Raw genomic sequence first — 57,671 nt, forward strand, 5'->3', positions numbered from 1 at the left:
TGCCTTGGGTTAATTATGGGTCAGCTAAGTGCAACTATTGAGTCAATAAAACCCTAACAAGAGACTATGGCGTCAATAGTTAATTATTAACTTTTGGCGCTTCCCACATTACACCGTCTCTTAGCATCGAATTTAATATCACAATCATCTTTCTAATACAGGCGATGATGGCTACTTTTTTGGGTTTCCCTGCTGCCAATAAACGTTGATATGTTACTTTGAAAACTGGGTTTGATTGCATCGCTGACATCATCGCCATGTATAAAACCGTTCTCACTTGAGGTCGACCCCCCTGAATTTTTCGATGGCCTTTATATCGACCACTTTCTCGGTTCATTGGGGCAACACCAATCAGGCTACTTGCTTGTTTGCTGTTGATGTAACCCAGCTCAGGTAGGTTACTGATGATTGATGCAGCAGCTATTTTTCCAATACCAGTCATACTCTGTAATATCGTATTTTTAGCCTGGTATTCAGGGCAGCTTTCAATGAGTTTAACGATTTTTTCTTCAATCTTTTTTATCTGATTATTAAATAAAGTTAGTACTGGTTTGATCGTCATCGCCAATGCTTTGGGCATTATTTGTAAGCGATTTTTCTCCATTGTTTGCATCGTAAGCAACTGGTTACGTCGAGTCACTAAATCACTCATTGCCTGCATGGTATCTGGCTTAAGCTGTGATAATTTAGGTTTAATCGCTTCACTATAATGCGCAATTAATTGCGCATCAAGCTTATCGGTTTTGGCTCGTTGACCTATTGCTCCCGCAAACCGTTTAACATGAATAGGGTTAGCGATTGTGAAAGGTAAATTGGCATTAGCGCAAGCCAAAATAAAGGGCATTTCAAGCCTACCAGTGGCTTCAATTACGATGCGCTCAGGCTTATATTTCTTAATCGTTTTGACGGCTTCTTTAATGCCTTTATCATCATTTGGAACAGTGAAGTAAATGTCCAATGGACGGATATAAATATCGAGTTGGTACTTTCCGGTATCAACACCTACGTTTATGTTTTGATTTGTTTTAGTATTCATAATAAGCTAACTCTTACTTGCATAATGCGGGTTCGAGACCCAGTAGACTATTCGAGTGTGGTGCTTGGAGTCCTTTATCGCGTTCGTTCTTGTTATCGGTCTCTCAACAGAGGAGCCTTTGCTCAATCGAACTACGACAAGGAAAGCTTAAATTGCTGCTTAAGCCTGGGTCTCACATTACCCGAAAGGGGTTTAAATAGTAATTAAGATGGATGTATTATCCATACAAGAAAATTAAGCGGGACTGCTAACAGTTGGCTCGGTTTCGCTTCGCTTAACATTTTAGCCAACTGTTAATCAGCCCCTTATTTGGGCGTTAGGTAACAAATCAGGTGTATAGACTCATGGATAGAGTAGTAATTTTCGTTTTGTGTTTCTGCCTATTTATAGGTGGTGCAACTCACATATTTGATAATTTATATTATGGATTCTTGCCTTATAAATTTGCTTCTGAATGGGTTAATATTTATTGGACAGCGTTGGCTGTTATAGATATTGTGGCTGTTTACTTGTTAATTAAATGGCGTAACGCTGGTTTGGTGTTAACACTGGTTATAATGCTTAGCGACGTAGCAATTAATTCTGTTGCTTTTTATTTATTAAACGTTCTTTCGGATAGTTCTGCTTTACAACTTCAAACATTATTTCTAGGTTTCTGTATTGGTTCTTCTATTTGGTTATGGCAGTCGAAAAGTAAGGCTAACGTGGTAAATGTTACCTAACAAACAATTAAACAAGGACAAAAACAGTTGGTTTTGCTTCTTCGTCGCTTATTTTAACCAACTATTTTTTGCCTGTTAATTGGGCGTTAGGTGACTATGGAAAGTTGGAAGTTTCACGACATTAATTTTGAAGGTCAAACGAAGTCAATTGAAGGAATTAACATTTGGTCTCTCGACTGGATAAAGTCAGAGTTAGATAATTTTAAAGCTCCTCATCCACAACACAGTAATCAATCTCATTTGATGAGAACTTACTTTGTAGAATTTGGTGGTAAGCGAGTTGATTTCGCCGTAGCAGAAGTCAGTAATCTAGTTTGGACTGTGTACGCATTAGAAAACGTCACCTAACAAGTCGATGAAGTAAAAGGACATAAAATCATTGGCTTGTCACTCGTACCTCGCTAAAGTATAACCAATTATTTTATTGCCTCTTATCGAGGCGTTATGTTTTTCAGAGGTTGTTTTGAGTAAAAAAATAGACTATTCAAAATACTCCCTAAAAGAGCTATACGAAGCTTTGGATAGCATTGATAGTGAAAAATTTCCTGAGAACTACAGACAGCTTAAAGATGAGCTTTCTAAACCAGAAAGGTCTAATGATGAAGTTCTCAGCGAGTTAGAAGCTGAAATGGGCAACCAAGAAAGTGATTTCAAATCTTACTTCATAATTGCTGTCGGGGCGTTTTTTGTTCTTTGTGGCTTTTTGGCAGAAGAAAAAGGCATCATTCATAAACATAGAAGCAAAGAAGTATTAGTTACATTGGCAGATAACCCAGATAAATTTTATTTTCACGTTTATTTAGCTGCAGGAATTGGAATATGTTCAGTAATTTTTGGAGTGTATTTGCTAGTCAGAAACAGCAAAACATGACAAGGCGCTTAACTCGTTCCCTGCGGTCACTGGGGCAATAACACTGCGGTGCTGCGCACTTTACCGCAGTATTATTGTCCGTTAGGTTCAAGTTGTATTTACATGGAAGTTTATGCGTAAAATTCTCTTTCTATTAATTTTCGTTTTGTCTGGATGTTCAAACTACAAACTTGCTCCCATCAAATCCAATGACGACTTTTATGTTTTAATGCCTGAAGTAGTCGACTCGATAGTTTATCTCGATGTATGCGAAGCTCAATCTGAGAAATGTGATTTAATCAGAACTGGCGTATCCCATGTTCATTATTGGGGAGTTGATTGGTTTAAAGAGTCAAACATAATTATCCTATATTCTTCGGATATAGGCATTTATGCGTGGGCTGAATCAGATTCTTGGAACAAAGTTGAAGTTACTCAGGAAATGAATAATTACGCTAATAAAATTTACGAAGAGTTAAAAAGGCAAATATAACAAGCGCATTAAGAAATGGGACTGCTAAAAGCTTGCTCAGTTCCGCTTCGCAACACATTTTAGCAAGTTATTATCAGCCCCTTATGCGGTTGTTGAGGCAGTAGGTTTACTCATTTTTTAAAAAATAGCCAGTTGGAGTTGTTCTACAGTCTCGTTATGTAAAATGAAGGATTGAGGAAATAGTATGACATTGGAAGAATTAAGAGCAGACTTTGAATGGTCTGCTAAACGATCATTATCTATGCCTATAGCGGGAGCTATTTATTGGCTTGTGGTGGCAATAGTATCAACTCAGGTTCCTGTTAGTACGGGGTTGTTAGTGTTACTTTTTGGTTCAGGGTTAATTTTTCCAATTGCTTTATTGATATCAAAAATAACCAAAGAAGTTGTTTTCTCTTCAAAAAATCCTTTGGCAAAACTTATGGGCGCTTCTGTCTTAATGGTAAACTTGTTATGGGCAGTCCATATACCATTATTTTTATATGCTCCTGAGTTCCTAACTTTAAGTCTTGGTATTGGTTTAGGTTTGCATTGGGTAGTGTACTCGTGGATTATTCAACACCCTTTAGGGCTAATTCATGCGGGATTACGTACTGCGTTAATTTTAGTTATGTGGTTTTCATTCCCAGAATCACGTATTTTGGCAGTAGGCGTTTCTATTGTTTTTGTATACTGTTTAAGTATTTGGCAAATGATAAGCAGACCATTACCACATAACAATTTAAGCCAGAAGGGCGGCGCAAGCGACGCCTCTTCTTAAGGCATTATGTTTCATCGCAGGGTCGGTTTACACTCTGAATACTGTCAAGGAGAGACAAATGAATATTATTCCATTATTTGGCGGGGTTATTTTTAGCGCGCTAGGCATTTATGTATGCTACGACTACCGACGCTTCAATAAGAACGCACTTAAGATTAAAGGCAGAGTTCTACGTTATGAGGAATACATTGCTAAAGATACTGATAACATTAAGAGGAAAGCGTATAGGCCATTCTTTGAGTTTACAGTTAATGGCTCTACCTATGTTGTTAAATCTAAAACTTCATTTCATTCTAAAATCATTCCCGTAGGTCATTATGCAGATGTTTTATACCACAAAGGTGATGAAGAAAATGCTCGTCTAGCTGAAGGTAATGGTGCGGGGTTAGGTATTTTATTTATAGCCCTCTCTTTACCAGCATATTATTTTGGGTTGTTTCATTAATACATATGTTGTTACTTTGAAAACAATAAACATAACAAGAACATGAAACGATAAGTGCTCCTCAGCCGTTTTAGAGGACACCTCCTCATCACTTTGAAGCCACAGGGGGCAAGCTTTACTTCATCCATTAGCCCCACAGTTGCCCGCTCAGAGAGAGCTTGGCTTGGAAATGAGCTCAAGTTTTTAAGTTAGTGGGATGAGTTCCAGCTTCATTAGTAACCTTTTTGCAGTTTATTTATTATATTGATCATAACAGCTTAATTAAAAAGCCCTGTGCTAAACGTTACGTTTAACACAGGGCTTTGTAGTTTTAGATTAACCGGCTTAAAACTACAAAGCGCATTAAAACGAATACTGCAGCCTTAATGAGATTGCATTGCCCGATGTGATAGTACCGCCTGCTTCAAAGTAATCGGCTTTAATGTAGTCGGCCATAAATTTTATGTTTTTGTTTACGGTGTAGTTAACGCCGAGGGAGTAGGTTTTTGCGTCTTGGTTTTCTTGCTTAAGCTTAAGTAGGCTATAGCGGCCAGTGAGCTCCCAGCCTGGCTCTGGGCTTGCGCCTAGTTTTGCGTTTTTATACTTACGGTATCCGCCCGATAGCTGATAACCAAATTGCAAATAGCCGCCTTCGTAATCGTTAGTTGTATTTTCAATACTGGTTACTTGTGCTTGTTGCCACTCGGCCATCATGGTAAATCTGTTTTTAAGCCATAGTAGCTCTACGCCTTGTTGCGAGAGGCTATCGGCATTAATTTTATCGCCTTCTATTAATGAGTCGGCGGTATAAACTTCAAGAGGTTCATTCACTCTAAATTCGTTACCGTCGTACTGCCTCTCACTAAATGCGACGCCTAGGTGTAAAAGGTTGGTGTTTTGCTGCCATGGCACCCAAGCTACGCGCCCTGTAATAGCAGACGTTGCTTCGTCTTCATCGGGCTTGTAATAACCTAGTTGCCAATTTACAGAGGCTATGTCCCCGGAAAGGCGAATACCTAAGCTACGCCCTGGTGAAAACGCTTCGCTTATCATGCTGCGCTCAAGCATTAGCAATTTACGCGAGCTGGTTAGTTTTTCTAGGCCAAAACCTTCTTTTTGTTGGCCTATGGTTAAATCGGCATATTTCCAGCCAGAGTATTCTAGGTAGGCGTCTTTTATTTCGGTTTCGCCATCGGCAAAGCCAAGTTGAAATTTACTTTTCCAGTCTTTGCTTATGTCTGATTTAAAACTTAGGCGAGCGCGGCGTATTTCAGAGGTACTTTCTGAATCGCTGCTTTCGTATTGCCCCTCTAATAATGAGCTATCAAACTTGTTGTAGTCGAGCATGATATAGCCGCTTAGGTCTATATCGTCGTTAATTTTGGCAAAGCTTGTGTTACTAACAAAGCAAAGAGCTGAAAGTGCCGCATAAGTAATCGTTTGTTTAGAGGTCATGTTGGGCCGCCTTCGTTTGTTTTTCGGCTAGGTAACTTACTTTTAGCTGTGCTACGTCTCTTAAAAAGTCGATGTGTTCTATATCTACGGCAACGACGTTTAGCCCTGTGCGCTGTTTTAAATCATGGATGAGTGTTGCTTGGTTTTGCGGGGTTATGTTTTCTATGCGCTCGTAGCAAACGCTTTGTACTTCGTAGCGTTTTACAAATACGCTTGAGTCAATCAAAAAGGCAATTAAGCAAATTATGCCATTAAGAATACTTAGCTCAATTAGGCTCATTTGCCCTACAGAGGTCAGTAAAGCAATGGCAGTAACAAGGAATAAGTAAGTCATTTCTTTAATAGAAATAGACTCAGTGCGATACCTTAGCATGGTAAATACGGCAAATAGGCCAAATGCAAATTCCATTGACATATCAACGCCATGCAGCAAAAAGGTAATAATAAAAACGCCTACGCCAAATAAAATAAACGAGCCTGCCACCACTGCATTTTTACTTACGCGAAAGTAACAGCCATAGCAAAGTACAGCCAGCGATAGGATGTTTACTAAAAAGCGGGAAAGAAAAATAAGATCTAATTTGGTCATTTTAATTATTCTCTAAAGGTAATAGTGGGTTAGTGCGGTTAAGGTGTTTTAAACGGGCTAAAACAGGTTTAAATCGGTTTACTTTTAAGCGCTCGGGGTAGAGCAAAGCACAGCCAATGCAGTATTTACTAAACGAGGCTGGGAATATGTGGTGTTTGCTCATAAGTTTATAAAATGGCGAGTGTTTTGTTTTTTTACGTTGCTTAAGTTCGGCAATAAAAAAGCCCGGTAGTGTTATTTTGTTATCGCCTTTTGGGGTGTTGTACCACAGGTTAAAATCAAGCGTTAAGCGCTCGGCTTTTTCTTCGTTGGCTAAGGCTATGCGGTTATAGCCGCTTTGCTGGGTTACGTTTAGATGTGCAAAGCTGTTTTTCATTTGCTCTTTCATAAACGCAGTACAATGGGCTTGCTCATTGTTTTTTTCGAGCTTGATGCGTGTTTTAACCGTACGGCTTTGGTTGTTTTTTAGTTTTACTTCTAGGTATTCGGTGGCTGTATCAACGTAGCGCCTTTGGCGCACTTTGTAGCGATTAAGCTTACCGTTATGGTGGGCTTTATATAAATCAAGTTCGGGTGTATCAAAGTACTGATTATAGTAAGAAAATAAACGCTTACCTTGTATATCAAGTACGCGGTACTGGCCTTGTATATGAGTAAGTAGCTCAGGTAAAAAAGACAGTGGCAGCATAAACTTACTGTCTACACGGTTCATTAAATTAGCGTTATTAAGATCGTTTAATCCGTAACCTTTAAACGGAATAAGTAACTCGTTAATTAAGCTTGTTAATGAGCCATGCGCATCTGGTTTTTCAGGCTGAGCCTGCTTATTTTTAGTGTTTATTGCAGCCAATGCTACAGATGCAATTGAAGTATCCTTTTCAAAAAGTTCATCCTTAAAACGTGCTTGAATTGTCATAATTTTCTCAGATTATTAAATTGCAAAGTTATAGAGTGCAGTGCCAGCGTGCTGACACCGCATGAAGGATGGGTTGTTTATCTAGAGCAAAATCCGCTGCCATCGCCCGCTGAGGGCAATGTGCCATCGAGCTGCGCGACCATATTTGCTACGCGGTACTGCATAAAAGACGTTAAGCCGTAAAACTGCCCCGTTGTAGAGGTTAGGTTTTGCTCAAAGTAGGTTGAGCCATAAAAGCTGGTTGGGTCGTTTTGTACGTGCTCACGAATTAGGTCGGCTATTTCATTTACGCGTGCGTTAAATGTATCGCTTGAAAGTGAGCCATTAATAAGCTGTGTTAAGTAACTGTGGTACGTTTCTAGGTTGCTTTGCTCGGCAAAGACATTAGCAATTAACGGGCGCTCGATTAATGCGCCGCTTACTGGCTCATCAATGTAGAGCTCTCTTACATCTACGCCATTACAATCCATGGCAAAGGTGCCAAATGACTCGTTAAAATCCCATGGCAAAATGCTAAATACGCCATCGTCATCATAAATATAATAGTTATGTGCAAGCGGACCGTGGTAGCTATCTAAATTGGACAGTGAAGTACTAACCGACATATAACGTAAAAGTGTGTCTATATCTATGGCGCTGGTTTCGCCTTTATCGAGCGATTCTACAAAGTTAATAAAGGCACCGTTATCGGTGGTGTCTTCGTTGGTTTGCAGGTTTATATCGGTGTAGCTTTGTATGTCGTCACCTAGCCATAGTAAATCGCTGCCTGTGCCATCTGGCTTGTATAAATCGCCATTACTGTTGGTAAAGTGTTTTTCAACAAATTCGCCATCCACGGCTTCTACCATTAAATACAAACCAAATAGTTCGCCGTTTACATAAAAGTTAACGTAAGCATGCTCAGGCGTTGGTACACCCATTTCATCCATTAGCTCGTAGGCGATTACTTCACGCATGTACGACGGGTCGTTAAACGAATTTTGTAGTGTGAATTTTTTTAGTCCAAAAAACTTTTGCCCCGACACATATTCGTTAATATCAACCTTAAAGCTGTAACGGTCGCTGCTAGAGTTGGCAACACTTCTTAAACTTGAGCCACCTTTAGTGCGAATAGCCACGCTATCGAGTGTTACCCCATTAAAGGTAATAGCGGTTTCGTGGTATTCCTCATCAAGTGGGTTATCTAGAATGTCTTGCCAGTTTTCGTCGGTAATTGTAATAGAAAGCGTATTAACCGCTGTGGGTGTAAAGGCGGTTGCCACTGTATTTTCACTACTTGGGGTAGGTGTTAAAAACGCATGAGTAAAGCCTGTACTGCTACTTAGGCCGTAACTAAAGCCTGTGGCTACATCACTTTCATCCCAGTCAATGTAGTCAATTACTTCATCGTTGAGTATTAAGCTTAGCTCGTCTTCTTTGCCTAGTTTAAAAGGTACGTAGTAAGTGCCTGGGTCTTCATCGGTGGCATAAATAGTAATGTATTCACCTGCGTATAAATCTATGTCGGGCAGGGTGATGGGGTCTATGTCGTCGCTTTCATCAATGACTTTGTAGTTGGCTAAGTTAATTGTATTTTCGCTGTTGTTGTATAGCTCAAACCAGTCGTTGCCATCGTTTGCTGCGCTTGCCACTATTTCGTGAATAACGAGTGGCCCGTGGGTTGCTTGGCTGTTTGAGCTAAGTTCTGTTGGAGTGAGTACCGCAGTTGCATCACTGCCATCTGGGTAGCGGCCATAGCTGTAACCACTTAGCGCTTGGCCTTTATTCCACGATAACTGCTCTATAATTACATTGTTACTGTAAAGGCTGACGGTATCGCTTGCGCCTAATTTAAACGCAACGCTTGGCAGATCGCCTAAATCATCGGTGCTTGCGTAAATGCGGTAAAACTCACCCGGCGATAACGTGATATCGGGTAGAGCAAATTGCTCGCTATTGTCATCACTTAGTGTGTAGTCTGCTAAATACACATCGCTACTGCTTGTTACATAAAGCTCTATCCAGTCTTCACCGCCGCTACTATCTTTTGCTACTACTTCGTTTATACGAAGTGGTGCATCTTCAGCAATTAGCGTTGAAACAAGTGTAGAGGTATCGGCTGTTTGGTTAGCTGCGCCTTCTGTGGGCGTTAATGTTTGCGCGGTGCCGGTGCCATCGGTGTATAAGCCGTAACTAAAGCCTTCAGCGGCTTCGCCTTCTTCCCAATCAAGTACAGAGATAGCAGTGCCGTCCTCGTATAACGTAACCGCATCGTCGCTACCTAGTTTAAAGGTGACGTAATAACCGTTATCGGGCGGGGTGTCGGTTTCATCAATGGCTTGAATAACAATAAACTCACCTTGCGAAAGCGATGCTGCGGGCAAAGCTTGAGGCTCTCTGTCGGCGTTATCATCAACAAGTGAAAATACCGATAGGTCGGCTATATCTTCAGTGGCGTATAGCTCAATCCAATCGTAGGTTGTATCGCTTGGGCTTGCGACAATTTCGTTAATAACTAAACCAGTTGACGTGATTGTTGATGATGAGTCAGTACTTTGCTCTGTGCTGCTATCGGCTGTTTGCTCAGTACCGCCACAGCCATACAAAAATGTAGTGGAGGTAATTAATGAATAAAATAGTAGGGGTTTTATGGTCATTGATGCGATCTTTTTTATTTTAATAACGTGTTAAAACAATAAAAAAAGAAGGTGCAAACAATGTGTAAACATTCAGTAATATTCAGTATAGTGAGCTTAATTACTCATTTTAAAAGTTACTTTAACCTAATGATTAAAAAATTAATTTTATTATGCGCCTTAAGCATGCCATTGGCAGCGTGTGCTGACGATGTTGCGCCATTTTCAGGTGAGATAAGCGCGCAGGCTTTACTAAACGATTACGATAAATTTAGCGAATATTACACAACGTTTACCCCTACCTCTAAAGATATTGCGTTAATGCAAAAGCTTAAAGGTAAAGAGCTAGTTGTTTTATTTGGTACTTGGTGTCACGACAGCCACCGCGAAGTACCTAAACTCATTAAACTTCTTGAACAGTCAAAAGTTGAACTGGCAAGTGTTAACTATGTGGCAGTGGGTTACAACAAGCAAGACGATGCCGGAATAGCACTGGCGCACGACTTGCAATACACACCTACATTTATTGTTAAACAAAATGGCAAAGAGTTAGTACGTGTGATTGAAAAACCAACGGGGTCATTGGCAGAAGATTTAACTCAGGGTTTGTAAGGGTTATGTGAGAATCATCCCGCAATTTTATTTATAGTTAAAATGGATGTTTATGAAGTGTAAAAAGTGTAAAGCAGGGATTACTTCACCTGTAGTTAAAACGACAAATCTTAACGAGACTCCAATCGCGTCATCATCTTGCCCTGTGTGCGGTGAAAATTTAGATGGTTCAAAAAGATATTGGGTTTTATTAATTATTTTAATTATTGGTATTGGTTTAGCATCAAAGTATTTGTCTTAACCTTAGTTATATTATCCACACATGTGAATGAATAATACTGTGGTATTGATTATTAGTCTTTTACTTAAAGTTATGTGGCTTATGACATTAATGCGATCTGAAAAAACTCAATTGTGGTTTATGAAAAATGCCAACAAATTGTATTTAGCTAAAGTTTTTTGCCTATAGATGACTTACAGTCTAGCCATAGTTTTACACGCTTAATCACTATTCACTAAACAAGCTTTTTTCGAACGCTTGGGCAGCATGCGAAGACGGTCTGTCTTTATAATGCAGTTGATATAGTGGGCGAGAGAGTTGCTTGTTATTTTTTTGGCTCAGGCGCGTTAATTTACCTAACTGCACTAAGTCTTCTGTGACTACGTTTGGCAATAAAGCGACCCCCATACCTTGCGCAACGGCCCTTGCTATGGCTTCGTTGCTACCTAATTGCATACTGCGCTCAGCTTGCACGCCATGCTCTGCTAATAACTTTACCGACATTTCTAACGTGCCAGAGCCTGGCTCGCGCAGTAACCAAAACTGCTCGTTTAACCATGCTTTTAAGTCTTTAGTGGGCTTAAAGTTACTCGGTATAACCACACTCATTAAATCGTTTTGCCAGTGCTTACTAATAATGTGCGGCTCGGTAGGTGTGCCCTCAACCAGTGCTAAATCGATGGTGCACTCTAGCAACGCATGCTCAATTTGCGCGGTATTAGCCACTTGTACTTCTACTTTTATATGCGGGTATTGGGCGCAAAATTTGGCTAAATAAGGCGGTAGCCAATAACTGGCAATGGTGGTGCTGGTGCCTATAACTAAGGTGCCGCGTTTGAGCCCAGTGCGCGATTTTATATCGTCTAGGGCGGCTTTTTCGATAGCAAAAATACTACGGGCGTGATCATACAAGGCTTGGCCGCCTTCGCTTAAGGTGAGCTTTTTACCTTTAGATGCACGTTCAATAAGTTGAATATTTAACTGATGCTCTAGCTCTTTTAGTGCTTTAGAAACAGCGGGCTGGCTTATAAAAAGCGCTTCGGCTGCGCCTGAAAAGCTACCCAATTTAGCCACTGTATAAAACACCCTAAGTGCATGTAAGTTCATTGAACACCCTTAAATTGTATAACTCTAAATTGTATAACCTTAAGTTATCAAATCATGATTTTAATATATTGGAGTTATATTTTGAGCTTTCTTACAATTAAGTCAACACATCAACTTGGTTTAAGTGAGGGAATATTATGCTTAGCGCTATTAAAAATGGGTTTCAGCCTTTGGTTATTAATACTAAGCAATACGGCGATACGCGCTGGTGGTTAGGTATGCTGCTGGTGGTTGTGTTAGCGGGGGCATCTGTTGCATTAAGTAAGTTACCTATAATGCAAAGTGCGCAATTTAGCTCCTTAACAATTGGTATTGTGCTTGGCATTATTGTGGGTAACAGTGTGTTTTCGCACATTGCTACGCGTACAGATGTAGGCGTTGATTACGCTAAAAGTATATTACTTAAAGCGGGCGTTATTTTATTTGGGTTTAGGATTACTTTTGCACAAGTAGCGGGTGTAGGCTGGCATGGCCTATTAACCGATGTGGTAATGCTGTTAGGTACGTTTATATTAGCAGTACAGCTAGGTAAGCGCGTTTTTAAGCTTGATGAACAAACAACCATACTAATAGGTGCGGGTAGCTCTATTTGTGGCGCTGCAGCGGTAATGGCAACCGAGCCGGTTATAAAAGCTCAGGCACATAAAGTATCGGTAGCGGTGGCAACGGTGGTGGTGTTTGGCACGTTAAGTATGTTTGCCTACCCAATTATGTTTGAGTACATGGGGCTGAGTGAGCACGCATATGGTATTTTTGTTGGTTCAACCATTCATGAAGTCGCGCAAGTGGTAGCAGCGGGCACAGCTGTAAGCGCCAATGCAGCCGACACCGCCGTGATAGAAAAAATGCTACGCGTAATGATGCTTGCGCCATTTTTAGTAGGCTTATCGTTTTGGCAAAGTAAAAAGCATGCAAACATAAACTCACATGGCGGCGAGCAAAAATCAAGAATTACAATCCCTTGGTTTGCGGTTTTGTTTATAGTGGCAAGCGGGATACATTCGTTATCGGTTATTCCGCAAGGTACTACAAACGCCATTGTATGGTTTGACAATATACTACTTACCATTGCCATGGTCGCACTTGGGCTGCGTACACATGTTGGCGCTATTCGCCAAGCCGGTATAAAACCGCTGTTATTAGCGGGCTGTTTATTTTTGTTTTTAACATTAGGTGGCTTTTCCATTAATGTAGGCATTGCTCAGCTGTTTTAAATATAACTAGGTGGAGGTAGATTGGCTTAAATAGGCCAATCTACTTCGTTTAAGTGATCGAGCTGTGCATCTGGGCTTTGATTGCCTCCCCATTTTTTGGTGTAAATGGATTTAGGGTCAAACTGCTGTGTTTGCTTTTCAATATTGAAGTGCCGCCCGCCACGTGGGTCAACGCCTACTCCCGCTATGTACTGCCAGTTGCCCCAATTGGCTGCTACGTCATGATCAATTAGCTGCTGCTCAAAATAAGCTGCGCCGTAACGCCAATCGAGTGCCAGCTCGTTAACTAAGCAGCTTGCCACAATTTGCCTTGAGCGGTTTGTTATAAAACCGGTGGCATTGAGCTCTTTCATGATGGCATTAACCAAGGGGTAAGGCGTTGTGCCTTGGCACCAAGCAGCAAAACGGTTTGGCATAAACGTAGTAAGTGGCTTAGTTTGCTTTTGCCCCTTAAAACTAAACAAGCTGCTTTGTACATTTAGCGCGTGCCATTTAAAGTATTCGCGCCACAGTAGTTCAAACTTAATCCAGTAGGTTGAATCGTTAGCGGTATATGTTTGTTCGTATTGCTCAACCGCATTGTATATTTGTTTTGCGCTAATACACCCAAAAGCAAGCCATGGGCTAAATTTAGTGGTGTTGTCAAAGCCGTCAAGCGCGTTGCGAGTTATTTTGTACGTGCTAGGTAATTCGCCTGCAAAGTATTGTTCACAGTGTTTTTGTGCGCTTGTTAAGCCACCATGCATTGAGTTGTTAATTGCTTTTGGTAACTCAATTGGGTTTTTAGAGCACAGCGTAATAGGTTTAGGCAATAGCTCGGTTGTAATGTGCGACAGCGTGATTGGTATGTTGGCAGCTTCAACCTTCTTTTTAAATGGGGTAAAGCTTTTGGGTAAATCTGTTAAGTTAAATGGCAGTTCGTTTTGCTGATACAAGGTATCCTGCAGGGTACCGGTAAACTGGGTTTCAGGACAATGAGCTTTTAATAAATTAATTTCGCGTTGTTCGTACACACCAAATTGCTCACTGTAAACCACTTCATCAATGTGTTGCTCTTTAATACGTTGCTTTAAAACACTAACGGGTTCGCCTTCTAGCACGTGCAGAGTTTGGCCACGCGCAATTAATGCTTGCTGTAGCTCATAAAGGCTTTGCATTAAAAAGGTGTACTTGTTTTCACCATACTGCTTTTGCTGATAATTTGTGTTTTTAAACCAGTTGGGGTTAATTACAAACACCACGTCTAGTGCGCATTGCTGTAGTGCAAGTTTGCTAAAAATTGGGTTGTCGTTTAGGCGTAAATCGTTTTGTAGCCAATATAAAATGCGTTTGCTCATACTTTTGCTCTGGTTTTGTCGATGTTGTATTTACGAAACAAAAGTAGCTGAGGATTAGTTAATCGTGTTTTTAATCGAGTAAATTTATAAATACGTGCAAGGTTGCGATTTAAGAAGAGGCGATAGAGTAACCGCCTCTTATTTTATTAAAGTACGGTTTTACTTTGTCATTTTTTGTTTTGCTATCCAATCGTTTATAACGTCTTCAAGTACAGCCATTGGCAGGGAGCCTTGGCCAATAACGGTATCGTGAAAGCTGCGTATATCAAATTGTCCACCAAGCTCTTTTTCGGCTTTTGCGCGAAGTTCGCGTATTTTTATTTCGCCCATTTTGTACGAAAGCGCTTGGCCTGGCCATGAAATATAGCGGTCTATTTGATCTTCCACGGCGCTTTGTGGCAACGCGGTGTGGCTTGCTAGGTAGTCAATTGCTTTTTGGCGGCTCCAGCCAAATGCATGAATACCGGTATCAACCACTAAGCGCACTGCACGCCACATTTCGTAACCTAAACGGCCAAAATCGCTGTAAGGGCTTTGATAAAAGCCCGCTTCTTTACCTAAGCGCTCTGTATACAGCGCCCAACCTTCGCCAAATGCAGAGTGGCTGAGTGTGCGTCTAAATTCAGGTACATTTAACTCCATAGCAATAGCGTTTTGTAGGTGGTGCCCTGGTATGGCTTCGTGCAGGCTGAGTGCTTCTAAATTATATAAAGGCTGCAGTTTAGGTGTTGAGGCTAAAAAATAAGTACCTGGTGAGCGGTTATCTGGCGGTGGCATATAAAACGCGCCACGACTTGCTGAGCCTTTAATAGTAAAGGTGTTACGCGGTAAGTGGCCAAAGTAAGTAGGCAATTTGCCATACATTTTTTGCGTGATAAAAGCGGTTTTTTCAAGTAGGTCTTGCGCGTCTTTTGCGTAAAATTGCTCATCGGTTGCTAAAAATTCTAAAAACTCACTATAGGTGCCATCAAAGCCTACTTCATCAATAATGGCTTGCATTTGCGCTTTAATACGCCCAACTTCTTTAAGGCCCAGCTCATGTATTTGTTTAGGCGTGGCGTTAGTTGTGGTGTAGTAATTAACGGTGTATTTGTAATAATCAAGCCCGCCTTCAACGCTTGCAATGCCCGGCTGCTCTCTACAGTGTGACATGTAATCATTTTTAAAAAAGTCATAAAAATGCTGATAGGCAGGAATTACTTTTTCTTCAATTAACGCTTGTGCTTTTTGTTTTAAACTCGCTTTTTGCGCTGCACTAAATGTATTAGGTATACGCGTAAAGGGCTCGTAAAGGGCGCTTTTTTCGGGGTTTTTAACTAAATGCGCGCTTATGCTTTGGCTGTAATTTTCAAAGGTTTTACAGTAATGAGTAAAGCCTGTTTTTATACCTTCTTTCATTAAATCAATATTTTGCTGATTAAAGCGCGGGTAGTCGGCAAGGCTGATTAAAAATGCGTTGTAATCATCTGCTGTTAAAAAAGCCATGTTAGCGGGTGCTTCTGCAAAGTAAGTATGCCAGCCACTTAAAAAATTAACCGGAAAATACTTATCTTGATAAAGGTAGCTTTGCTGCTCGGTTTCGCGCTCATATTTAAATAAGCGATAGTTCATTAGCTGCTCGTTATTGAGCGTTTTTGGGTCAATGTTGGCTAAGCTTTTTAGTACGCTGTTGTTATACGCTTGGCGCTTAGCAATGGCTTGCTCGCTCCAATTTGGTAATGTGCCGTTTGGTTTCCAACCGTCAGGGTCGGTTCGAAAGAATATTTTTTCAGCTTTGGCATTTTGCCAGTGGTTATCAATAATGGTTTTTAAATCGCTGTTGCTGTCGGCAAGGCTTGGTAGCGAAGTGGCTGCTAAGCAAATAGCTAAAATACGGTTTTTAAACATAGTGATCCGTTATTGGCGAGTTAGTCGCGCTTTTTTATTTTAATTTGTGCTTAATATAGTACCAAGTTAACTTAATCAATGCGCTTACTTTTACCCTTATGTATTTATCGGTTGTATTTATCGGTTGTATTTTAAGATTGAGCAAATTTCACTACATAACTTACAGCAGCTCTAGTTTATTGTTTTATCAGCGTTTAGAATGATTAAAACTTATTATAAAAAATGACTGTCATGTTTAATAAAGTAATCGCCTTAATTGATGAAGCAAACAACCAAGACCCAAATACTGAGCAATTTAATGGGCAAAGCGTGCCCAAAGAAAGCCTTTATGCTACTCGAATGAGCGACATGCTTAGCCGTTTTAACCCCGATGCTGGCGAGCTTATGCAAATTGCAGTGCGTGGGCAGCATATACAACGCTGGAAGTCGCCGCGTAGTGACTTTGAAATGAACAAGCAGGGTTATCATCAATGGCGCAGTGCACTTTATATATTTCATGCAAGTAGTGTTGTTGCGCTCATGAAGCAAGCTGGTTACGGCGAAGCTGAGCAAAACAGAGTGTACGATGCGGTAGCTAAAAAAAATATTAAACGTAACCCAGACAGCCAATTAGTAGAAGACGTAGCAAGCCTCGTATTTATTGAGCATTACATGTTGGGGTTTGCTAATAGTAAGCCTGATTACGATGAGCAAAAATGGATAGGGATTATTCGCCGTACATGGCAAAAAATGTCAGATGACGCGCATGAGTTTGTACTTGCAGGTAATATTACATTGCCAGCACCGCTTGTTGGGCTTATTCATAAAGCGCTTGAGTAAAAAAGCATCAATGAAAAGGAATTTTAAATGTACTGTCCTCGTAGTAATACGCCACTTGAACCTTTACTTGTTGGCGGCATTACTGTTTTTACGTCAGCGCAAGGCGGCGTGTTTTTTGATAACAGCCAAATTTTTAAGTTTAGCTCGCCAGAGTTAAAGCATGGTCAGGTATTACTTAAGTATTTGAGTAATTACATTGAAGGTGAGGGCGATGTATTATCGCGAGTAAATTGCCCAAAGTGCGCAAGCATAGTGATGATGCGCCGGTATTTTTCACCGCTCAAAGTGGTTGAGATAGACGAGTGCCCGGGTTGTGCAGGAATATGGCTTGATAGCGGCGAGCTTGCAAAAATACACGAAAACCATTTAACACCCAAAGCGAGAAAGTTGTTAGCCCACGAAATGGCCACCAATCATGGGTTTGTAACTATTAAACCGCCTGCTTCTAGGTTTATGCCAACTAATAAAAATAAAAGTGCGCACGAAACCACGGTTGAGAACTTAGTGCGCTTAGCTTTACTTAGCTTGTAACGTTTAATAATGTATTAAAACAAAAAACGGCGTACTAAAAAGTACGCCGCTTTTTGTAATAAATTAATGCTTATGCAGTTTATTTATTACGGTTTTCTTTTGCAAAGGCACGTATTTTACGTTTTTGCGAAAGCGTTACTTTATTAGTACGCCCTGCAAATGGGTTATCACCTTCTCTAAATTCAATTTTGATTGGGGTGCCCATAATTTTAAGTGCTTTACGGTAGTAGTTCATCAGGTAGCGTTTGTAGCTATCTGGTAAATCGTGAACTTGGTTACCGTGAATTACAATACGTGGCGGGTTATAACCACCGGCATGCGCGTATTTAAGCTTAACACGACGACCACGAACAAGAGGCGGCTGGTGATCGGCCTGTGCCATGTCCATAATACGGCGTAGCATTGCAGTACTTATACGTTTAGTTGCTGACTCGTACGCTTCATCAACGGATTCAAATAAGTGGCCAACACCTGTACCATGAAGTGCTGATATAAAGTGCAAGCGTGCAAAGTCAATAAAGCCTAAACGACGGTCAAGCTCGGTTTTAATACGATCTTTAACGTAGTCATCAAGCCCATCCCATTTGTTCACGGCAATAACCAATGAACGACCTGAGTTAAGCGCAAAACCTAATAAACTTAAGTCTTGATCAGAAATACCATCGCGCGCATCTACAACCAATAAAACAACATTACAATCTTCAATAGCCTGCAGTGTTTTAATAACTGAGAACTTTTCTACTACGTCGCTTACTTTTTTACGTTTACGTACACCAGCTGTGTCGATTAACACGTACTCTTTTTCGTTACGTGTCATAGGGATATAGATAGAGTCGCGCGTTGTACCTGGCATATCGTACACAATTACACGTTCTTCACCTAGTATACGGTTTGTAAGTGTTGACTTACCAACATTAGGACGACCAATAATTGCAAGCTTTACCGGCTTATCTGCAAATGCTTGGTGGTCGGTATCATCGCCTTCACCTTCTTCGTAAAGGTCTATTAGCTCTTCATCGTCATCGGCTACGTCTTCATCTTGTGCTGCTAGTTCGGCAATCACAGGTTGAAGTGTGTGCTCAAGTAAAAGTGTAATACCACGACCATGCGCTGCTGCTATGTGATGAATTTCACCCAGTGATAGCTGGTAAAATTCAGCACAATTTGAATCAGCGTCTATGCCATCGGTTTTATTGGCAACAACAAAACATTTTTTGTCTTGCTTGCGAAGATGATTGGCAATAGCTTGGTCGGCAACGGTCATACCTACGCGTGCGTCTACTAAAAACAGTACGATGTCGGCTTCTTCAATAGCAAGTAGCGATTGGTCAGCCATTTCGATCTCGATGCCTTCTTCTGTGCCATCAATACCGCCCGTGTCCACCACGATAAATTCATAGCCATCGTAATTAGCTTGGCCATATTTTCTATCTCGTGTTAAACCTGGAAAATCGGCTACGAGTGCATCACGAGTACGTGTTAAACGGTTAAATAATGTGGATTTGCCCACATTGGGTCGCCCAACTAGAGCGATCACGGGAAGCATAAACTACCTCTTTAAAAAACAACAAAAGGCTTCGCAGAGCGAAGCCTTACAAAAAACCTTTAAGTGTTAGCTAGTTAGTTTGGTATTGTTACCGCACTTACTTCACCGTCACGGGTGTATAATATCAGTTTGTCGTCGGCAACAACAGGTTCAACAAAGAAGCCTGAGCTGTCAAAGTCTTCACGAGATACAAGCTCACCAGTGTCTTTGTTTAGCCAATGTAGGTTACCTTCTTGGTCGCCTAAGGCTAAATAGTTACCTGTAACAGCAGGACCTGTTAAGTACCAACCACGAAGTGCGGGTTGGCTCCAACGTTCAATACCTGAATTTTTATCTAATGCATAAACAACGCCGTTGCTGTCTACTACATAAATACTTTGCGCATCCATCGAAATTTCGCGATAGCTACTGTATTCGCGCTTCCAAACAACATTACCAGAGCGAATATCCACTGCAGCTAAGTTACCGTTGTATGCAATTGCATAAGCGTATGGGCCGCTAATGAGTGGCTGCGTGTCTACATCAACTAGGCGTTCAAATTCTGAGGCACCTTTTGCAGCTGCAATTTCTGCACTCCAAGCTGAGTAACCACTTTCTGAAATTAATACGCTTAATTTACCTGTTTCAAGGCCAACTAAAACACCACCATTGGCAACAGTGGGTGCACTTTGTCCACGTAATGTAAGCGCAGGCACTTCTTGCTCAAAGCTCCAACGCTCTTCACCAGTATCGGGATGAAGGGCTAGTAATTTACCCGAGCCTAAGTTTACAAATATTAAGCCATCGCCAGCTGCTGCTTTTGAAAGTGATTCACCAGGTACGTTTTTACGCCATACTTCTTCGCCGGTTTCGCGGTCAAGTGCTACAACAAAGCCATGTTCAGAACCAATATACAGTTTACCATAAGCTTGTAATATACCACCTGATAATTTTGCTGAACCGTCGTCGCTCCAAGGCCAAAAAGAGGTGTCTTGGCGTACGTCGGTGTCCCACTGTACATCGCCGTTAGTAAGCGATAACGCTTCTACTTGACCTTCGCGGTTAGCAACATAAACAGTGTCTTTGTAAACAGCAGGTGTTAAGCGAGAAAAATAATGCTCTACGCCGCTACCTACAGACTCTTGCCAAACCACATCAGTTTCAAACTGATTGACGATTTCAGGAAGGACTAGTTCGTCTTCTTCATCACTTGATGAACAACCCATTAGCGTTGCCATACATAGGGCAAGGGTTGCGGTCGTTAATTTTTTCATACCTAAAACCTTATGCCGCTGGGCTAGTTACTGCTAGGTCATCTAACTTAACTTGTAAAAGTGGGTTACCTGTTAACCCACCTGCATCTACTGCAGCTTGATAAGCAGTACGTGCTTGTTCTTTATTACCTTGCTGAGCATAAATATCGCCTTTAAGCTCTGCAACGTTTGCATTAAATGCTTCAGGTAATGGTGCATTTAGTGTGCTTAAAGCATCGTCAAAATTAGTTTGTGCAATTTGAATACGCGCTAAACGTGTAATCGCAATTGCTTTTAATTCTGCATTATCAACGTTTGATACAATCCAGCTTAGCTTTTCACTAGCGACATCTAATTTTTGTGCTTCTACCGCATCTTTAGCGGCAACAAACGCTGCAAGTGCAGCATAGTTTGTGTCTTTATTTTCACTGATAAAAGCATCAGCTGATGATAAAACATCATCACCTTCAACTAATTTAGTGTAAGAATCTGACGCTTGCTCAGCGGTTGTAATTTGGTTTTGGTTATAAGCTTTCCAACCATATAAGCCACCTAAGCCAACAATTACACCAAGTGCCAGTGAAAGACCGTTTTCACGGAAAAAGCGTTTAATTGCTTCTGCTTGTTCTTCTTCTGTTGAATGTATATCCATGATTACCTCTAATATCTGCTTAGCCGATTATAAGCTCAGCTAGTAGCGCTTTAGCTTGTTCTAATTTTAATGTGACTTGTTCTTTACGCTCGCGTAAATACTTTATAGTCACAACGCCTTGCTCTAATTCATCTTCACCAATAATTACGGCAACAAGTGCATCGCTTTTATCGGCACGTTTTAATTGTTTTTTAAAGTTTCCGCCACCCGCGTGAACCATCACACGAAGGCCAGCCACATCACGGCGTAGTTCTGACGCGATAATTGGGGCTTGAATACTTGCTTTGTCGCCCATTGCCGCTAAATATACATCAGCATTACGACGTATGTCACCAACACATTCAAGTGCTTGTAGTAGCAATACTAAGCGCTCTAGGCCCATTGCAAAGCCAACTGCTGGGGTTGCCTTTCCACCAAGTTGCTCTACTAAACCGTCGTAACGTCCACCTGCACACACAGTGCCTTGCGCGCCAAGGCTGTCGGTTACCCATTCAAATACTGTGCGGTTGTAATAGTCTAAACCGCGCACTAATTTTTCGTTAACCGTGTATGAGACGCCAGCTGCGTCTAAACGTTCACATAAATTTTCAAAATGTTCTTTTGATTCAGCATCTAAATGCTCAGATAATTTAGGCGCTTCAACTAAGATTGCTTGAACGTCTGGATTTTTGCTATCAAGTACACGTAACGGGTTTGAATACATACGGCGTTTTGAGTCTTCATCAAGCACGTCGGTATGTTGTTCAAGGTAAGCAACAAGCGCATCTCGGTAATCGGCGCGCGCTTCGTTAGAACCTAAAGAGTTAAGCTCTAAACGTACGTGCTCAGTAATGCCAAACGCTTCCCAAAGCTGTGCTGTTAATAAAATAACTTCTGCGTCTATGTCGGCTGTGGCAATACCAAAGGTTTCTAAACCAAATTGGTGAAATTGACGATAACGCCCTTTTTGCGGACGCTCGTGACGAAACATAGGGCCCATATACCAAAGACGTTGCTCTTGGTTATACAGTAAGCCATTTTGGTTGCCAGCACGTACACAGACTGCGGTGCCTTCAGGGCGAAGTGTTAGTAAGTCGCCATTGCGATCGGCAAAGGTGTACATTTCTTTTTCTACTATATCGGTTACTTCACCAATAGAGCGTTTAAATAGATCGGTTGATTCTACAATAGGAAAACGAATTTCTTGATAACCGAACGATGCTACAGTCTCGCGTAAAATGTTTTCTACTTTCTGCCAAATTTGTGTATCGCCCGGCAGACAATCGTTCATACCGCGAACTGCCTGAATTTGTTTTGCCACTGATAAATCCTAATTACTGTTTATGTGTAATAAAAAAATGCTTACACAACGAGAATGCTTAAAATTGACCCGACATTATATACCCAAACCAACTCAAGATGCGAGCGTCGTTGGAATTAAAAGAAATTACCATTATTAAAAGTAATACTTTGATATAAAGCCTGATGAAGCGTTGAGCTCTGTATTTTTGAATGCTTGGGTAAATCTATTATAAAGGTCAACGCCAAACACAAATGCTTGGCGGTTTATACGTTATTTATTCGACTATTTTTACATCGATAGGGGTTTGGCTTTGTTTTTTATCTATGAAATCGCGAACGTAGCCCTCTAATTGCTCAACAATATTGTTATTGTCGATACGGGCTTTTTGACGTTCACCATTTATATACAAACCAGAACGGCGATTTGCACCGGCAAGGCCAATATCACTGACGAGTGCTTCACCAGGGCCATTTACTACACAACCAATAACCGATACAGAAACCGGTTCGATTATATCTTCAAGGCGTTCTTCTAGTTGGTTCATAGTGCTTACTACATCAAACTCTTGACGAGAGCAGCTGGGGCAGGCAATAAAGTTAATACCACGAGAGCGAATGCGCAGTGATTTTAATATATCAAAGCCTACTTTTATTTCTTGTACCGGGTCGGCGGCGAGTGATACACGTAATGTATCGCCTATGCCTTCGGCTAGTAACATACCTAAGCCAACAGCCGATTTAACCGAACCTGAACGCATGCCGCCAGCTTCAGTGATACCCAAATGCAAAGGTTGGTCTATTTCTTTTGCAAGCAAGCGATATGCGCCTACAGCTAAAAATACGTCTGACGCTTTTACCGATATTTTAAATTGATCAAAATCAAGGCGACGTAATATATCAACATGGCGCATTGCTGATTCTAATAACGCCTCAGGTGTTGGTTCACCATATTTTTCCTGTAAATCGCGCTCAAGTGAGCCACCGTTTACACCAATACGAATAGGGATATTGTGCTCGCGAGCTGAATCAACAACAGCTCTAATGCGCTCTTCGCTTCCGATATTACCAGGGTTTATACGTAAACAATCTACGCCATACTTTGCCACTTTTAGGGCTATGCGGTAATCAAAATGAATGTCGGCAACAAGCGGAATACTTACTTGCTCTTTTATACTTTTAAACGCTTCAGCTGCGTCCATAGTCGGTACCGATACTCGTACTATGTCGGCGCCAGCATCTTGTATGGCTTGAATTTGTGCAACGGTTGCATCAACATCCATGGTGTCGGTATTAGTCATCGACTGCACGGCAATTGGAGCGCCGTCGCCAATAGGCACATTACCTACATTAATACGGGTGGATTTTCTGCGTTTAATTGGTGATTCTGAAAACATAGCGACTACTCTGCTAATGGTAATGTAAATTTGGCTAAACGGTTCTTAGGAAAAGCCGAAATATCTATTGGCTCACCGTTTAAGGTAATGTTAACTACATTGTGCTTACCAAGCACAACAGCAAAAGGAGGTGTACCAGAAACAGTCATTCTGTAACCTGCTTTTTTAACGCCAAAGGCTATTTTTTCGCCTTCGCCGTCGTGAATTTCGACCCAGCTTTCGTCATTAAATAGCATTTCTATTGTGCTGATGTCGGCTTTATCGGTATCTGACTCAGAAGTTTGTTCGTTAACTGCTTGTGTTATTTCGTTATTTGTAAAATCTGTACTTTGCTCAACAGGCTCTTGGCGTAACTCATCAACATCGTTTGCTGTTTTTTGCTGTTCAATATTAGTTGATTGAATGGCTTGGCGTTCACTCATTATGGTGTTGCCAATATTTATATTTGTGGTTTGTTCTTCAATTGGGGTGGCGTTTTGCCAAAACCATAAAGCAGACGAGCCAATAACAATGGCTATAATAATGTAAGTTACCAACATTAAACGGCTATCGCTTGCTTCTTTTTCTGTACGACGAGAAAAGCTCTGCATGTTAGCTGGTTTTGCTGGCTCAGGTGGTGCTGGCAACATGGCTAATATAGGTGCGCTATCTACTTTTAATTCACGGCAATAGTTCTTTATATAACCTTTAACAAAAGTAATAGGTCCTAACGCTTGAAAGTCGTCATTTTCAAGGTGCTTAATTTGAAACTCAGATAGCTTTAGTGGTTTAGCGATGGTTTCAATGCTTACCTTGGCTTGCTCTCTGTGTGCTTTTAAAATTTGGCCTACTGTAGGCTGCTCGCTTTGCGTATTTTCTTCATTCATAATAGGTATGAGTCTGGATCCACTAGTAAAAGTCTATGTCCTGGTTTTAGCTCTATATCAGGACTTAATTTATTCCATCGCATTAATTCATCAATTAATACTTGCTTCTGGGTAGCAATATCGTAAAGGGAGTCACCAGATTTAATTTCGTAATAAATATTAGGATCGTTTAAGTAAATTTTACTGCCATTCATTACCCGATCCGACTCTTTTAATCCATTCCATTGTAGGAGCTTTTGTAGTTTAACATTGTATCGCACCGAAATGCTAAATAGGTTTTCACCAAACTCAATGATATGAAAAGGCACTCGTAATGTAGCGACTTTAGGATTTAACATAGGTAACGCTGTTTGCTTATTTGATGATAAGTTTGTAAATGTAACTTCATTACCGTTTTGGTAACTACTCGTTTCAAAAATATCTTCATTTTTAGTGGCTTCGTAAAAAACAACATTTGAGTCGTTACTGGCAGCTGGCGTGTTCGTCTTGACTGCTGGCTGATTTGTTTGAGGTGAATTAAAGTTAGCCGTTTTAGGCGCCCCAAAAGAAATAATTTTCACCTCTTCTTTTGGTGCTGCTGGTACTACTTTAGCTGTTACTGTTGAAGCTGCTGTGCTTGAATTAGTAGCTGGCTCTTCAATAACTGACTCAGGCATATTTGTTGTTTTTGGTTGGGCTGTTAATGCAAGTAATACCGCAGACGTATCTGTTGATGGCCCAGAGGGTTTAATTTGTTTTGTTTCAGCTTGTACTGACTGTTTTACAATGGTTGCCTCAGGTGCTTTAGGTTTAACTTTTTTTGGAGTGACTTCTGGTGTTGTTGCAGCTTCATCAACAGCTGTATCTGCGCTTGTGTTTATATCATTTCTGGCTATGACCGGATTCGCATCTTGCGTGTTTTGTTCAGGCTTTGCTGGGGTTACTTGTGCCGGTTGCTTAATAACCAGGCTTGTTGTGCTGTCTTGATTAGGTGCTTTTTTTCTTACTATTTTTATTTTTGGTTTTGCACTTATATATGTGCCGTCTGCATCAGCTTTTAACTCGTTGAGTTTTGCCTTACGATATTTCTCGCGCAGCATTTCAAATTCGTTAAATCGTGTGCGTTGCTCTCTAATTGCGTATGCTTCTTTACTAGTAGAATAGGTTTGTAAAAGTGTGCTTGCTACTTTTTCGGCTTCTTCTATTCGACCCATACGATTTTTAACTAAATAGCTAAGCATTAAAGCACGCGAGGATACTCGGCCTGTGTCGTCATGTTTTTTAAGAATGTCGTTCGCTTTGTATAAGTCACTTTTTGCATAAAACAGAGCCGCTAAGCTTATAAGAGTAGAGGTTCGTTGAGAGCTGTGATTAAGCGCTTGCTTAAAGTAAGTTTCTGCGTTTTCAAAATCATCAAATTCAATGGCGCACAACGCTAGATTTTCGTAGCTCTCGGCAACACGAATATACGTTGGAATTTCAATGGCTTTTAAAAATTGATCAGTGGCGCGGTCGTATTCATCAATACCACATAAAAATACACCGTAGTTGTTGAGTGTATTAGGATCATCAGGCTTTATATCTAATGCTTTTTGATAGGCTTTGTCGGCTAATGGGTTTTCACCTACTTGCTGGTAGTAGTAGGCCATAGAGTAATGAACTTCAGGTAAATTGGGAGCGAATTCAGCAGCGCGTTCTAGGTTGTATTTTGCTTGTGAATTATTACCTGTTTTTAGGTACTGTAAGGCTAAAGCTATTCGAGTGCGTGCTGCCCCGGCGTTATTGATTTTATTTTTGACAACGGGCTTATTACTGCCGTTATAACTACTTTCGGTAACACAGCCACTTAAAGCCAGTGCCGATAGTGTTATAGCAAGTATAGATCGCATTACCTTATCTCTTTATTTTTGTCCATATTGCCTATATTACCTAAAAGCCCTCATGTTGCATCAATTATTTAATAATAAACGATTTAACAGGAGGGCTTTTAGTAATTTAATTAAATTTAGGCTTGCTGGATGTTAACTGAGATTTTGTTATCGTCACGCATTTTCTTTTTCGCCATACGTTTAGTGCGGTCAACTACATCGCCAGCTAATTGCCCACATGCTGCATCAATATCATCCCCGCGAGTACGACGCACAATACATGTAATGCCAGCAGCTTGTAAAACCTTAGAAAAGCGGTCTATTCGGCTGTTGCTCGAGCGTGTGTATTCGTTACCCGGAAATGGATTAAACGGAATAAGGTTTACCTTAGAAGGCGTGCCTTTTAACGTTTTAACTAATTCGTGAGCTTGGTCGGTGCTGTCGTTAACGCCGTTAAGCATTACGTATTCAATTGTTACGTCTTTATTGGCTTTAGAGCCATCAATGTAGCGACGACATGCGGCTAAAAACTCTTCAATAGGGTACTTTTTATTAATAGGCACTAAAATATCACGCAGTGCGTTATCTGGCGCGTGAAGTGAAATAGCAAGCGCTACGTCAATCTTCTCTTTTAATAAATCAAGTGCCGGTACCACGCCCGATGTACTTAATGTTACGCGGCGCTTAGATAAACCAAAGCCCCAGTCGTCCATCATTAATTCCATAGCAGGTACTACGTTTTTAACGTTAAGTAATGGCTCGCCCATACCCATCATTACTACGTTAGTAACAGGGCGCTTTTCGCTGTTGCCATCAAGGCCAATATCTTTAGCTACACGCCATACTTGGCCAATAATTTCAGACACTTTTAAGTTACGGTTAAAGCCTTGTTGTGCAGTAGAGCAAAACGTACATTCTAAAGCACAGCCAACTTGTGAAGATACACATAACGTTGCACGTTCTTTTTCTGGGATCCAAACGGCTTCAACTTCTTGGCCGCCTTCAAGGACTAATGCGTATTTGATTGTACCGTCGCTCGCTTGTTGGCGAACTGATATTTCAGGGGCTACAATTTCGCATTCAGCTTTAAGCTTTTCTTTAAGCTTTTTATTTACATTGCTCATTTCGTCGAAGTTATCTACGCCAAAATGATAAATCCATTTCATCACCTGATCGCCACGAAATGGCTTTTCACCGAACGATACAAATAGCTCACGCATTGCATCTCGGTTTAAATCTAATAAGTTAATCTTTTTTTGCGCAGTGGTCATGAAACAACCTTAATCAGTAACGGTGGTGATAAAATTTACAAGGGCGAATTGTACACAATTCACTCACTTTAATCATTAAGTAAAACATCAAATATGCCAGTGTAATACTTTAATTAATGACTAAAAAAGGGCTCGAAAGCCCTTTTCATACTTTGCATCACAGGGTTAACTGTGAAACTCAAATTAACGAGTACGTGGGCAAAGCTCTTCGTCAGCGAAGAAGTACGCGATTTCGCGAGCAGCAGATTCAACAGCGTCAGAACCGTGAACAGCGTTTTCGTCGATGCTGTCAGCGTAGTCTGCACGTAAAGTACCAGCTAGTGCTTCAGCAGGGTTAGTAGCACCCATGATTTCACGGTTTTTAAGAACAGCGTTTTCGCCTTCAAGAACGGTAACCATTACTGGGCCAGAAGTCATGAAAGAAACTAAAGCGCCAAAGAAAGGACGTTCGCTGTGCTCAGCGTAGAAGCCTTCAGCTTTCTCTTGTGAAAGGTGAACCATTTTAGCTGCAACGATTTTAAGGCCAGCAGTTTCGAAACGGTTGTAGATAGCGCCGATGTGGTTTTTAGCTACTGCATCAGGTTTTACGATTGAGAAAGTACGCTCTAAAGCCATCTTTATGCTCCAATAATTTATAAGTAAAAGTGTGAATATTAACGGGCGCGAATTATACGCGCTTTAGCTGAAAAATCCTAATTTTATTAAAAACCAGTTCAATTACAATTTTATGATCTTGATCAAGGGGAAATTTTTAGTGCTATTTATACTGCCGCGCTTTGATTTTATATTTAAATTTATGACGCACACCATTGGCTTAATGTCCTTTGTTGTAGGGAGCGCAAATGTCACCTGTTTCTTCAAGCCGTTTTATACCTGAACTATTGTGCCCTGCAGGCAGTTTAAAAAATATGCGTTACGCTTTTGCATATGGGGCCGATGCCGTTTACGCCGGCCAGCCTCGCTACAGTTTGCGTGTACGAAATAATGAGTTTGACCTAGACACATTACAAATAGGCATTAATGAAGCTCACGCATTAAATAAAAAGTTTTATGTGGTCTCTAATATTGCACCGCATAACGCTAAGGTTAAATCGTATTTACGTGATATTGAACCGGTAATAGCAATGGGGCCCGATGCGCTGATTATGTCCGATCCGGGTTTAATTATGCTTGTTCGTGAAAAATGGCCAACAATGCCGATTCATTTATCAGTGCAAGCAAATGCCGTTAATTACGCTAGTGTGCGGTTTTGGGCAAAACAAGGTATTGAGCGTGTTATTTTATCTCGCGAGCTATCGCTTGAAGAAATAAAGGAAATACGCACACAGTGTCCAGACACCGAGCTAGAAGTATTCGTGCATGGTGCATTATGTATGGCTTATTCTGGACGATGTTTACTCTCGGGTTATATAAATAAGCGCGATCCAAATCAAGGTACGTGTACGAATGCATGCCGTTGGGAATACGATGTAAAACCCGGTACTGAGAACGAAACCGGCGAAATGGTGCATAAGTTTGATCCGAAACAGGTAATTCCTACTCTTGGCGAAGGCGCGCCAAGTAACGATGTATTTATGCTCGAAGAGCAAGGTCGCCCAGGTGAGTATATGCCAGCATTTGAGGATGAGCATGGCACTTATATTATGAATTCAAAAGATTTGCGTGCCGTGCAGTATGTTGAACAGCTTACAAAAATGGGCGTACATAGTTTAAAAATAGAAGGGCGTACTAAATCATTTTATTACGTTGCGCGCACCGCTCAGGTATACCGTAAAGCAATAGATGATGCGGTTGCGGGTAAACCATTCGATACAAACTTATTTAAGACGCTTGAGAACTTAGCACATAGAGGCTATACCGAAGGCTTTTTAAAACGCCATGCTCACCAAGAGTATCAAAACTACGAATACGGTCACTCGGTGTCTACTAAGCAGCAATTTGTGGGTGAAGTACTAGGGCGCTGCGAAAATGGACTAGTTGAAATAGACGTTAAAAATAAATTTTGTGTTGGGCATTCTTTAGAGCTGATGACACCGCAAGGAAACATTACGTTTGAGCTTGAATACATGCAAAACAAAAAGGGCGAAAGTATTAGCGATGCCAAAGGCTCTGGGCATATTGTAAAAATTCCGCTAGATGAAGGTATTAATTTAGAGCACGCCATTTTGATGCGTAATTTAGATGAGCACCAAGATACACGTAACCCCCATAAGCATACAGTAGTAACTTAACGATTAAACTTAGTAATGAAGGTATCTGTATATCACTGTGAACTTTATTGCTTAAATAAAACGAAAAAGTTTATTCATAATAAAAGCTACTTATTAAAGAAATGAACTAATTTACATGCAGTCTGTTAAATCAAGACTCTTCTTTCTTAGTGTTTATATGAGTTATAACCAGTTTAACCAAAATGATAGTAAGTACAACTGCGGGGAATATCCATACATAATCAGCCATTGTTTTTAACTCCAAAACTTAATTAATGACATTAAGATTAATGTTTTCTTAGCGGTTTGCAATAAAAAATTAATGGGTGCTCGGTATCTTTTTTAGAGATGAAAAGCGTTAAGTAACCTATAAACTACATATCACAAGTGCGATTCAGTATTTGCACTCTATTTAAGATCAAAAAAGGAAGTAATAGTGGCACTACTAATAAATAATAAATGCATTAACTGTGATATGTGCGATACTAGAACTTTAATGCTTTAAATTCAGTGGATTAAAAAGTGTGTTACTGCTTTCTAGTTGCCGACAAGTAACCGTAACACAGATTTTGCATTTGCCACACCAAGGTATACGATTTTTCGGTTGATTTTTATACACCCTGCCTAATAGAAAATAATTTACAACTTTCACAGCCGCTCAGCATAATGGTTTTTACGACCTACTTAGTGCAAATATCAAGCATGATGTTTACTTATTGTCCCGTCATTATTTGTGTATCATTATCTTCTTGATTAACAGTAAATTTTCTGAAAAACTGTTGCCGCTTTATTACGGAATGTTACAAAGCAAAATAATAATCAAATAAATTTGATCAAAAAATAAGGATGTATTGTGAAGTATAAGTTGTACATATCAATAGTATTATTAGCTACTTTTTTATCTGGCTGTGGCGCAACATTCAAGGCTGTTCATGCAGGTAAATCACCTATGCAGATAGTGGCAAATAAAAGAGTTTTTGAATTTACGAAGGTTAAACAAGAAGGTGCTAGTAGTATAACGGAGTTTGATATTGCGTATGCTATCAAGACTCAAATAAGCGGGAAGGCTCCATATAGTAATTGTGGAAGTCTTTGTACAAGAAGAATCAATCCAGGAGCGCCGCTAGAAAAGTGGGGAAGAACTGTTTCTTTAAACACCTCGAATAAAACTATCAGATTAACGTTAGTAAACGGAGAGCTCTTTAGTACAGGTGATTTCCATTCGACTAAGTTGTACGCTGACTTCAAATACGAAATTTCTGAAACACCAGAAAAACTCATATTTACTTTATTCCCTGCATCGGAAGTTGAGACTGTTCCAGGCAAAAATCCTATTTTTATGACATATACCCCATTGATGGAAGGGCAAAAGCTGGAGCAACGTTTGGTTAAGCTTTTTAGCGATATAAATCCCTCTATTAAGAAAAAAGTCACTCGAAGTGGAGAATTTAATGTAGATTTTGATCCTGCATCTGTTAAAACTAACTTCACTAGGTTGCTTGATGGCTGGGGAAGGAATGAAAGTGAAAGCACTTCTAAAAACAAATATGAAAGTTCATTTAAGTTAAGTATTGGAAAAACTACGGCCAAAGTTGACGTAAATATATTCTTGTATCGTGGTAATTCAAAAGTTGAATATTCAATTTCTTATCCTTACATTATTTCTGGTAATGGAACTAGCTCTGTGAAAGAGCCTGCCATTATGGATAAACTTATAGAGCATGTGCGTAAAGTAGCTAATAGCTAAGCTAATACTGACAGCACTACTAAAAGAGCGAGAGTGCAACCTCTCGCTTAATTTATGTTTTACCGCTAGTGTGCTTAAAATTAAGTCGATTCATCGAACTCACCTTAGACCTGACTAAAGTCTGTGTTAAATTTGGTGGGGTTGAAACAAACGCCTATAAGTACACTATTTAAGATCTGTCAGAGATTACCTCCACTCAACATATTGATACTAAATACAATATTGCTTTATTACAAAGGGAATAAATACCTTGGGTGATTTTTCTTGGCAGAGCACTTCTTTGGTAGCTTGATTGATTAACCCGCATAAAACCCTTGCTGTCTTCATTATTTATTTGTACTACCCATAGTTTGCTAGACACCCAATAAGTTACATTGTAACTTCTAATAAGAGGTGTTTTATGAGCAAAGGCAAGAGTTATACCCAAGAGTTTAAAGAAGCGGCTGTTAAACAAATTACTGAGCGCGGGTATTCAGTCGCAGAAGTCGCTGAACGTTTAGATATTTCTACCAAAACCTTATATCACTGGCGGAGCCAGTTATCAGATAAACCTAAAGCCGTTCAATCATCCGATGAAAAATTGAAAATAGCTAAATTAGAAGCGCAATTGAAACGTGTCACGGAGGAACGGGATATTTCAAAAAAGGCCGCAAGGTACTTTGCCAGCAACCCTGAGTAAAGAACGGCTTCATTCGTGATCACCAAGATGAGTTTTCCATTACGACGATGTGCCGTCTTTTTAAACTGCATCGTAGTGGTTTTTATGCGTGGTTAAAGAAGCCCATAAGCAATCGAACGCTTGAAGATAATCGCTTGTTGAAGCTCATTAAAGTGTTTTATGTAGCCAGTGGCAGTACGTATGGTAGCCCTTGGATACATTCAGACTTGCGTGAAGCCGGTGAGCAATGTAGCGTAAATCGTGTCGCAAAGATCATGCGACAACATAAGCTTAAAGCGCAAATAGGGTATAAGCGTCGCCATATTAAAGGTGGTAAGACATCGCGGATTGCAGATAACTTATTAGCGCGTCAATTTAACCCGCCAGCGCCGAATCAATCGTGGGTAAGCGACATAACTTACATAAGAACTTATGAAGGTTTTTTATATGTGGCAACAGTAATGAACTTATTCCCTCGACGTATTGTGGGGTGGTCGATGGATAAAAATATAGACAAGCACTGAATCGACCAGACTTTACTAGACAGATTTTCGTTTGAATTCTTCTAGCTTTTCATAAGCCAGTGGAGGCATATTATTCGCTTCACCATGCTTTCGTCTAGAGTTATAAAACATTTCGATGTAATCGAATATGTCGGCTCTTGCATGTTCACGTGTTGTATAAATTTTTCTCTTTATTCACTCTCGCTTAAGTAGCTGGAAGAAGCTCTCTGCGACGGCATTGTCGTGGCAGTTTCCTCGACGGCTCATGCTGGCCTTGAGATTATGTTCTGTTAAGAAGTCACTCCACTCATAGCCTGTGAATTGACTCCCTTGATCTGAGTGTATGAGCACTTGATTCTTGGGTTTTCTTCGCCATACTGCTGCTAGCAGTGCCTGAGTAACGAGTTCTGATTCCATACGAGAACTCATCGACCAACCAACCACAGCGCGAGAGTATAAGTCTAAAACGACGGCAAGGTAGAGCCAGCCTTCATGAGTGCGGATGTAGGTAATGTCAGTTACCCAGTATCTGTTCGGTGTAGCTACCGTAAACTGCCTATCAAGCACGTTATCGGCAACAACAGTAGGCTTGCCGCTGTGATGCCCTTTATGCTTTTTATAACCGACTTGTGCCTTTATACCTTCTAGCTTCATCAATTTAGCTACACGATGTTTGCTGCAAGCTTCACCTAAATCTTTAAGGTCACTCGTGACTTTTCTATACCCATAGACACAGCCACTTTCTAGCCAAGAATGCTTAATTAACCCCATCAGGCGCTCGTCTTCTAACTGTCGCTTTGATTTCGGTTTATCCACCCATGCATAAAAGCCACTTCGTTGTATTGAGAGTGCTTCACACATGAGTTTTATTGGGTAATTCTTGAGCTTGGCTTTTATGAACGCGTATTTTTCTTTGACTCGCCCGCGAAAAATACGGTGGCTTCCTTTAGGATGTCGCGTTCCATTGTTACGCGCTTAAGCTCTTTTTCTAGCTGCTTAATTCGGTCGGATTGTTCTTGAGACTGCCTATGTTCTTCACTGTCTGGGCCGTAGGCTTTTATCCAGTTATACAGCGAACTGCTAGTAACTCACAGCCTCTCAGAAACGCTTGCCACCGAATAACCTTGGTGGGTAACTTGTTTGACGGCTTGTATTTTAAATTCTTCTGTAAATCGCTGAGACATCTTTTCTCCTTAGTACACATAATTATAAAGCAATTAAGTGTCTAGAGAAGTCTGGTCGATTCACCCCAGTGATGTTAGACAGTCTGTAAACGTAAGAGCAGAGCAGGCGCTTAAACGTGTTAATGGGCATGTGCCTGACTGGCTTGTAATACTGCCAAAACCGTCGTTAAAAGTGAATGTTGATACTCAGTTGGTTGAGCAAATTGAGCATGCGATTAAGCATAAGCGTGCAGTGAGCGCTGAGCTTTATAGAGTACTTTACGATGAGGCACATTGGCTTAAGTTTGCTGAATTGAGTTTTTATAACTTAGTTGAACAAGGCGGCGTTTTAATGGCGCAGTTTATGGTTGGGTCGCTTCACGATAAATGCTATCAAATGCCGGTTTATCGCATTCGTAATGCACATGTACTACAAAAAAATCGTAGAGAACCGAGTACTGAACAACTAAAAACGTTGCGCAGTGCTATCAATAAAGGCATGAACCAAGAGTGTATTGAGCTTATCGTAAAAGCTCCCAAACACTCTGCGGTTAATCAAGGATTTATTGAGCTTGGCGAGATGACCGATAAGCAAAGTATTGATAAAAAAACGTATTACTTACCTACCAAACCATTGATACAGAACAACTAGTCGATGAGTTATTTAAATGTGCTCATTGGCTTTAAGTTATTAAGCCTGAAAAGCTGCGGCAAAGAATCGCTACAAAGCTTAAAGCGGCCGCTACCATCTATAAATAACTCCAACTAGTTTAGGTGCGTCAAAAATTGACGCACCTATTTGTTATGTCCTTTAAAAGTTAAGGAGTAGTTATGTTTCAATTAATTCAGCAAAATGATGGTTTATCAATCGGTGTATTTGGCATTGGTGTGTGTGGATGTAATACGCTTAACAGTATTTTTGAACAGCGTGAGTCTGATCAGGCGCACTTGTACAGCGTTAATACCGATAAAGTGGTGCTTGAGCATACGCAAAGTGATGAAGCTGTACTAATAGGTGCTGAGCTCACTCATGGTTACGGTGCCGGCGCAGACCCTAAAGTTGGACTGCAAGCGGCAGAAGAGAGTAAAGAGCAACTTTTAACGCTTATTAATGGCTGCGATATAATTCTGTGTGCAACAGGGCTGGGTGGCGGTACTGGGACTGGCGCCAGCCCTTACATTGCACAACTTGCTAGTGAGCAAGGTAAGCCCATTATATTTGTTGCTACATTGCCATTTAGTAGTGAAGGGCAGTTCAGAAGTAATATAGCGCAAACCGGCCTAAATGATCTAAAAGAACATGCTAACGCGGTTATTACACTCCCAAACGATCAACTTATTGAAGTGCTAGGCAACGATATAGGGTTATTTGATGCGTTTAAACACTCAAACCAAATACTCCACTCACTGATAAAATCACTCATCGATATGCTGTGCTTTCAAGGCCTAATAAACGTTGATTTAAACGATTTTGCTAAAATTATGGATTGCCAGGGTGATGCTGTACTAGGTGTTGGTAAATGCGATGAAGAAAGCGAACTTACTACTGCACTTGATGGGGCACTTAACAATCCGCTGGTTAATCAAGTTGATATGTCATCAAGTACCGGTGTAATAATACAAGTTAATTGCAAAGATGAAATTTCTCTGGGCAGTTATAATCTCATTACCGATACAGTACGCCATCAGGTAAGCCCTAATGCGTTAGTTATTTGTGGCGTCTCTAAAATAGAGAGCTTATCAACTAATTATGAGCTGTTGATCATCGCAACCGGTGCAAGTGCTAAGATGATTGTTGAACCTTTCAATAAAGCGCCTAGTAGCGAAGTCGAACAATCGCCAGCTACAAGAGCTAAATCCCAAACTTCTGATATTTTTGACATACCAGCGTTTATACGTAATCAAGTTCCAGCACCATCTGAAAAATAACTATTATTATATAGCTTAAAGGGTTGTTAGTTATTGCTTTCAGAGTCTGAATACATTTTTCAGTGAGATAAACCTATGAATGTATATTTAGATGATGAAAGAGAAACAAAAGCCGGTTGGTTACGAGCCTATTGGCCTGACGAAGTGATTGCATTTTTGAAAAGCGGCAAAGTAAAATAGCTCAGCCTTGATCATGATTTAGGAAATGATAATAAAGGCACTGGCTATGACGTTTTACTTTGGATTGAGCGGGCAGTGTTTATTGATGGCTTTGTACCACCGACAATAGCCGTCCATTCAGCCAATAGCTCAGCACGAATTAAAATGGAATGCGCAATTGCACAAATTAATTTACTGGCTAGGCATTAATACTGAATGAGACTAAAAATGAGTCACGTTCTAAAGTGATCGCCACTGAGCGAAAAGCATCGGATATTTTTGATACCCTTGCTTTTAGAAGAAATCAATCTGCACCACCTAGTAAAGCCCTTTATAGGTTTTGTAATCAAAGACAAAGTTGTATAGCAATATGTAAGTACTACTCTAATATTTGCATAGGGCGGCTCTTTTTAAGCTTTTGGGTTTGCTGAACTATATTACCCCAGATAGTGGAATAATCACTTACTGTGCTTTTGACTTTGGCGATAATTTTATTTGAATAATCTAATTTTAAAAATGATTTTTTAGTCGTTTTGTTTTTTTACCTAGCCTGTATTTTTACTTCTTTGAGTACTTCCTTCTCAAATAGGGAAAAGTTTTTATAAAGTGCTTTAATATCAGTGTTATATATTTTATTCGAGTGGTCATAATGTTTACTCATCGGATCGTGATCTGAAACAGAGTGATGAAGCATTTTTTTGGACTCAATTTCAGCAATTGTTGATGACCCAATTTTTTTAGTTAGCACTTCTTTCATATGTGACTTTAAGAAGCTGCGAAGTAGTGTTGGAAATGCTCCGGCTGAGCCTTTTATATTTATGTTATCTCGCGGGGCCGCTACCATGTCTTTTGGCGCATGATACTTAAGTGTTCGGTTTAAACTCTCTTTACTAATGGGTTTTGAGTTTTCTTTAACCTTGCAAAATAAGTAGGTGCGGTTTATGTCTGGGTTTAATTTTAACTCTTGTTGTATCGCTTCTCTCATCTCGCGTGTGAGTTGTATTTTAAACTCTTTTTGGTTTTTTATTGCCCCGCGAGCGATATGAGTTGTTTCAGGAAACGTTAAAAATTTAGGATTAGTTAAATCATCTATATACGATAGACGTAGGTTGCAAATATTTTTGGTCGCTTTTAATTTCGCTGCTGAAAAACTCATATCATTAGAATCACCAAGCTTAATATTTTTTATGCCATGTTCTTTTTTAAAATGAGTAAAAAATTTAATAATGCCATCATGCTGGAATACAATTCTTATTTGATCTTTAAGCTGATACTTTGAAAGTCTTCTTCCTTTTTCTTGCGCCAATATAATAGTCGCAAGACTGGCTAGCTCTTCCATTGACTCGTCATTGTACGGTGGCTTAAATGCATTAAATTCAGCCATGCAAAGGTCACGAATTTTAATCGTGACCTCACATGGTTTTATTGAATTTAATACTGATGTTGCCATTAATACATAAGCCTTAAAAAAGTTAAAATCATCAAATAACTGATGAGGTATCGCTCTAATAAGACAATGGTATGAAATTAATTTTTTTTACAAAAACTTTGGTAAGTCGAAATTAAACTTTTTTTAATTATTTTTTGCTTTGGCTTCTTGGTCATTTTAAATATCTCTCAACAACAGCTCTTCCTTCTTCGGTTAAGATCAAATCTTTTGTTACTCTGCCCGTATCACCAAGTGGCTGATTAATGAAGTTTACATAACCGCGCTTGTAAACTAGATGTGCTTTAATCCTATCTCTTAGTGCTTTCTTTTGGCTATTTTCTTCTAGATTGCTAGCCTGTTTACTCTGCATTCCTGTAAGTCTTAGCTTCTGATTTTCAAGCTCTTTAGCTCTTTTTAAAATAATAGCTTCATGAAGTTTAAAAACATTAAATTTCAACTTTGTTGAAGTGCCAAATAGCTCTTCAGATTTATCATAATTTAAGCCGTTTGGATCGTCTTCTTTTCTAAGGTGATGAAGTGCGAGTCTGGTGAGTTCCTCTGCGTGTTTAAAATGATAGCCGTTGGCAACCATAATCGCTTTTGTGTTGGATTTAAAAAAGCTTCGGCACATTGTGCAAAATGCGCCAGCAGAGCCTTTCATTACAATGTTTCTTTTATCTCTTTTTACTGCATCAACAGGTGAGTAATCTTTGATGATTTTGTCCAGCAACCTTTTAGCAAATGGTTTGTTAAGATCGCGAGGCTGAAGAAATATGTGATCAGGGTTACAGTTAGGGAGTGCATTTTCCATCCAGTCTCTCTGCTCTAAAATAATGGCGCGCATGGCTTTGGTTAAGGGCAATTTATATTCTTTTTGGTTTTTCATTTCTCCACGAACTCCGACAACAGATGCCGGAAAGGTAATTAATGTTGGGAAGTGGATACTATTGAGCCACTCCCACTTCATTTGTGAAATATTAATAGGGCGTATACCTGTCAAAATCATGAATCGAGCTGCATTTTTTTGATGTACATTTGGTGCAGACGCGAGGTTTATCCACAATTCAGCTATCGAATTTAAGTCAGTATAAACTTGGCAAGGACGAGGGCTTTCTACACGGTCAGATACGTAAAAGTCATCGATATCAGCTGCTGGGTTTTTACCTGAGTTAAATTTGTTTTTAGCAAATCGCCATACTCTTCTAATCTGTGCAAAAAGCTCGATTGCTTGGTTATTAGACTCTGTCTTGATAATTAAATCTACAATCTTCTCTAACTCTCCAGCTGAAAGAGACTGGAACGCACGCTTAAGTGGGAAATGATGCCTGAGCTTTTTTATTCTGCATTGATATGTTCTGAGCGATGAAGCTGCAAATTTGGTAGGTGCAGTGTTATGGCGCTCTATTAAGCTTTGTTCATAAGCATCAAACACAGTTTTAATATTATGATTATTTAAAACGCCATACATCATTTGATCAGTAAGCTTACGTGCTTTTGCTATTGTTAATTCAGGTGCTTCACCTAAATTGGTATTAGCTATACCAGATGATTTAGGGAAGTTAGAGTAGAAAATAGCAGCGCCAGACTTGGTGAAAATTAGTCGAATATGGTGTTGCGCTTCGTATTTCGATAACCTTTTAGTCTTACTAGGTTTAAGGCCTTGTTTATAAGTGCTTTTTTCTTCTAAAAATATGATGTGTTGAGCCAGCGTAGCACACCGATTTATGTGCTGCATAGAAAATGGCGATTTAAGTTGCTTCCATTCTAGTTTCAATTTCGTGTATTGAGCTTTGGTAAGCGTTGACAATGTTTTTTCACTTTGATTAAACCTATATAAATAAAGGCCTTGCGGCGATTTTTATTGATTAAGATCAACAAAGCAAAAGAGAATGATAGGCATAATTCGCGGCTGTTATTTACACCCAAAAATAAAAATTTGTGTTACTAATTTGTGTTACGATTTAAAGAAAAATAGCGGTTTTTTATTAAACTAGAACTGCACAAAAGTTAGCCTTTACACACCTTTGTTTTTACTTATCTTTTTGTTTTATATAAACTTTAATTTTAAAGGTTAGAAAGTGGCACTACTAATAAATAATAAATGCATTAACTGTGATATGTGCGACCCAGAGTGCCCAAATGAAGCAATTTATATGGGCGCTAAAATTTATCAGATAGATTCTGAAAGGTGCACCGAGTGTATAGGGCATTATGAAAAGCCAACCTGTATCAGTGTATGTCCAATAGATTGCATAAAACCAGATCCAAATTGCCGAGAAACTATTGATGAGTTAGCCGATAAATATATACGTATTAATGGTTAGTAATAGTACCAAACAATTTCACTCATACAGTTATTTATAAAGGCAGTTTGTGTGAGTGCTTAAGATGAATATTTATGAGGAAGCTCAAAGTTATTATTTTCGTAAAAGTGAAATTAGTTCAAAGTAAATAACCTCATCCTTTGTATAAACTGATTGAAAGGTCTTTTTATATGCAAATTATACCCCCTCAAACCGCGGTTTGTATGTATTTTGTACTAAAACCAAATTCTTTTGAATAAGCGTGAAATAAACGTTGACCATCATTCGAATATCCCTATAATGCGACCCCACTGAGACGGCAGAGCAGGCAACGCTTAGCGAGGCAAGCAAACCACTTAGTGAGTCGAGTAAAACTTGAGTTTAGATTTTTATAAATTTTAAAATTAAGTGTTGACAAAAACACAGGAAAGCGTAAGATTCGCTTCCCTTGAGTCGCTAAAGCAACTCAAACGTTCTTTAACAATATAAAGCAATCATCTGTGTGGGCACTCGTACAGATTGAGTTCTAACAGCCAAGCTACTTAGGTAGTGAGGCAAACAAATTAGAGTCTCAATTGAAACTGAGTGACCAACAGAATAATTACTTAGGTAGTTATTCAGCACAGTCAATTCAATATCGAAAGATATTAAATAAATTCAGAATTCATTGAGCTGTCGAAAGACACAAAACTTTTTAATTGAAGAGTTTGATCATGGCTCAGATTGAACGCTGGCGGCAGGCCTAACACATGCAAGTCGAGCGGTAACAGAAAGTAGCTTGCTACTTTGCTGACGAGCGGCGGACGGGTGAGTAATGCTTGGGAACATGCCTTGAGGTGGGGGACAACAGTTGGAAACGACTGCTAATACCGCATAATGTCTACGGACCAAAGGGGGCTTCGGCTCTCGCCTTTAGATTGGCCCAAGTGGGATTAGCTAGTTGGTGAGGTAATGGCTCACCAAGGCAACGATCCCTAGCTGGTTTGAGAGGATGATCAGCCACACTGGAACTGAGACACGGTCCAGACTCCTACGGGAGGCAGCAGTGGGGAATATTGCACAATGGGCGAAAGCCTGATGCAGCCATGCCGCGTGTGTGAAGAAGGCCTTCGGGTTGTAAAGCACTTTCAGTCAGGAGGAAAGGGTGTGAGTTAATACCTCACATCTGTGACGTTACTGACAGAAGAAGCACCGGCTAACTCCGTGCCAGCAGCCGCGGTAATACGGAGGGTGCGAGCGTTAATCGGAATTACTGGGCGTAAAGCGTACGCAGGCGGTTTGTTAAGCGAGATGTGAAAGCCCCGGGCTCAACCTGGGAACTGCATTTCGAACTGGCAAACTAGAGTGTGATAGAGGGTGGTAGAATTTCAGGTGTAGCGGTGAAATGCGTAGAGATCTGAAGGAATACCGATGGCGAAGGCAGCCACCTGGGTCAACACTGACGCTCATGTACGAAAGCGTGGGGAGCAAACGGGATTAGATACCCCGGTAGTCCACGCCGTAAACGATGTCTACTAGAAGCTCGGAACCTCGGTTCTGTTTTTCAAAGCTAACGCATTAAGTAGACCGCCTGGGGAGTACGGCCGCAAGGTTAAAACTCAAATGAATTGACGGGGGCCCGCACAAGCGGTGGAGCATGTGGTTTAATTCGATGCAACGCGAAGAACCTTACCTACACTTGACATACAGAGAACTTTCTAGAGATAGATTGGTGCCTTCGGGAACTCTGATACAGGTGCTGCATGGCTGTCGTCAGCTCGTGTTGTGAGATGTTGGGTTAAGTCCCGCAACGAGCGCAACCCCTATCCTTAGTTGCTAGCAGGTAATGCTGAGAACTCTAAGGAGACTGCCGGTGATAAACCGGAGGAAGGTGGGGACGACGTCAAGTCATCATGGCCCTTACGTGTAGGGCTACACACGTGCTACAATGGCGCATACAGAGTGCTGCGAACCTGCGAAGGTAAGCGAATCACTTAAAGTGCGTCGTAGTCCGGATTGGAGTCTGCAACTCGACTCCATGAAGTCGGAATCGCTAGTAATCGCGTATCAGAATGACGCGGTGAATACGTTCCCGGGCCTTGTACACACCGCCCGTCACACCATGGGAGTGGGTTGCTCCAGAAGTAGATAGTCTAACCCTCGGGAGGACGTTTACCACGGAGTGATTCATGACTGGGGTGAAGTCGTAACAAGGTAGCCCTAGGGGAACCTGGGGCTGGATCACCTCCTTATACGATTTAGAACTTATTTGTTCGTAGTGTCCACACAGATGATTGTTAATTAGTTAAGCCACTGGCTTAGTTAATTAATATGCTCTTTAAAAATTTGGAAAAGCTGATAATAAAATTCGTATGAATAACATTGTTATTTGTACAGAGTTTTCAAAAGTAAAAAAGAATGATAGCAGTATCATTCAGTGCCATTTAATCACTCTTATGAGTCGATTGATTGGTATCTACTTTAGTATTCAATATTAACTTCTGGCGAAGTTAAACTGTCACAAAACAAAGACCCGTTTGGGTTGTATGGTTAAGTGACTAAGCGTACACGGTGGATGCCTTGGCAGTTGGAGGCGATGAAGGACGTATTAACTTGCGATAAGCCTAGTCAAGCTAGTAAAAAGCACTTGAGACTAGGATTTCCGAATGGGGAAACCCACCTGCTTGCAGGTATCGTTAACTGAATACATAGGTTAACGAGGCGAACGCGGAGAACTGAAACATCTAAGTACCCGTAGGAAAAGAAATCAACCGAGATTCCGAAAGTAGCGGCGAGCGAAATCGGAACAGCCCTTAAGCTTATTATGTGTTAATGGAAGGCTCTGGAAAGTGCCACGATACAGGGTGATAGTCCCGTACATGAAAAGACATTTTAAGTGAAATCGAGTAGGTCGGAGCACGTGAAACTTTGACTGAATATAGGTGGACCATCATCTAAGGCTAAATACTCCCAACTGACCGATAGTGAACCAGTACCGTGAGGGAAAGGCGAAAAGAACCCCTGTGAGGGGAGTGAAATAGAACCTGAAACCGTGTACGTACAAGCAGTAGGAGCAGACTTGTTCTGTGACTGCGTACCTTTTGTATAATGGGTCAGCGACTTATATTTTGTAGCGAGGTTAACCGATTAGGGTAGCCGTAGGGAAACCGAGTCTTAACTGGGCGAATAGTTGCAAGGTATAGACCCGAAACCCGGTGATCTAGCCATGGGCAGGTTGAAGGTTGAGTAACATCAACTGGAGGACCGAACCCACTAACGTTGAAAAGTTAGGGGATGACCTGTGGCTAGGAGTGAAAGGCTAATCAAACCGGGAGATAGCTGGTTCTCCCCGAAATCTATTTAGGTAGAGCCTCGGACGAATACTTACGGGGGTAGAGCACTGTTAAGGCTAGGGGGTCATCCCGACTTACCAACCCTTTGCAAACTCCGAATACCGTAAAGTAATATCCGGGAGACACACGGCGGGTGCTAACGTCCGTCGTGAAGAGGGAAACAACCCAGACCGCCAGCTAAGGTCCCAAAGTCATAGTTAAGTGGGAAACGATGTGGAAAGGCCCAGACAGCCAGGAGGTTGGCTTAGAAGCAGCCATCCTTTAAAGAAAGCGTAATAGCTCACTGGTCGAGTCGGTCTGCGCGGAAGATGTAACGGGGCTAAACTATGCACCGAAGCTGCGGATTCATCTTAGGATGAGTGGTAGGGGAGCGTTCTGTAAGCGGTTGAAGGTGTACCGGGAGGTATGCTGGACGTATCAGAAGTGCGAATGCTGACATGAGTAACGATAATGCGGGTGAAAAACCCGCACGCCGGAAGACCAAGGGTTCCTATCCCATGTTAATCAGGGTAGGGTAAGTCGACCCCTAAGGCGAGGCCGAAAGGCGTAGTCGATGGGAAACGGATTAATATTTCCGTACTTGGTATAATTGCGATGGGGGGACGGAGAAGGCTAAGCAAGCATGGCGATGGTTGTCCATGTGAAAGTGAGTAGGGCGTTTGTTTAGGTAAATCCGGACGAACACTAAACCTGAGACACGAGACGAGCTACTACGGTAGTGAAGTTGCTGATGCCATACTTCCAGGAAAAGCCTCTAAGCTTCAGATTATACCGAATCGTACCCCAAACCGACACAGGTGGTCAGGTAGAGAATACTAAGGCGCTTGAGAGAACTCGGGTGAAGGAACTAGGCAAAATCGTACCGTAACTTCGGGAGAAGGTACGCTCCTATCTGTGATGAGACTTGCTCTCTAAGCGGACGGGAGCCGCAGTGACCAGGTGGCTGGGACTGTTTATTAAAAACACAGCACTGTGCAAAATCGCAAGATGACGTATACGGTGTGACACCTGCCCGGTGCCGGAAGGTTAATTGATGGGGTTATCTTCGGAGAAGCTCTTGATCGAAGCCCCGGTAAACGGCGGCCGTAACTATAACGGTCCTAAGGTAGCGAAATTCCTTGTCGGGTAAGTTCCGACCTGCACGAATGGTGTAACCATGGCCACGCTGTCTCCACCCGAGACTCAGTGAAATTGAAATCGCAGTGAAGATGCTGTGTACCCGCGGCTAGACGGAAAGACCCCGTGAACCTTTACTACAGCTTGGCACTGAACATTGAACCTACATGTGTAGGATAGGTGGGAGACTTTGAAGCAGGAACGCTAGTTCTTGTGGAGTCGTCCTTGAAATACCACCCTTGTAGTTTTGATGTTCTAACGTTGGCCCCTGAATCGGGGTTACGGACAGTGCCTGGTGGGTAGTTTGACTGGGGCGGTCTCCTCCCAAAGAGTAACGGAGGAGCACGAAGGTTGGCTAAGTACGGTCGGACATCGTACGGTTAGTGTAATGGTAGAAGCCAGCTTAACTGCGAGACAGACACGTCGAGCAGGTACGAAAGTAGGTCATAGTGATCCGGTGGTTCTGAATGGAAGGGCCATCGCTCAACGGATAAAAGGTACTCCGGGGATAACAGGCTGATACCGCCCAAGAGTTCATATCGACGGCGGTGTTTGGCACCTCGATGTCGGCTCATCACATCCTGGGGCTGAAGTCGGTCCCAAGGGTATGGCTGTTCGCCATTTAAAGTGGTACGCGAGCTGGGTTTAGAACGTCGTGAGACAGTTCGGTCCCTATCTGCCGTGGGCGTTTGAGAATTGAGAGGGGTTGCTCCTAGTACGAGAGGACCGGAGTGAACGAACCGCTGGTGTTCGGGTTGTCATGCCAATGGCATTGCCCGGTAGCTACGTTCGGAACTGATAAGCGCTGAAAGCATCTAAGCGCGAAGCAGGCCTCGAGATGAGTTCTCACTAGACTTTTAAAGTCTCTGAAGGGCCGTTGAAGACTACAACGTTGATAGGCAAGATGTGGAAGTGGTGTGAGCCATTAAGCTAACTTGTACTAATTACCCGTGAGGCTTAACCATACAACGCCAAACGCGTTTTGTGTGACAGTTAAGACAGAAGTTAATGAACTAAAGTAGATATTACTGACAGACTTAAAAAATATTATCAGATATTTTCCAAATTCAGTTAGTGCGTAGAAATACGGATTAACGCCCAAATTTGCTTGGTGACAATAGCGTTTTGGACCCACCTGATTCCATGCCGAACTCAGTAGTGAAACGAAACAGCGCCGATGATAGTGTAGCATTTGCTATGTGAAAGTAGGACATTACCAGGCTTCAAATAAGAGAAACCCGTTACAGCAATGTGACGGGTTTTTTGCTATCTGGGGTTTAGTAAAATAGCCTAGAGGCCCTGCAGAACTCGGTAGTAATACAAAACAGCGCGAAGGCGAGCCCCGACCAATGATAGCATCCCATTTGCTATGTGACTCTGCACCGCTGTGGGCACCACGACATTAACAGGCTCAAACAAAAGAGACCCGTTATAGCAATGTGACGGGTTTTTTGCTATCTGGGGTTTAGTAAAATCCTAGAACCTATGCCGAACTCAGTAGCGACACAAAACAGCTCGAAGGCGATCACCATACATGGCTGCCTTGTGCCTCACACAATAATAATTTCTATTTCACGGTGACTTTTACAGATTTACTTCTCTATGTATTGATTTAAGATTTATAACAATATAAAAAATACTAGCGATTTAAATAAGCGTATTGGCTAATACTTTTATAGAGATAAGTTATTATTGGTTTTGTTTAACTTTACTTGTTAAAAGTCCTTATGGGCTTTATGCTCTCCTTTTGTTAACGTTTTTACTCATTTAGGGTCCTCTATGTCTTTCCCCTTATTTATCGATGACTCACCTTCTTTAATAGAGTTTACTCGTATCTACCTTGCTTTGTTTTATACCTTTGTAGCAGGTTTTTATACCTATAGAATTATTTATATGTCACGTACTGAGAAAGAAAACATTGTTTTTCCTGGAGTTAAGTATTGTGCAAGTTGGTGGAACCATACTGCGTTTAAGTTCTTTAGAGCCTTGATATGGTTTGTATGTGTATTGCGAGTGTTTGTTCCTTCGCTTGATAATTACCTAGGGCTTTTTACCGGTTTGAATGATTGGCCCGGTGTTATGTTTGGCAATGTGCTTTTGACAGCAGGTTTTGCTTTATCGATGCTTGTTCATTTTAATATGGCCTCATTGTGGCGTTCAGGGATTGATCCAAACGGTCCACGGGAATTAAAAACAAAGGGGTTATATCAGTTTTCTAGAAACCCTATGTATTTGGGGGTGATAGCCGCTCAAATTGGATTTTTCTTAGCGTTGCCAAGCTTATTTAGTTTAATATGCTTAGTCGTTGGGGTCGCAGCTATATACAGGCAAACTCTGGTAGAGGAAAAACATTTAACCGAGAGCTTTACAGTTGAATATAAACAATATTCACAGGTAGTGCCTCGCTGGTTTTAATTGTGCGTTATTCTTCAATGAATTCGCTGACAAACACCTTTTTTGAAACTGGTTTAGAAAAGTAATAGCCTTGAATATAATCACATTGCATCTGTTTTAGTAACATGTACTGCTCTTGTTTTTCTACTCCCTCAGCAACTACTTCCACATTTAAGTTATGGGCCATTGTGATAATAGCCCTTACTAGTGCAATGCTATTATCATTTTTTTCTATATCCTTTATAAATGAACGATCTATTTTAAGGATGTCGATATCTAATCGTTGTAAGTATGCCAGTGATGAGTAACCCACGCCAAAATCATCAATAGCAACATCTATTTGAAATTCACTTAGGCGCTTGAGCTGTCGTTTTATTTCTGAATCAGTTCCCATTAGAGTGTTCTCTGTTACTTCTATTAAGACAGAGTGTCCGGGTAAATTGAATTGTTCGCTTGCTTGTATCCATTGCTCAACCCACTCACCAGAGCGGTCAATCTCAAGTGGTGAGGTATTAACACTAACTTGTATAAGGCGTTTAGATAATTTATTGAATAAAGTACAGTCTTGTATTGCTTGCGATTTCACCCAGCGGCCTATGTCGCTTATTAAGCCATTTTTTTCTGCCATAGGGATAAATTCATTAGGCCCTATTAATCCTTTTTGTGGATGATTCCAGCGGATCAATGCTTCGGCTTTAGTAATGCTCTTACCATCAATAGAAAAAATAGGTTGATAGTACAATTCAAACTGATTTTCTTTTAAACCAAGTTTTATTTCTTCTATGAGTTTTCTTTTCTCAGTGGCTTTTTCTTCAATTGAATAAGAGAAAAATTCGTACCTATTTCTACCTTTCTTTTTAGACAAATACATTGCTTGGTCGGCACGCTTTACGAGCTCTTCAACTGTTTTACCATGTTCTGGGTAAAGAGTAATACCTATACTTGCGGTAACATACACTGTCTCTTTTTTTACTTGAATTGAAGTTAATAGGGCATGCTGTACGCTATTTGCAACTTTTGCGGCTCTTTCTAGGTCGGTGACGTTTTGAAGTATTAAAGTAAACTCGTCCCCACCCAGTCGCGCAATAATGTCTTGTTCGCAAATGCATGTTTTTAGCCTATTTGCAACTTGATGCAACAGTAAGTCACCGTAATCATGGCCTAAACTATCATTTACTTCTTTGAACCCATCAAGGTCGATAAAAATTAATGCGAAATTTGTATTATGCGTATTGATTAACGATTGTATCTTTTCGTAGAAAAAACGACGATTAGGTAAGTCGGTTAAACCATCTTGGTATGCGTAGCGGTGAAGTTCGCTGTTAGCATTTTCAAGCTCTTGGGTACGTGTTCTAACTTGATTTTCTAAAGCGTGTTCACGTTGCTCTATTGTATAGAGCATATCGTTAAAACATACGGTTAATTCGCCAACCTCATCATTAGAGAGTTGCTCGGCACGTAAACTATAGTCATTTGATTTAGTGATGTCGTTAGCTGTTTGAGCTAAATATAAAATGGGGCTTAAAAAACGACGCCTCAGTAACAATGAAATAATTAGGCTGACAGCAAAGGATAGTAGCGTGAGACTAATTATAAACTTTACATAAAAATCTATTCGATTATTGATATAGCTATTGTTAGCATAGATTACTAATTCGCCAACGTTGTTACCATCTATAGTCAGTTGTTTTTTTACTTCAACAGCATGTTCAACATTATCGGATAACATGTGCGAATTAGTTTTTGCTACAATATCTCCAGTTCGATTAGTAACAATAGCAGAGATTACATCTGTACGAGTAAGAATAGGCTTTATTAGTTCTTGAATTGCTTCTAAATCTTCAAAGATAAGTGCGGTGGCTATATTTGGCGACATCATGTTTGATAGAGAGTTTAGACTTTCTATTTGTTCGCCTTTTGCACTGCTTAATTCGTATGTACCAAATGCTACAGTTACAATACTACTTGATATAAATGCTACGCTCATCAGTATAAAAAGCAGCTTTTTACTAATAGTGTCTAAGGTGAATAGTCTTTTCATTCTAACTATCCACAATTCGCGCAAGGCGTAATACTTTAGAGCTTATTGTTAAGCCGTCGATTTTAAGGTTGTTTGGTGATATTTCGAAACGGACCTTACCGCTTGATAGAAAAAATCTTATGTGACCATTGTTTTCTATAAATCCGTCACTTTCTCCCACTAATAAAATATTTTGATAAGTTAAACCAGGAGTATTTACCCAATCTTGGTATGTTTTTGATGTAATGAATACCATGTTGCATTGTGTTAGTGAGCTACTATTAAGTGATATGTGTTTATTTACTAATAGGCGCTTTTTAATACTGCGCTTAGTGAGTGCAACATCAGCAATGTTGATGAATGTTTCGTCTGGGCTACATAATGTAAAGTTATTATTATGATACGTCGGTGTTACCCAATGAGCGAATCGAGCAAAGTTATATAAAAAACCAGCCTTGAGCATATACTCTTTCTCAGTCGCAGCACTATTAGCACTAAAAAATAGTGTTAATGTAATTAATAGCCCGTTGAGTAAAAGTTTTAATAGCTGCATTAAATAATCTTAAAAACTGGCTTTAATTGAAAATGTTATACATTCATCAATGTAGTTAGGTAGTGTGTAGGTTTCACGAGTGTTGTTATACTCAATGTGAGAGCCTGCAAACAAGTTTTTACCCGACAAAGCCGTAGACCATGTTTGGTTAATTTGATAATTCCAGGTTATATCCATTGTTGTGTAGCGGTCGGTATTATAAGCGTCTGAGTTTTCAACTCTAAGCGTTGCAAAAATATTATGTTTATTAAAAAGCGTATAGTTTACTTTGCCAAATACTTGTCTATTAGTTGAATCAAAACCTATAGTTGGTGTTGCTCCCTCGGGTAAATCATAATCAATTTTTGTATAGCTGTACCCTAGTTCTGTACTTAGGTTATTCAGCGGTTGCCAGGTTGCAACTATATCAAACCCGTTAGTTGTTGTTTCACCCTGCGAAACAACATCAAGATCGACACGAGTTTGAGTAAGCGCAAATGCCGCTTGTTCAAATTGACCGAGCTGAAAAAAACGTATAGCAGGCAGAAACTGATTTGGGTCGGTGTTAAATCTAATCGCTGCTATATTATCGGCATCTGTATGGAATGCGGACAAATCGAGAGAGGTGTTATTTCCTTCAAAGCGGTAGCCTAACTCGTATGAGACGTAGTTTTCTGATTCAACTTTGTCGTTGCCATTGAGGTAAGTGGCAATCGCATATTCATCAATAGCTTCAATGCCAGTACTTCCACCAAGCGCCTCTTCTACAACTGTCCCATTCACTTTGTAGTCATCATTAAACTCTATCAGGGTAGGTGTACGTACACTTCTGGATATAGCACCCCATATTAGATGGCGCTCTTGTGGCTTATAGATAACCCTAGCCGATGGTTGGTTTTCCCAGCCAGTTAAATCATTGTGGTCGAGCCTAGTGCCGACAACTAAATCAAGATAATTGGGTATAACATTATATTGGGCTTGGATTAATCCACCATATTGTTGAAGATTGTCTAGGTCTTTATCACTGTCTAAAAATACACTTTCCTCGAAAGATATTTTGTTATATCTGTAATTGACGCCCCAATCTAGCTGCAAAGAGTCATATAAAAAGTTCATTTGGTAGTCTATATCTATAGATTCAAAGTTTTCTTTTATATATGTTTGGTTGCCACTTTGCTTTAGCCATGACACTTGCAACATTTGGTTTGCGTCGGGAGATATTCTATTTTCTAGACGCGCCATAACACGAGAATCAGTACGTGATAAGTCCCCAGAAAATGAAACGTTTTTATTGGTCTCGTCAATAACTCCACGGTAGTTTTGGCCTAAGTTAGAGTGTGTAACATCTCCTTGTATTAAAGCAGACCATTCGTCGCTTGGTGTAAAGTCAGCACGCAAACCCAAAGAATGTTGTTTGGCTGTGTCACTAGGCGTGAGTGAAATTCCTTTTTTTGACTCATTAGCGTCTTTTACATGACCATAAATACGGTAACTGCCTTTATTACTTAAGTCGCCGCCATATCGCGCATTTGCATCAATATTTATTTGATTACCGGTAGTCGCATTCGCGTAGGCACCACGAGTATCAATACTGTTTTTAGTAATAATATTGATCACGCCATTATTTGCATTTGTGCCCCATAATAGGCCGCCTTGACCGCGAATAACTTCTATTCGTTCTATATCATAAAGTGGGACATTCAGTGTTTCCCAATAGACAGCTGCAAATTTAGGTGTATATAAGCTTTGCCCATCAACCATAACTAAAAGCTTACTTGAAAATCGAGACGCAACACCGCGCGAAGAGATTGCCCATTGATTATTATCAAGTTGCCTAACAATAAGTCCAGGTACCATTTTTAATGCTTCTGGTACTGAGTTTGCGCCAGAATTATTAATTTGCTCTTTACTTAAAACATAAATAGACGAGGCGGTATCAAATGCAGATTGAGCTCGCTTCATTGCAGACGTTACTTGAACATCCATTTCCATTAATGCGCTAAGATCGAGCTCAGCATCTTCAAAAGGATCTGCAATTACAAGCGGTGATAAAAACAATAATGGCCATAGTGATTGATACGAAATTTTCACTAAGGAACTCCTACCTAGTCATAAGTTATATAAGCGAAATTGCTTTTCTTAAACATTTGAAGAACATTACATTAACATTATGAATGGTGTAAATATAGCAAAAACACGCTGCTACTTTTTATGTGAGCCTTTAACTTTTTTCAATATATCATTAGCTTATAAAGTAACCATAACTAAAAAAATACCATAGCTAACGTATACACGGCTTCATTAAAATTAATTTTAAATGATTAATAATATATATTATCTTTAAACAAAAGTATTAAGTCCATGTTTAATTGTTTTTTTATCAACCAAAAGCGGATGATTTTTACACTTAACGTAAGTTCATAAAGTTAATTTAACAAAAAAGTAGCTTTGACTTATTTTATATTTTGCGGTGTTGAAAGCAGTAAGTGCATCACAAGGCTTATCAAAACTGGTTCAGCGTTGAAAAATAAATTAACCTTACTTTATTAACCTTTAATAAGATTATTTTTATATGAGTTTTATTTTTTCTGCACTGCTAGCTAGCATTCCTGCTTTACCTGAGCCTGTTGCAAACAACGCAGTAGCTAAAGTTACAGCGCAAAATAACACCTATTTCTTAAGCTTGATGGGCTTAGCTTCAAATAAACAATTTAGTGATGTACATAATAAAGTGTGGGCATTAAAGCTGGGAGAAAGCCAATGGCAGGCTAAATTGGCAGTACCTTCTAGCTTGCCAATTAAGGGGCGTTTAGCAAGTACAGCGGTTGGTATAGGCAAATACGCTTATGTATTTGGTGGCTACACTGTTGCTGCAGATCACACGGAAATATCGAGCCCCGACGTGTATAAATACAATATAACCACAAATAGCTATACGCAACTCAAGTCTATGCCAGTCCCAGTAGATGACAGCGTGGCGCTAAGCTACAAAGAGCGTTACATATACCTTATTAGCGGTTGGCATAACGATGGCAACGTAAATTTAGTGCAAGTATACGATACTAAAAACAATACATGGCAGCAGGCGTCGCCTTTTTTAGGTGAGCCTGTATTTGGCCAAGCGGCTGCAATTAGTGGTAATACTATTGTTATATGTGATGGAGTAAAAACCCAAGCAAACCCAAGTTCACGCCGCTCGTTTTCAGGGGTTGCACAATGTTTAAAAGGCACAATAAATGCCAACAACCCACAAAAAATAGATTGGCGAACGCTGCCACACCCAACAGGCGAAGCACATTATCGTATGGCTGCTACAAGCTATAATGGCCATATTTACATGCTAGCTGGCTCAAGCAACCCCTATAATTACGATGGCATTGGTTATAACAAACAGCCAGCTCCAGCAAGTCGTCATGTATGGCGCTTTAATATTAAAAATAATACATGGCAAGTAATGCAGCCACTTAAAACTGCAACGATGGATCACCGAGGCTTACTAGAGCATAACGGTATTTTATATCGTATTGGTGGAATGAATAACCAACAGCAAGTTATTAATGATGTGCTAGGTTACGAGGTCAAATAATGAATACGCTTTATATTACCGGCGCAGGGGTAAGCGCGGCTAGTGGTATACCTACGTTTAGAGGGGAAGAAGGCTTTTGGACTATAGGCAGTAAAAACTATACGCCTATGGAAATGGCAACGCGCGCAATGTATCAAAATAATCCGCGTGAGTTTTTGGCTTGGTATTACAACCGTTTTGCAACGTATCGTAATCATGGCCCTAACGAAGTGCACTATTGGTTGAGTGATAAAAACTTAATAACCCAAAATATAGATGGGCTTGATGGCAAAGCCGGTAACAAAAATTACATTGCTATACACGGCAGGCTCGATCAGATGACGCTATTTCATGAGCAAGGCGAAGCTGTTGAACCGCTTATGACCCCGTGGGATAGTGTAGATGAAAGCCGCCTGCATGAATCTCTTTTTGAGCTGTTTAACATTCAAAACCAAACACCTGAGCTTAACCATTCGTTTAAGCCTTTTGTGTTGTTGTTTGATGAATTTTACACCGAGCTTTACAGAATAACCCAAGCACAGCAGCGTATGCTCAACGCTGATAAAATTGTATTTATGGGCACCTCGTTTAGTGTAAATATCACCCAAATGGCATTAGAAATAGCCCGTACTTATAACATACCTATCGAGGTGGTCGATCCTAAACCTGCTCACATACTACACCCAAATGTAAGTTATAAAAAAATGACCGCGCTTGAGTACATTCAAAAGTTTTGATTTATTTGTAATTTAAAACTTACAAATAAATGCATATAAATAAGCGTTTTGTTAACCCCAGTGATACATGTTGTTTTATAATGAAACGTAAAACCACAATCGTTTAGCAATAACATAACCCAAGAGAGTTACATGAGTGATTTAACTGCAATAGCCAATTTATCAATATTATTAGTAGAGCCTTCAGAGGTTCAGCAAAAACTGATAATCAAATCACTAACTCAATGTGGTGTAACCCAAGTAGAAACCGCAAGCAATCAAGCGCAAACGTTAGCCCTTTTAGAAAAATATCAGCCCGATTTAGTCATTAGCAGCATGTACTTAGCAGATGGCACTGCAGACTCTTTGTTACAAAGCATTCGTTCGAACCCGCGCACAGAAAGCCAAGCGTTTATGTTGATCTCGAGCGAACGCAATAAAAAATACCTTGAGCAATTAAGGCAGTCGGGCGTATTAGCCATTTTACCTAAACCATTCAGTGCAGATGCAATTACACGCGCATTAAAAGCGACGCTCGACATAATTACAGAAGAAGAGGTCGAACTAGAGCATTTTGATGTTACTTTATTACGTGTTCTTGTTGTTGACGATAGCCGTTTTGCGCGCAAGCATATTATTCGTGTGCTTGCTGGTATGGGAATACCAGCCCCGGTTGAGGCGCAAGATGGTAAACAAGCAATTGAAAAACTTAACGAACAGTCATTCGATTTAATCGTTACCGATTACAACATGCCAGAAATGGATGGTCGCGAACTAACCGAAACTGTACGTAGCTCAAATGCTTACTCGCATATTCCTATTTTAATGGTGAGCTCAGAGGCAAACGACACCCATCTAGCCAATATTGCTCAAGCGGGCGTTGATGCCATTTGCGATAAACCGTTTGAACCTGCCACAGTGCGAGATTTGCTTTTCAAAATAATGTCGTGATAGACATTTTTTCATCACATGTATTTGAACGAGTGCAAAAGTAACAGCACTCGTTTTAAATACTTTTACATTTGGCCTAATCTATATACAAGCAGCGCTGTTTTAGCGGTGTTTTTATTAAGCGAGGTTAAATCGGCGGTTTCGTTTTTAGTATGTGCGCCACTGCCCATTAGTCCTAGGCCATCAAGCGCCATATCAACATGGTTTGCAGCAAACGAAATGTCAGCAGCACCGGCATTACGAGGGTTTGCAGCCACCACTTTGTTATAGCCTAAGTCTTGGCTTGCTTGGCTATACAGTGCAAGCAGCTTTTTATTACCCTCGGTGAGTCCCATTGGTGGGTAGCCGTCTTCAAAAATAAGCTCAGCTTGGCTGCCATTTAAGCTTTTAGCCACTATTTGCTGCATCACTTTTTTAGCGCCCTCTACCTGCTTTGGCGAAAGTGCCCGTAAATCACCCGCTACATGCACGGTTTGCGCAATTACGTTACTTTTACCAAACGCCGTGGCTGACGAGTTAGCACTGTCGTAATCGGCATTTGTACCGCCTACAATAAGCCCAGGGTTAAAGGTTAAATTAGGTTGTGTAGCTAGTTGCTCTCTAAAGTCATTTAAAATACGCGACGCCTCGTAAATAGCGCCATAGCCCACATTGTCACTAAATATTTGCGATGAATGTGCAGCATTGGCCATTACATTTAACGTCCAGCCGGTATAGCCACGGCGCGCCGCCATCGCAGTTTTTATATTGTTATCGCCGTTCTCAAAACCTAGCGCTACGTCAGCCCAAATTGCGCTATCAACAATCGCTTGTTTAGATAAGCTAAGTGGGCGGCCGCTGCTTTCTTCATCGCCGGTAAGTAGTACTTTTACGCTAACGTTTTCAATTAAATTAAGGGCTTGTAAGCTTTTAAGTGCGGTAACTATAATAGTGTTGCCGCCTTTCATATCGGCTACACCTGGGCCGCTGGCGGTGTGTTCATCAATTTGTTTATAGGTAGTAAAATTATCGTGTTGAGCAAATACCGTATCTAGATGGCCGATCATCAGTATTTTTATTGCATCGGGGTTTTTACTTTTGTGCGTAGCTAATACATGCCCAGCTCGGTTAAACGCGCTGCCATCTAACCACTCAACCTCAAAACCAATGGCTTTTAGTTGCTCGCTTGCAAGCGCACCCACCTTCTTCACGCCTTCAATATTTAGTGAACCGCTATTAATGTTTACCGCTTGTTCTATTTCTTTAAGCGCTTGCGGCATGTTGTGCTCAACTTGTTTTACTATTGCACGCTCGTTTTTATTAAGCGCCGCATAGCTTGTAAGCGGTAGGGTACTCGCAAGGGTAAATATAAGTGCATGGCTAAATTTTAAAAGTGACATAACAGCCTAATAATTGAAAAATAGTTCAACTAATATGAAGTAAAAATACAAAGGGTTCAATAGAAGTGGATTGTGATTTTTAACTAATTTTATAAGCAGTAACTAGTTGCATGGTTAAGGGTTAAAGGGGTATGCGTTACTGGTTTAAACTCAGGTATTTAAAATATGATTTGTTAATTAATAACCAACCGGTATAACTAAACAACGATTTGTCTGATATTACTGATCTCCACCATTTTGGGGTTTTGCTGCATTTAGAAAGGTAAAGCGAAACTAACTATTTGTTTACAGGTGTTTATTTTATAACTAGGATAAAATCAGTATAAAATAGGGACATTTGTCGGTTTGTAAAACGACAAATGTCGTAGACTAAATTGTTATACCTATTGAGGAAGTATGAAGAAAATTTTCGCATCTATATTAGCTTTGTTCATGTCAAACTCTCACGCGAATGATGATTGGGCTGACTTCGTAACAATTGCCCATAACTCGTTATCAGCAAAGCAAGATGCAATAATGGATGAATATAAAATTGGAGGGCACGAGCGTTTCGATTGGGATCAAGAGAATGGAACTTTGGTATTTTCGAACGACGGAATAAAAGCCGTTATTGCAAAAGTGCAATTTGTTGGCTCTGTATCGATAAAGTCAAACACATGGCTTTGGTCATGGGCAAATTCTTCAGTTTTGAATAATGTTAAAGATCAAATGTACAAAGTTAAAGAGTTTGGCCAATCTAAAGGCTTCGATGCACTTATAAATGATAAGTGGTCTGCAGACGAAGTCGATGGTTGGGAGATGACATCTATTACTAGCTATATTTTAAATGCTAAAGGCGCTTATAGAACTGCTGATAAAACTGGCTTTACTTATATGGTCATTACAGACATACATTGGGTAGAATAGGTATAACAAAATGATGAAGACGGATTTGTCAGAAGAGCGTCGCCAAACCGCTTATCGTAAGTGTTAGGTATATAAGGAAGTTAGGTGCCAATTTATATCAAAATTGAACAATCGAATGAAAAGCTAGCTCACTTAGCAAAAGGTCATTGGGAACTGCCTATCCAGATCCAAGAGCTTGAAAGTTGGCTGTTAGAAAATCCTCTTAATTTAACTCCATCAAAATACATTGCCGATGTAGGTTTTAGCATCAGACAGAATGCTTGTGGTGGTGGAGCTATTCTATCACCAGAAGCTATGTCAATAATGAGTAATTTGGGTATTAAATTATATTTGTCTGAGTATGGTGAGTAACGTAAACATAACAAAGCATCAACTAGAAATTAGGTGTTATGCTTTTTATTGGGAGTATCATGAAAGTAAGTAACCCATTGACGATAGTGGCAATTTTTGCTGGTGCAGCTGAGACGTTTGCAACGGGAGCTCTAGTTGCTTTACCCTTATCTTTACAAGAAAAGTTCATCTATTTTGTAATGTTCTTCCCAGTGTTTATCGTCACGCTTTTTTTCTTTGTATTAGTCTTTAAACCTCAGGTTTTATATGCACCTAGTGATTTCTCCAACGAAGAGCATTTCTTACACGCAAACCAACTTAAAGAGGTTGTCGCACAGGAAACTGAAAAGGTTCTTTCAGAAGCAAAAGAAAGCAACCAAATCACTGGAAACCTTAAAGAGCTTTCAAATAGAGTTGCAGAATTAACGGTTAAAAGCTGGGAACATGAGCTGGATGAAAAGGTTCATAAATATATGTTTGAGCACTCAAATGAAGCTTTTACGCACCGAGGACTCGGACATATACTTCTAGTGGGGAAGTCATCTATTTTGGCATCACTAATTCGTCTAGAGGTAGATGGGAAAATTCTTTCGGGTATGGATGGCACTGTTAAAGTGTGGCAAGCAAAAAAATAGCAAAGCGGTTAAGATCAT

48 protein-coding genes, 3 rRNA genes and 2 pseudogenes (1 of these 53 cut by a window edge) are annotated in these 57,671 nt (G+C 40.4%); 29 read left to right on the top strand and 24 right to left on the bottom strand.

Annotation, left to right across the window (positions count from 1 at the left end; translation table 11 throughout):
• Positions 1–57, top strand: partial view of a hypothetical protein gene (locus ATS72_RS17300; protein WP_058429417.1) — the 3' portion only. It extends 384 nt beyond the left edge of the window; the window shows 57 of its 441 coding nt (coding positions 385–441); its start codon lies beyond the left edge, outside the window; its stop codon occupies positions 55–57.
• Positions 58–79: 22 nt separating this feature from the next.
• On the opposite strand, the gene ATS72_RS17305 is transcribed toward ATS72_RS17300, so the two are convergent.
• Positions 80–1,036: an IS110 family transposase gene (locus tag ATS72_RS17305; RefSeq protein WP_058430360.1), complete on the bottom strand. Its 957-nt coding sequence runs from the start codon at positions 1,034–1,036 to the stop codon at positions 80–82.
• A gap of 344 nt (positions 1,037–1,380) precedes the next feature.
• On the opposite strand from ATS72_RS17305, the gene ATS72_RS17310 reads away from it, so the two are divergent.
• The 6 genes from ATS72_RS17310 (at position 1,381) to ATS72_RS17335 (ending at position 4,306) form a co-directional block, all read left to right on the top strand.
• Entirely contained in the window at positions 1,381–1,758 is a 378-nt protein-coding gene (locus ATS72_RS17310; RefSeq protein WP_058430359.1) for a hypothetical protein, read from the top strand.
• A 96-nt stretch (positions 1,759–1,854) separates the two neighbouring features.
• A complete protein-coding gene (locus ATS72_RS17315) occupies positions 1,855–2,106 on the top strand; it encodes a hypothetical protein (RefSeq protein WP_058430358.1) in 252 nt (83 codons plus the stop codon).
• A 115-nt stretch (positions 2,107–2,221) separates the two neighbouring features.
• Entirely contained in the window at positions 2,222–2,629 is a 408-nt protein-coding gene (locus ATS72_RS17320) for a hypothetical protein (protein ID WP_058430357.1), read from the top strand.
• Positions 2,630–2,741: 112 nt separating this feature from the next.
• Complete coding sequence (locus ATS72_RS17325) at positions 2,742–3,101, top strand: hypothetical protein (protein WP_058430356.1); 360 nt, start codon at positions 2,742–2,744, stop codon at positions 3,099–3,101.
• Between the two features lie 184 nt (positions 3,102–3,285).
• Positions 3,286–3,861, top strand: a complete 576-nt coding sequence (locus ATS72_RS17330) for a DUF7010 family protein (RefSeq protein ID WP_058430355.1) — start codon at positions 3,286–3,288, stop codon at positions 3,859–3,861.
• Between the two features lie 58 nt (positions 3,862–3,919).
• On the top strand, positions 3,920–4,306 hold the full coding sequence (locus ATS72_RS17335; protein WP_058430354.1) for a hypothetical protein: 387 nt from the start codon (positions 3,920–3,922) through the stop codon (positions 4,304–4,306).
• 342 nt (positions 4,307–4,648) lie between these two features.
• Here the strand turns inward: ATS72_RS17335 and ATS72_RS17340 are convergent, their stop codons facing one another.
• The 4 genes from ATS72_RS17340 to ATS72_RS17355 form a co-directional block, all read right to left on the bottom strand.
• Positions 4,649–5,740, bottom strand: a complete 1,092-nt coding sequence (locus tag ATS72_RS17340) for an OprO/OprP family phosphate-selective porin (protein ID WP_058430353.1) — start codon at positions 5,738–5,740, stop codon at positions 4,649–4,651.
• Positions 5,730–6,329, bottom strand: coding sequence for a DUF4956 domain-containing protein (locus tag ATS72_RS17345; RefSeq protein ID WP_058430352.1), 600 nt, complete (start codon positions 6,327–6,329; stop codon positions 5,730–5,732). Before ATS72_RS17345 ends, ATS72_RS17340 begins: the two co-directional genes overlap by 11 nt.
• Before the next feature lies 1 nt (position 6,330).
• Positions 6,331–7,245: a polyphosphate polymerase domain-containing protein gene (locus ATS72_RS17350; RefSeq protein WP_058430351.1), complete on the bottom strand. Its 915-nt coding sequence runs from the start codon at positions 7,243–7,245 to the stop codon at positions 6,331–6,333.
• 77 nt (positions 7,246–7,322) lie between these two features.
• On the bottom strand, positions 7,323–9,881 hold the full coding sequence (locus tag ATS72_RS17355) for a CotH kinase family protein (RefSeq protein WP_058430350.1): 2,559 nt from the start codon (positions 9,879–9,881) through the stop codon (positions 7,323–7,325).
• Positions 9,882–10,010: 129 nt separating this feature from the next.
• On the opposite strand from ATS72_RS17355, the gene ATS72_RS17360 reads away from it, so the two are divergent.
• The gene (locus tag ATS72_RS17360) at positions 10,011–10,472 is read left to right on the top strand and encodes a TlpA family protein disulfide reductase (RefSeq protein WP_058430361.1); all 462 of its coding nucleotides are present in this window, start codon (positions 10,011–10,013) and stop codon (positions 10,470–10,472) included.
• A gap of 448 nt (positions 10,473–10,920) precedes the next feature.
• Here the strand turns inward: ATS72_RS17360 and ATS72_RS17370 are convergent, their stop codons facing one another.
• Positions 10,921–11,799, bottom strand: a complete 879-nt coding sequence (locus ATS72_RS17370) for a LysR family transcriptional regulator (RefSeq protein WP_058430349.1) — start codon at positions 11,797–11,799, stop codon at positions 10,921–10,923.
• Positions 11,800–11,936: 137 nt separating this feature from the next.
• Here ATS72_RS17370 and ATS72_RS17375 point away from each other — a divergent pair, with 137 nt between their 5' ends.
• Entirely contained in the window at positions 11,937–13,013 is a 1,077-nt protein-coding gene (locus tag ATS72_RS17375) for a YeiH family protein (protein WP_058430348.1), read from the top strand.
• A 26-nt stretch (positions 13,014–13,039) separates the two neighbouring features.
• Here ATS72_RS17375 and ATS72_RS17380 read toward each other — a convergent pair whose 3' ends face one another.
• Both ATS72_RS17380 and ATS72_RS17385 read right to left on the bottom strand, forming a co-directional pair.
• Positions 13,040–14,350, bottom strand: a complete 1,311-nt coding sequence (locus tag ATS72_RS17380; protein ID WP_058430347.1) for a DASH family cryptochrome — start codon at positions 14,348–14,350, stop codon at positions 13,040–13,042.
• A 159-nt stretch (positions 14,351–14,509) separates the two neighbouring features.
• Entirely contained in the window at positions 14,510–16,237 is a 1,728-nt protein-coding gene (locus ATS72_RS17385) for a DUF885 domain-containing protein (RefSeq protein WP_058430346.1), read from the bottom strand.
• A gap of 231 nt (positions 16,238–16,468) precedes the next feature.
• Between ATS72_RS17385 and ATS72_RS17390 the strand changes: the two genes are divergently transcribed.
• Both ATS72_RS17390 and ATS72_RS17395 read left to right on the top strand, forming a co-directional pair.
• A complete protein-coding gene (locus ATS72_RS17390; protein ID WP_006793565.1) occupies positions 16,469–17,056 on the top strand; it encodes a DUF4202 domain-containing protein in 588 nt (195 codons plus the stop codon).
• A 27-nt stretch (positions 17,057–17,083) separates the two neighbouring features.
• Complete coding sequence (locus ATS72_RS17395; protein ID WP_058430345.1) at positions 17,084–17,587, top strand: TFIIB-type zinc ribbon-containing protein; 504 nt, start codon at positions 17,084–17,086, stop codon at positions 17,585–17,587.
• Positions 17,588–17,666: 79 nt separating this feature from the next.
• On the opposite strand, the gene der is transcribed toward ATS72_RS17395, so the two are convergent.
• The 9 genes from der to ndk all read right to left on the bottom strand — a co-directional run bounded on the left by der (position 17,667) and on the right by ndk (position 28,291).
• Positions 17,667–19,133 carry a ribosome biogenesis GTPase Der gene (der, locus tag ATS72_RS17400; RefSeq protein WP_010556037.1) on the bottom strand — a complete coding sequence of 489 codons (1,467 nt, stop codon included), beginning with the start codon at positions 19,131–19,133 and terminating at the stop codon, positions 17,667–17,669.
• Positions 19,134–19,207: 74 nt separating this feature from the next.
• Positions 19,208–20,386, bottom strand: a complete 1,179-nt coding sequence (bamB, locus tag ATS72_RS17405) for an outer membrane protein assembly factor BamB (RefSeq protein WP_006793568.1) — start codon at positions 20,384–20,386, stop codon at positions 19,208–19,210.
• A gap of 10 nt (positions 20,387–20,396) precedes the next feature.
• Complete coding sequence (locus tag ATS72_RS17410; RefSeq protein WP_006793569.1) at positions 20,397–21,017, bottom strand: YfgM family protein; 621 nt, start codon at positions 21,015–21,017, stop codon at positions 20,397–20,399.
• A 19-nt stretch (positions 21,018–21,036) separates the two neighbouring features.
• Positions 21,037–22,317 (bottom strand): histidine--tRNA ligase, encoded by a 1,281-nt coding sequence (hisS, locus tag ATS72_RS17415; RefSeq protein ID WP_058430344.1) that lies wholly within the window; start codon positions 22,315–22,317, stop codon positions 21,037–21,039.
• Positions 22,318–22,573: 256 nt separating this feature from the next.
• On the bottom strand, positions 22,574–23,692 hold the full coding sequence (gene ispG, locus ATS72_RS17420; protein WP_006793571.1) for a flavodoxin-dependent (E)-4-hydroxy-3-methylbut-2-enyl-diphosphate synthase: 1,119 nt from the start codon (positions 23,690–23,692) through the stop codon (positions 22,574–22,576).
• A 5-nt stretch (positions 23,693–23,697) separates the two neighbouring features.
• Complete coding sequence (locus ATS72_RS17425) at positions 23,698–24,558, bottom strand: RodZ domain-containing protein (RefSeq protein ID WP_058430343.1); 861 nt, start codon at positions 24,556–24,558, stop codon at positions 23,698–23,700.
• Complete coding sequence (pilW, locus tag ATS72_RS17430; protein ID WP_058430342.1) at positions 24,555–26,426, bottom strand: type IV pilus biogenesis/stability protein PilW; 1,872 nt, start codon at positions 26,424–26,426, stop codon at positions 24,555–24,557. The genes ATS72_RS17425 and pilW overlap by 4 nt, the downstream gene beginning before the upstream one ends.
• A 116-nt stretch (positions 26,427–26,542) precedes the next feature.
• The gene (locus tag ATS72_RS17435; protein WP_006793574.1) at positions 26,543–27,676 is read right to left on the bottom strand and encodes a bifunctional tRNA (adenosine(37)-C2)-methyltransferase TrmG/ribosomal RNA large subunit methyltransferase RlmN; all 1,134 of its coding nucleotides are present in this window, start codon (positions 27,674–27,676) and stop codon (positions 26,543–26,545) included.
• Between the two features lie 183 nt (positions 27,677–27,859).
• Positions 27,860–28,291, bottom strand: a complete 432-nt coding sequence (gene ndk, locus ATS72_RS17440) for a nucleoside-diphosphate kinase (RefSeq protein WP_008111339.1) — start codon at positions 28,289–28,291, stop codon at positions 27,860–27,862.
• A gap of 227 nt (positions 28,292–28,518) precedes the next feature.
• On the opposite strand from ndk, the gene trhP reads away from it, so the two are divergent.
• The 4 genes from trhP to ATS72_RS17460 all read left to right on the top strand — a co-directional run bounded on the left by trhP (position 28,519) and on the right by ATS72_RS17460 (position 32,815).
• Entirely contained in the window at positions 28,519–29,907 is a 1,389-nt protein-coding gene (gene trhP, locus ATS72_RS17445) for a prephenate-dependent tRNA uridine(34) hydroxylase TrhP (RefSeq protein ID WP_058430341.1), read from the top strand.
• A gap of 832 nt (positions 29,908–30,739) precedes the next feature.
• The gene (locus ATS72_RS17450; protein ID WP_058430340.1) at positions 30,740–31,633 is read left to right on the top strand and encodes a hypothetical protein; all 894 of its coding nucleotides are present in this window, start codon (positions 30,740–30,742) and stop codon (positions 31,631–31,633) included.
• 400 nt (positions 31,634–32,033) lie between these two features.
• The gene (locus ATS72_RS17455) at positions 32,034–32,312 is read left to right on the top strand and encodes a transposase (protein WP_058430339.1); all 279 of its coding nucleotides are present in this window, start codon (positions 32,034–32,036) and stop codon (positions 32,310–32,312) included.
• A 47-nt stretch (positions 32,313–32,359) separates the two neighbouring features.
• Positions 32,360–32,815, top strand: a complete 456-nt coding sequence (locus ATS72_RS17460; RefSeq protein ID WP_058430338.1) for an IS3 family transposase — start codon at positions 32,360–32,362, stop codon at positions 32,813–32,815.
• A 15-nt stretch (positions 32,816–32,830) separates the two neighbouring features.
• Here the strand turns inward: ATS72_RS17460 and ATS72_RS17465 are convergent.
• Positions 32,831–33,978, bottom strand: a pseudogene (locus tag ATS72_RS17465) (IS3 family transposase).
• A gap of 37 nt (positions 33,979–34,015) precedes the next feature.
• Between ATS72_RS17465 and ATS72_RS17470 the strand changes: the two are divergent.
• The 3 genes and pseudogenes from ATS72_RS17470 to ATS72_RS19045 all read left to right on the top strand — a co-directional run bounded on the left by ATS72_RS17470 (position 34,016) and on the right by ATS72_RS19045 (position 36,255).
• Entirely contained in the window at positions 34,016–34,609 is a 594-nt protein-coding gene (locus ATS72_RS17470; RefSeq protein WP_235591588.1) for a hypothetical protein, read from the top strand.
• A 179-nt stretch (positions 34,610–34,788) separates the two neighbouring features.
• Positions 34,789–35,886 carry a cell division protein FtsZ gene (locus ATS72_RS17475; RefSeq protein WP_058430337.1) on the top strand — a complete coding sequence of 366 codons (1,098 nt, stop codon included), beginning with the start codon at positions 34,789–34,791 and terminating at the stop codon, positions 35,884–35,886.
• A 75-nt stretch (positions 35,887–35,961) separates the two neighbouring features.
• Positions 35,962–36,255 (top strand): annotated as a pseudogene (locus ATS72_RS19045) (cyclic-phosphate processing receiver domain-containing protein).
• Positions 36,256–36,586: 331 nt separating this feature from the next.
• On the opposite strand, the gene ATS72_RS17490 reads toward ATS72_RS19045, so the two are convergent.
• Both ATS72_RS17490 and ATS72_RS17495 read right to left on the bottom strand, forming a co-directional pair.
• Complete coding sequence (locus ATS72_RS17490; RefSeq protein ID WP_237113119.1) at positions 36,587–37,384, bottom strand: hypothetical protein; 798 nt, start codon at positions 37,382–37,384, stop codon at positions 36,587–36,589.
• 262 nt (positions 37,385–37,646) lie between these two features.
• On the bottom strand, positions 37,647–39,281 hold the full coding sequence (locus ATS72_RS17495) for a hypothetical protein (protein WP_235591590.1): 1,635 nt from the start codon (positions 39,279–39,281) through the stop codon (positions 37,647–37,649).
• Positions 39,282–39,552: 271 nt separating this feature from the next.
• Between ATS72_RS17495 and ATS72_RS17500 the strand changes: the two genes are divergently transcribed.
• The 5 genes from ATS72_RS17500 (at position 39,553) to ATS72_RS17520 (ending at position 46,640) form a co-directional block, all read left to right on the top strand.
• Positions 39,553–39,798 (top strand): YfhL family 4Fe-4S dicluster ferredoxin, encoded by a 246-nt coding sequence (locus tag ATS72_RS17500; RefSeq protein WP_006794873.1) that lies wholly within the window; start codon positions 39,553–39,555, stop codon positions 39,796–39,798.
• Between the two features lie 674 nt (positions 39,799–40,472).
• A 16S ribosomal RNA gene (locus ATS72_RS17505) occupies positions 40,473–42,008 on the top strand.
• A gap of 296 nt (positions 42,009–42,304) precedes the next feature.
• Positions 42,305–45,190, top strand: a 23S ribosomal RNA gene (locus ATS72_RS17510).
• 142 nt (positions 45,191–45,332) lie between these two features.
• Positions 45,333–45,447, top strand: a 5S ribosomal RNA gene (gene rrf / locus ATS72_RS17515).
• The 16S, 23S and 5S rRNA genes sit together here, the layout of an rRNA operon.
• Before the next feature lie 557 nt (positions 45,448–46,004).
• Positions 46,005–46,640, top strand: a complete 636-nt coding sequence (locus ATS72_RS17520; RefSeq protein ID WP_010556926.1) for a methyltransferase family protein — start codon at positions 46,005–46,007, stop codon at positions 46,638–46,640.
• 7 nt (positions 46,641–46,647) lie between these two features.
• Here ATS72_RS17520 and ATS72_RS17525 read toward each other — a convergent pair whose 3' ends face one another.
• Genes ATS72_RS17525 through ATS72_RS17535 form a run of 3 tightly spaced genes read right to left on the bottom strand, consistent with a single transcriptional unit; the run spans position 46,648 to position 51,262 of the window.
• A complete protein-coding gene (locus ATS72_RS17525; protein ID WP_058429954.1) occupies positions 46,648–48,660 on the bottom strand; it encodes a putative bifunctional diguanylate cyclase/phosphodiesterase in 2,013 nt (670 codons plus the stop codon).
• Position 48,661: 1 nt separating this feature from the next.
• A complete protein-coding gene (locus ATS72_RS17530; protein ID WP_082650903.1) occupies positions 48,662–49,192 on the bottom strand; it encodes a YfiR family protein in 531 nt (176 codons plus the stop codon).
• Positions 49,193–49,201: 9 nt separating this feature from the next.
• Positions 49,202–51,262, bottom strand: a complete 2,061-nt coding sequence (locus tag ATS72_RS17535; RefSeq protein WP_058429953.1) for a TonB-dependent receptor plug domain-containing protein — start codon at positions 51,260–51,262, stop codon at positions 49,202–49,204.
• Positions 51,263–51,743: 481 nt separating this feature from the next.
• On the opposite strand from ATS72_RS17535, the gene ATS72_RS17540 reads away from it, so the two are divergent.
• From ATS72_RS17540 to ATS72_RS17550, 3 genes are all read left to right on the top strand, one after another.
• Complete coding sequence (locus tag ATS72_RS17540; RefSeq protein ID WP_058429952.1) at positions 51,744–52,757, top strand: Kelch repeat-containing protein; 1,014 nt, start codon at positions 51,744–51,746, stop codon at positions 52,755–52,757.
• Positions 52,757–53,473, top strand: a complete 717-nt coding sequence (locus ATS72_RS17545) for an SIR2 family NAD-dependent protein deacylase (protein WP_058429951.1) — start codon at positions 52,757–52,759, stop codon at positions 53,471–53,473. Before ATS72_RS17540 ends, ATS72_RS17545 begins: the two co-directional genes overlap by 1 nt.
• Before the next feature lie 132 nt (positions 53,474–53,605).
• Positions 53,606–54,403, top strand: coding sequence for a response regulator transcription factor (locus ATS72_RS17550; RefSeq protein ID WP_058429950.1), 798 nt, complete (start codon positions 53,606–53,608; stop codon positions 54,401–54,403).
• Between the two features lie 65 nt (positions 54,404–54,468).
• Here ATS72_RS17550 and ATS72_RS17555 read toward each other — a convergent pair whose 3' ends face one another.
• On the bottom strand, positions 54,469–55,782 hold the full coding sequence (locus tag ATS72_RS17555) for a M20/M25/M40 family metallo-hydrolase (RefSeq protein ID WP_058429949.1): 1,314 nt from the start codon (positions 55,780–55,782) through the stop codon (positions 54,469–54,471).
• A gap of 432 nt (positions 55,783–56,214) precedes the next feature.
• Between ATS72_RS17555 and ATS72_RS17560 the strand changes: the two genes are divergently transcribed.
• From ATS72_RS17560 to ATS72_RS18895, 3 genes are all read left to right on the top strand, one after another.
• Positions 56,215–56,688, top strand: coding sequence for a DUF6882 domain-containing protein (locus ATS72_RS17560; protein WP_058429948.1), 474 nt, complete (start codon positions 56,215–56,217; stop codon positions 56,686–56,688).
• An 84-nt stretch (positions 56,689–56,772) separates the two neighbouring features.
• The gene (locus tag ATS72_RS17565; protein ID WP_058429947.1) at positions 56,773–57,039 is read left to right on the top strand and encodes a hypothetical protein; all 267 of its coding nucleotides are present in this window, start codon (positions 56,773–56,775) and stop codon (positions 57,037–57,039) included.
• 59 nt (positions 57,040–57,098) lie between these two features.
• Positions 57,099–57,653, top strand: a complete 555-nt coding sequence (locus tag ATS72_RS18895) for a hypothetical protein (RefSeq protein WP_074210189.1) — start codon at positions 57,099–57,101, stop codon at positions 57,651–57,653.
• The last annotated feature ends 18 nt before the right edge of the window (positions 57,654–57,671 follow it).

The organism is Pseudoalteromonas sp. 13-15, assembly GCF_001468205.2.
Classification (GTDB): domain Bacteria; phylum Pseudomonadota; class Gammaproteobacteria; order Enterobacterales; family Alteromonadaceae; genus Pseudoalteromonas; species Pseudoalteromonas marina.

Bases quoted from the DNA above. Each gene is read 5' to 3' on its own strand.
- ATS72_RS17305 (WP_058430360.1), bottom strand. From the start codon at position 1,036: ATGAATACTAAAACAAATCAAAACATAAACGTAGGTGTTGATACCGGA.
- ATS72_RS17310 (WP_058430359.1), top strand. From the start codon at position 1,381: ATGGATAGAGTAGTAATTTTCGTTTTGTGTTTCTGCCTATTTATAGGT.
- ATS72_RS17315 (WP_058430358.1), top strand. From the start codon at position 1,855: ATGGAAAGTTGGAAGTTTCACGACATTAATTTTGAAGGTCAAACGAAG.
- ATS72_RS17325 (WP_058430356.1), top strand. From the start codon at position 2,742: ATGCGTAAAATTCTCTTTCTATTAATTTTCGTTTTGTCTGGATGTTCA.
- ATS72_RS17330 (WP_058430355.1), top strand. From the start codon at position 3,286: ATGACATTGGAAGAATTAAGAGCAGACTTTGAATGGTCTGCTAAACGA.
- ATS72_RS17335 (WP_058430354.1), top strand. From the start codon at position 3,920: ATGAATATTATTCCATTATTTGGCGGGGTTATTTTTAGCGCGCTAGGC.
- ATS72_RS17340 (WP_058430353.1), bottom strand. From the start codon at position 5,740: ATGACCTCTAAACAAACGATTACTTATGCGGCACTTTCAGCTCTTTGC.
- ATS72_RS17345 (WP_058430352.1), bottom strand. From the start codon at position 6,329: ATGACCAAATTAGATCTTATTTTTCTTTCCCGCTTTTTAGTAAACATC.
- ATS72_RS17350 (WP_058430351.1), bottom strand. From the start codon at position 7,245: ATGACAATTCAAGCACGTTTTAAGGATGAACTTTTTGAAAAGGATACT.
- ATS72_RS17355 (WP_058430350.1), bottom strand. From the start codon at position 9,881: ATGACCATAAAACCCCTACTATTTTATTCATTAATTACCTCCACTACA.
- ATS72_RS17360 (WP_058430361.1), top strand. From the start codon at position 10,011: ATGATTAAAAAATTAATTTTATTATGCGCCTTAAGCATGCCATTGGCA.
- ATS72_RS17370 (WP_058430349.1), bottom strand. From the start codon at position 11,799: ATGAACTTACATGCACTTAGGGTGTTTTATACAGTGGCTAAATTGGGT.
- ATS72_RS17375 (WP_058430348.1), top strand. From the start codon at position 11,937: ATGCTTAGCGCTATTAAAAATGGGTTTCAGCCTTTGGTTATTAATACT.
- ATS72_RS17380 (WP_058430347.1), bottom strand. From the start codon at position 14,350: ATGAGCAAACGCATTTTATATTGGCTACAAAACGATTTACGCCTAAAC.
- ATS72_RS17385 (WP_058430346.1), bottom strand. From the start codon at position 16,237: ATGTTTAAAAACCGTATTTTAGCTATTTGCTTAGCAGCCACTTCGCTA.
- ATS72_RS17390 (WP_006793565.1), top strand. From the start codon at position 16,469: ATGTTTAATAAAGTAATCGCCTTAATTGATGAAGCAAACAACCAAGAC.
- ATS72_RS17395 (WP_058430345.1), top strand. From the start codon at position 17,084: ATGTACTGTCCTCGTAGTAATACGCCACTTGAACCTTTACTTGTTGGC.
- der (WP_010556037.1), bottom strand. From the start codon at position 19,133: ATGCTTCCCGTGATCGCTCTAGTTGGGCGACCCAATGTGGGCAAATCC.
- bamB (WP_006793568.1), bottom strand. From the start codon at position 20,386: ATGAAAAAATTAACGACCGCAACCCTTGCCCTATGTATGGCAACGCTA.
- ATS72_RS17410 (WP_006793569.1), bottom strand. From the start codon at position 21,017: ATGGATATACATTCAACAGAAGAAGAACAAGCAGAAGCAATTAAACGC.
- ispG (WP_006793571.1), bottom strand. From the start codon at position 23,692: ATGTTTTCAGAATCACCAATTAAACGCAGAAAATCCACCCGTATTAAT.
- ATS72_RS17425 (WP_058430343.1), bottom strand. From the start codon at position 24,558: ATGAATGAAGAAAATACGCAAAGCGAGCAGCCTACAGTAGGCCAAATT.
- pilW (WP_058430342.1), bottom strand. From the start codon at position 26,426: ATGCGATCTATACTTGCTATAACACTATCGGCACTGGCTTTAAGTGGC.
- ATS72_RS17435 (WP_006793574.1), bottom strand. From the start codon at position 27,676: ATGACCACTGCGCAAAAAAAGATTAACTTATTAGATTTAAACCGAGAT.
- ndk (WP_008111339.1), bottom strand. From the start codon at position 28,291: ATGGCTTTAGAGCGTACTTTCTCAATCGTAAAACCTGATGCAGTAGCT.
- trhP (WP_058430341.1), top strand. From the start codon at position 28,519: ATGTCACCTGTTTCTTCAAGCCGTTTTATACCTGAACTATTGTGCCCT.
- ATS72_RS17455 (WP_058430339.1), top strand. From the start codon at position 32,034: ATGAGCAAAGGCAAGAGTTATACCCAAGAGTTTAAAGAAGCGGCTGTT.
- ATS72_RS17460 (WP_058430338.1), top strand. From the start codon at position 32,360: ATGTGCCGTCTTTTTAAACTGCATCGTAGTGGTTTTTATGCGTGGTTA.
- ATS72_RS17475 (WP_058430337.1), top strand. From the start codon at position 34,789: ATGTTTCAATTAATTCAGCAAAATGATGGTTTATCAATCGGTGTATTT.
- ATS72_RS17490 (WP_237113119.1), bottom strand. From the start codon at position 37,384: ATGGAAGAGCTAGCCAGTCTTGCGACTATTATATTGGCGCAAGAAAAA.
- ATS72_RS17520 (WP_010556926.1), top strand. From the start codon at position 46,005: ATGTCTTTCCCCTTATTTATCGATGACTCACCTTCTTTAATAGAGTTT.
- ATS72_RS17525 (WP_058429954.1), bottom strand. From the start codon at position 48,660: ATGAAAAGACTATTCACCTTAGACACTATTAGTAAAAAGCTGCTTTTT.
- ATS72_RS17530 (WP_082650903.1), bottom strand. From the start codon at position 49,192: ATGCAGCTATTAAAACTTTTACTCAACGGGCTATTAATTACATTAACA.
- ATS72_RS17540 (WP_058429952.1), top strand. From the start codon at position 51,744: ATGAGTTTTATTTTTTCTGCACTGCTAGCTAGCATTCCTGCTTTACCT.
- ATS72_RS17545 (WP_058429951.1), top strand. From the start codon at position 52,757: ATGAATACGCTTTATATTACCGGCGCAGGGGTAAGCGCGGCTAGTGGT.
- ATS72_RS17550 (WP_058429950.1), top strand. From the start codon at position 53,606: ATGAGTGATTTAACTGCAATAGCCAATTTATCAATATTATTAGTAGAG.
- ATS72_RS17555 (WP_058429949.1), bottom strand. From the start codon at position 55,782: ATGTCACTTTTAAAATTTAGCCATGCACTTATATTTACCCTTGCGAGT.
- ATS72_RS17560 (WP_058429948.1), top strand. From the start codon at position 56,215: ATGTCAAACTCTCACGCGAATGATGATTGGGCTGACTTCGTAACAATT.
- ATS72_RS18895 (WP_074210189.1), top strand. From the start codon at position 57,099: ATGAAAGTAAGTAACCCATTGACGATAGTGGCAATTTTTGCTGGTGCA.